At 42.9% G+C, this 57,671-nt stretch carries 54 protein-coding genes and 1 pseudogene (2 of these 55 running past the window's edge); 24 read left to right on the top strand and 31 right to left on the bottom strand.

Annotated elements, in window-relative coordinates; translation table 11 throughout:
• The 8 genes from ilvA to ACSUPM_RS06380 all read left to right on the top strand — a co-directional run.
• On the top strand, positions 1-985 hold the 3' portion of the coding sequence (ilvA, locus tag ACSUPM_RS06415) for a threonine ammonia-lyase, biosynthetic (protein WP_436880279.1). Its footprint begins 569 nt before the window's first position; the window shows 985 of its 1,554 coding nt (coding positions 570-1,554); its start codon lies beyond the left edge, outside the window; it ends in the stop codon at positions 983-985.
• 92 nt (positions 986-1,077) lie between these two features.
• On the top strand, positions 1,078-1,728 hold the full coding sequence (locus ACSUPM_RS06410; protein WP_201616120.1) for an FMN-binding negative transcriptional regulator: 651 nt from the start codon (positions 1,078-1,080) through the stop codon (positions 1,726-1,728).
• A gap of 117 nt (positions 1,729-1,845) precedes the next feature.
• The gene (locus ACSUPM_RS06405; protein WP_201616118.1) at positions 1,846-2,286 is read left to right on the top strand and encodes an RNA-binding S4 domain-containing protein; all 441 of its coding nucleotides are present in this window, start codon (positions 1,846-1,848) and stop codon (positions 2,284-2,286) included.
• Positions 2,287-2,486: 200 nt separating this feature from the next.
• Positions 2,487-2,984: a low molecular weight protein-tyrosine-phosphatase gene (locus ACSUPM_RS06400; RefSeq protein WP_101212645.1), complete on the top strand. Its 498-nt coding sequence runs from the start codon at positions 2,487-2,489 to the stop codon at positions 2,982-2,984.
• A gap of 256 nt (positions 2,985-3,240) precedes the next feature.
• Complete coding sequence (gene murB, locus ACSUPM_RS06395; RefSeq protein WP_201616116.1) at positions 3,241-4,389, top strand: UDP-N-acetylmuramate dehydrogenase; 1,149 nt, start codon at positions 3,241-3,243, stop codon at positions 4,387-4,389.
• Positions 4,355-5,152 (top strand): YdcF family protein, encoded by a 798-nt coding sequence (locus ACSUPM_RS06390; protein ID WP_227523281.1) that lies wholly within the window; start codon positions 4,355-4,357, stop codon positions 5,150-5,152. Before murB ends, ACSUPM_RS06390 begins: the two co-directional genes overlap by 35 nt.
• 147 nt (positions 5,153-5,299) lie before the next feature.
• Entirely contained in the window at positions 5,300-5,590 is a 291-nt protein-coding gene (ccoS, locus tag ACSUPM_RS06385; protein ID WP_101212647.1) for a cbb3-type cytochrome oxidase assembly protein CcoS, read from the top strand.
• 133 nt (positions 5,591-5,723) lie between these two features.
• Entirely contained in the window at positions 5,724-6,671 is a 948-nt protein-coding gene (locus ACSUPM_RS06380; protein WP_201576230.1) for a sulfite exporter TauE/SafE family protein, read from the top strand.
• A gap of 105 nt (positions 6,672-6,776) precedes the next feature.
• Here the strand turns inward: ACSUPM_RS06380 and ACSUPM_RS06375 are convergent, their stop codons facing one another.
• Positions 6,777-7,931, bottom strand: coding sequence for a DEAD/DEAH box helicase (locus ACSUPM_RS06375; RefSeq protein WP_101212650.1), 1,155 nt, complete (start codon positions 7,929-7,931; stop codon positions 6,777-6,779).
• A 268-nt stretch (positions 7,932-8,199) separates the two neighbouring features.
• Positions 8,200-8,415 carry a cold-shock protein gene (locus ACSUPM_RS06370; RefSeq protein ID WP_011513806.1) on the bottom strand — a complete coding sequence of 72 codons (216 nt, stop codon included), beginning with the start codon at positions 8,413-8,415 and terminating at the stop codon, positions 8,200-8,202.
• Between the two features lie 501 nt (positions 8,416-8,916).
• Here ACSUPM_RS06370 and aroQ point away from each other — a divergent pair.
• Both aroQ and ACSUPM_RS06360 read left to right on the top strand, forming a co-directional pair.
• Entirely contained in the window at positions 8,917-9,453 is a 537-nt protein-coding gene (gene aroQ / locus ACSUPM_RS06365; protein WP_025651226.1) for a type II 3-dehydroquinate dehydratase, read from the top strand.
• 288 nt (positions 9,454-9,741) lie between these two features.
• Entirely contained in the window at positions 9,742-11,043 is a 1,302-nt protein-coding gene (locus tag ACSUPM_RS06360; protein ID WP_025651227.1) for an ABC1 kinase family protein, read from the top strand.
• Positions 11,044-11,252: 209 nt separating this feature from the next.
• Here ACSUPM_RS06360 and ACSUPM_RS06355 read toward each other — a convergent pair whose 3' ends face one another.
• The gene (locus tag ACSUPM_RS06355; protein ID WP_025651228.1) at positions 11,253-12,083 is read right to left on the bottom strand and encodes an ion transporter; all 831 of its coding nucleotides are present in this window, start codon (positions 12,081-12,083) and stop codon (positions 11,253-11,255) included.
• 359 nt (positions 12,084-12,442) lie between these two features.
• Between ACSUPM_RS06355 and ACSUPM_RS06350 the strand changes: the two genes are divergently transcribed.
• Positions 12,443-13,192: a YebC/PmpR family DNA-binding transcriptional regulator gene (locus tag ACSUPM_RS06350; RefSeq protein WP_025651229.1), complete on the top strand. Its 750-nt coding sequence runs from the start codon at positions 12,443-12,445 to the stop codon at positions 13,190-13,192.
• 88 nt (positions 13,193-13,280) lie between these two features.
• Here ACSUPM_RS06350 and ACSUPM_RS06345 read toward each other — a convergent pair whose 3' ends face one another.
• The gene (locus ACSUPM_RS06345; protein ID WP_201567181.1) at positions 13,281-13,853 is read right to left on the bottom strand and encodes a methylated-DNA--[protein]-cysteine S-methyltransferase; all 573 of its coding nucleotides are present in this window, start codon (positions 13,851-13,853) and stop codon (positions 13,281-13,283) included.
• A gap of 73 nt (positions 13,854-13,926) precedes the next feature.
• The gene (gene ftsY / locus ACSUPM_RS06340) at positions 13,927-14,838 is read right to left on the bottom strand and encodes a signal recognition particle-docking protein FtsY (RefSeq protein WP_217271537.1); all 912 of its coding nucleotides are present in this window, start codon (positions 14,836-14,838) and stop codon (positions 13,927-13,929) included.
• Positions 14,839-15,722: 884 nt separating this feature from the next.
• Between ftsY and ACSUPM_RS06335 the strand changes: the two genes are divergently transcribed.
• The 3 genes from ACSUPM_RS06335 (at position 15,723) to ACSUPM_RS06325 (ending at position 19,107) form a co-directional block, all read left to right on the top strand.
• On the top strand, positions 15,723-15,875 hold the full coding sequence (locus ACSUPM_RS06335; RefSeq protein WP_156915594.1) for a hypothetical protein: 153 nt from the start codon (positions 15,723-15,725) through the stop codon (positions 15,873-15,875).
• A 71-nt stretch (positions 15,876-15,946) separates the two neighbouring features.
• Positions 15,947-17,461 (top strand): M16 family metallopeptidase, encoded by a 1,515-nt coding sequence (locus tag ACSUPM_RS06330; RefSeq protein WP_350587846.1) that lies wholly within the window; start codon positions 15,947-15,949, stop codon positions 17,459-17,461.
• 68 nt (positions 17,462-17,529) lie between these two features.
• A complete protein-coding gene (locus ACSUPM_RS06325; RefSeq protein ID WP_201567185.1) occupies positions 17,530-19,107 on the top strand; it encodes a M16 family metallopeptidase in 1,578 nt (525 codons plus the stop codon).
• Between the two features lie 189 nt (positions 19,108-19,296).
• Here ACSUPM_RS06325 and ACSUPM_RS06320 read toward each other — a convergent pair whose 3' ends face one another.
• On the bottom strand, positions 19,297-19,845 hold the full coding sequence (locus tag ACSUPM_RS06320; RefSeq protein WP_025651234.1) for a hypothetical protein: 549 nt from the start codon (positions 19,843-19,845) through the stop codon (positions 19,297-19,299).
• A 135-nt stretch (positions 19,846-19,980) separates the two neighbouring features.
• The gene (locus ACSUPM_RS06315; RefSeq protein ID WP_025651235.1) at positions 19,981-20,955 is read right to left on the bottom strand and encodes a D-Ala-D-Ala carboxypeptidase family metallohydrolase; all 975 of its coding nucleotides are present in this window, start codon (positions 20,953-20,955) and stop codon (positions 19,981-19,983) included.
• A gap of 262 nt (positions 20,956-21,217) precedes the next feature.
• On the opposite strand from ACSUPM_RS06315, the gene rodA reads away from it, so the two are divergent.
• Together rodA and ACSUPM_RS06305 are read left to right on the top strand one after the other, a co-directional pair.
• Positions 21,218-22,360 (top strand): rod shape-determining protein RodA, encoded by a 1,143-nt coding sequence (gene rodA, locus ACSUPM_RS06310; protein ID WP_201567187.1) that lies wholly within the window; start codon positions 21,218-21,220, stop codon positions 22,358-22,360.
• Between the two features lie 1,264 nt (positions 22,361-23,624).
• Positions 23,625-23,966 (top strand): annotated as a pseudogene (locus ACSUPM_RS06305) (septal ring lytic transglycosylase RlpA family protein); the annotation flags it as partial.
• 126 nt (positions 23,967-24,092) lie between these two features.
• Here ACSUPM_RS06305 and radA read toward each other — a convergent pair.
• The 11 genes from radA to ACSUPM_RS06250 all read right to left on the bottom strand — a co-directional run bounded on the left by radA (position 24,093) and on the right by ACSUPM_RS06250 (position 35,029).
• Positions 24,093-25,529: a DNA repair protein RadA gene (gene radA, locus ACSUPM_RS06300; protein WP_025651238.1), complete on the bottom strand. Its 1,437-nt coding sequence runs from the start codon at positions 25,527-25,529 to the stop codon at positions 24,093-24,095.
• A gap of 224 nt (positions 25,530-25,753) precedes the next feature.
• Positions 25,754-26,464 (bottom strand): LPS export ABC transporter ATP-binding protein, encoded by a 711-nt coding sequence (gene lptB, locus ACSUPM_RS06295; protein ID WP_173239369.1) that lies wholly within the window; start codon positions 26,462-26,464, stop codon positions 25,754-25,756.
• A gap of 125 nt (positions 26,465-26,589) precedes the next feature.
• Positions 26,590-27,075 (bottom strand): lipopolysaccharide transport periplasmic protein LptA, encoded by a 486-nt coding sequence (lptA, locus tag ACSUPM_RS06290; protein ID WP_350642818.1) that lies wholly within the window; start codon positions 27,073-27,075, stop codon positions 26,590-26,592.
• A 302-nt stretch (positions 27,076-27,377) separates the two neighbouring features.
• Positions 27,378-27,965 (bottom strand): LPS export ABC transporter periplasmic protein LptC, encoded by a 588-nt coding sequence (gene lptC, locus ACSUPM_RS06285; protein WP_201584175.1) that lies wholly within the window; start codon positions 27,963-27,965, stop codon positions 27,378-27,380.
• Positions 27,962-28,528, bottom strand: a complete 567-nt coding sequence (locus tag ACSUPM_RS06280; RefSeq protein ID WP_025651242.1) for a KdsC family phosphatase — start codon at positions 28,526-28,528, stop codon at positions 27,962-27,964. The genes lptC and ACSUPM_RS06280 overlap by 4 nt, the downstream gene beginning before the upstream one ends.
• 68 nt (positions 28,529-28,596) lie before the next feature.
• The gene (locus tag ACSUPM_RS06275) at positions 28,597-29,589 is read right to left on the bottom strand and encodes a KpsF/GutQ family sugar-phosphate isomerase (protein ID WP_025651243.1); all 993 of its coding nucleotides are present in this window, start codon (positions 29,587-29,589) and stop codon (positions 28,597-28,599) included.
• A gap of 242 nt (positions 29,590-29,831) precedes the next feature.
• Positions 29,832-30,359, bottom strand: a complete 528-nt coding sequence (hfq, locus tag ACSUPM_RS06270; protein ID WP_025651244.1) for an RNA chaperone Hfq — start codon at positions 30,357-30,359, stop codon at positions 29,832-29,834.
• A gap of 434 nt (positions 30,360-30,793) precedes the next feature.
• Positions 30,794-31,984, bottom strand: a complete 1,191-nt coding sequence (gene miaA, locus ACSUPM_RS06265; protein ID WP_201567191.1) for a tRNA (adenosine(37)-N6)-dimethylallyltransferase MiaA — start codon at positions 31,982-31,984, stop codon at positions 30,794-30,796.
• Between the two features lie 44 nt (positions 31,985-32,028).
• A complete protein-coding gene (mutL, locus tag ACSUPM_RS06260) occupies positions 32,029-33,837 on the bottom strand; it encodes a DNA mismatch repair endonuclease MutL (RefSeq protein ID WP_350642763.1) in 1,809 nt (602 codons plus the stop codon).
• Between the two features lie 51 nt (positions 33,838-33,888).
• Positions 33,889-34,413 carry a tRNA (adenosine(37)-N6)-threonylcarbamoyltransferase complex ATPase subunit type 1 TsaE gene (gene tsaE / locus ACSUPM_RS06255; RefSeq protein WP_201584163.1) on the bottom strand — a complete coding sequence of 175 codons (525 nt, stop codon included), beginning with the start codon at positions 34,411-34,413 and terminating at the stop codon, positions 33,889-33,891.
• Positions 34,406-35,029 carry a 6-pyruvoyl trahydropterin synthase family protein gene (locus ACSUPM_RS06250; RefSeq protein ID WP_173239306.1) on the bottom strand — a complete coding sequence of 208 codons (624 nt, stop codon included), beginning with the start codon at positions 35,027-35,029 and terminating at the stop codon, positions 34,406-34,408. Before ACSUPM_RS06250 ends, tsaE begins: the two co-directional genes overlap by 8 nt.
• Before the next feature lie 379 nt (positions 35,030-35,408).
• Between ACSUPM_RS06250 and ACSUPM_RS06245 the strand changes: the two genes are divergently transcribed.
• Complete coding sequence (locus tag ACSUPM_RS06245) at positions 35,409-35,531, top strand: hypothetical protein (protein WP_264673009.1); 123 nt, start codon at positions 35,409-35,411, stop codon at positions 35,529-35,531.
• Positions 35,532-35,845: 314 nt separating this feature from the next.
• Here the strand turns inward: ACSUPM_RS06245 and ACSUPM_RS06240 are convergent, their stop codons facing one another.
• Entirely contained in the window at positions 35,846-36,178 is a 333-nt protein-coding gene (locus ACSUPM_RS06240) for a YnfA family protein (protein WP_025651249.1), read from the bottom strand.
• A gap of 217 nt (positions 36,179-36,395) precedes the next feature.
• Between ACSUPM_RS06240 and htpX the strand changes: the two genes are divergently transcribed.
• Positions 36,396-37,310 (top strand): protease HtpX, encoded by a 915-nt coding sequence (htpX, locus tag ACSUPM_RS06235; RefSeq protein ID WP_201578280.1) that lies wholly within the window; start codon positions 36,396-36,398, stop codon positions 37,308-37,310.
• 76 nt (positions 37,311-37,386) lie between these two features.
• On the opposite strand, the gene ACSUPM_RS06230 is transcribed toward htpX, so the two are convergent.
• From ACSUPM_RS06230 to ACSUPM_RS06205, 6 genes are all read right to left on the bottom strand, one after another.
• Entirely contained in the window at positions 37,387-38,001 is a 615-nt protein-coding gene (locus ACSUPM_RS06230; protein ID WP_201576275.1) for a hypothetical protein, read from the bottom strand.
• On the bottom strand, positions 37,995-38,738 hold the full coding sequence (locus ACSUPM_RS06225; protein WP_201576278.1) for a hypothetical protein: 744 nt from the start codon (positions 38,736-38,738) through the stop codon (positions 37,995-37,997). Before ACSUPM_RS06225 ends, ACSUPM_RS06230 begins: the two co-directional genes overlap by 7 nt.
• A 31-nt stretch (positions 38,739-38,769) precedes the next feature.
• Entirely contained in the window at positions 38,770-39,147 is a 378-nt protein-coding gene (locus ACSUPM_RS06220) for a hypothetical protein (RefSeq protein ID WP_201576281.1), read from the bottom strand.
• A 3-nt stretch (positions 39,148-39,150) separates the two neighbouring features.
• Positions 39,151-39,846, bottom strand: a complete 696-nt coding sequence (locus ACSUPM_RS06215; RefSeq protein WP_201576283.1) for a dTMP kinase — start codon at positions 39,844-39,846, stop codon at positions 39,151-39,153.
• Positions 39,847-40,163: 317 nt separating this feature from the next.
• Positions 40,164-41,438, bottom strand: coding sequence for a saccharopine dehydrogenase family protein (locus ACSUPM_RS06210; protein WP_201567369.1), 1,275 nt, complete (start codon positions 41,436-41,438; stop codon positions 40,164-40,166).
• A gap of 271 nt (positions 41,439-41,709) precedes the next feature.
• Entirely contained in the window at positions 41,710-42,945 is a 1,236-nt protein-coding gene (locus tag ACSUPM_RS06205) for a carboxynorspermidine decarboxylase (RefSeq protein ID WP_436880277.1), read from the bottom strand.
• 90 nt (positions 42,946-43,035) lie between these two features.
• Between ACSUPM_RS06205 and ACSUPM_RS06200 the strand changes: the two genes are divergently transcribed.
• The gene (locus tag ACSUPM_RS06200) at positions 43,036-43,701 is read left to right on the top strand and encodes a DUF924 family protein (RefSeq protein ID WP_436880276.1); all 666 of its coding nucleotides are present in this window, start codon (positions 43,036-43,038) and stop codon (positions 43,699-43,701) included.
• Positions 43,702-43,800: 99 nt separating this feature from the next.
• On the opposite strand, the gene ACSUPM_RS06195 is transcribed toward ACSUPM_RS06200, so the two are convergent.
• The 3 genes from ACSUPM_RS06195 to lpxB form a co-directional block, all read right to left on the bottom strand.
• Positions 43,801-44,988, bottom strand: coding sequence for a CAP domain-containing protein (locus ACSUPM_RS06195; protein WP_436880275.1), 1,188 nt, complete (start codon positions 44,986-44,988; stop codon positions 43,801-43,803).
• A 218-nt stretch (positions 44,989-45,206) separates the two neighbouring features.
• Positions 45,207-46,088, bottom strand: coding sequence for a ribonuclease HII (locus tag ACSUPM_RS06190; RefSeq protein WP_201616100.1), 882 nt, complete (start codon positions 46,086-46,088; stop codon positions 45,207-45,209).
• A 57-nt stretch (positions 46,089-46,145) separates the two neighbouring features.
• Entirely contained in the window at positions 46,146-47,387 is a 1,242-nt protein-coding gene (gene lpxB, locus ACSUPM_RS06185) for a lipid-A-disaccharide synthase (protein ID WP_201576311.1), read from the bottom strand.
• A gap of 495 nt (positions 47,388-47,882) precedes the next feature.
• Here lpxB and ACSUPM_RS06180 point away from each other — a divergent pair, with 495 nt between their 5' ends.
• Entirely contained in the window at positions 47,883-48,965 is a 1,083-nt protein-coding gene (locus ACSUPM_RS06180; RefSeq protein WP_173239314.1) for a 3-deoxy-7-phosphoheptulonate synthase, read from the top strand.
• A gap of 128 nt (positions 48,966-49,093) precedes the next feature.
• Here ACSUPM_RS06180 and pepN read toward each other — a convergent pair whose 3' ends face one another.
• Complete coding sequence (gene pepN / locus ACSUPM_RS06175) at positions 49,094-51,703, bottom strand: aminopeptidase N (RefSeq protein ID WP_436880318.1); 2,610 nt, start codon at positions 51,701-51,703, stop codon at positions 49,094-49,096.
• Between the two features lie 304 nt (positions 51,704-52,007).
• Between pepN and ACSUPM_RS06170 the strand changes: the two genes are divergently transcribed.
• From ACSUPM_RS06170 to ACSUPM_RS06160, 3 genes are all read left to right on the top strand, one after another.
• Positions 52,008-52,640, top strand: coding sequence for a DUF6231 family protein (locus tag ACSUPM_RS06170; RefSeq protein ID WP_436880274.1), 633 nt, complete (start codon positions 52,008-52,010; stop codon positions 52,638-52,640).
• A 170-nt stretch (positions 52,641-52,810) separates the two neighbouring features.
• On the top strand, positions 52,811-53,329 hold the full coding sequence (gene pal, locus ACSUPM_RS06165) for a peptidoglycan-associated lipoprotein Pal (RefSeq protein ID WP_025650635.1): 519 nt from the start codon (positions 52,811-52,813) through the stop codon (positions 53,327-53,329).
• Positions 53,330-53,461: 132 nt separating this feature from the next.
• Positions 53,462-54,271 (top strand): 4'-phosphopantetheinyl transferase family protein, encoded by an 810-nt coding sequence (locus ACSUPM_RS06160; RefSeq protein WP_025650636.1) that lies wholly within the window; start codon positions 53,462-53,464, stop codon positions 54,269-54,271.
• A gap of 127 nt (positions 54,272-54,398) precedes the next feature.
• Here the strand turns inward: ACSUPM_RS06160 and ACSUPM_RS06155 are convergent, their stop codons facing one another.
• Positions 54,399-55,286: a hypothetical protein gene (locus tag ACSUPM_RS06155; protein WP_436880273.1), complete on the bottom strand. Its 888-nt coding sequence runs from the start codon at positions 55,284-55,286 to the stop codon at positions 54,399-54,401.
• 720 nt (positions 55,287-56,006) lie between these two features.
• Between ACSUPM_RS06155 and ACSUPM_RS06150 the strand changes: the two genes are divergently transcribed.
• Entirely contained in the window at positions 56,007-56,765 is a 759-nt protein-coding gene (locus ACSUPM_RS06150) for an IclR family transcriptional regulator (RefSeq protein WP_201577883.1), read from the top strand.
• Between the two features lie 268 nt (positions 56,766-57,033).
• Here the strand turns inward: ACSUPM_RS06150 and mmsB are convergent, their stop codons facing one another.
• On the bottom strand, positions 57,034-57,671 hold the 3' portion of the coding sequence (gene mmsB / locus ACSUPM_RS06145) for a 3-hydroxyisobutyrate dehydrogenase (RefSeq protein ID WP_201567351.1). It continues 316 nt past the right edge of the window; 638 of the gene's 954 nt are visible here — the last part of the coding sequence; its start codon lies off the right edge, out of view; it ends in the stop codon at positions 57,034-57,036.

Raw genomic sequence — 57,671 nt, 5'->3', positions numbered from 1 at the left:
TGAAGTTGCCCCGCACGTTAAAGTCATCGCTGTAGAAGCAGAACAATCGGCCTGCCTAAAAGCGGCGTTAGAGACTGGCGAACGCGTAAAACTTGAGCAAGTAGGACTGTTCGTCGATGGTGTGGCAGTCGCGCAAATTGGTGAATTGCCTTTTGATATCGTCCGTATGCAAAAAAGCGATAACTCAGGGCCTTTGGTCGAGCCTGACGTTGTCACTTGTACCAATGATGAAGTCTGTGCGGCGGTCAAAGACATCTTTGAAGAAAACCGTAGCATCGTTGAGCCTGCTGGCGCGTTACCCGTTGCGGGCATGAAAAAATATATCGAAGCTCATAATCTACAAGGCAAAAACTGCGTAAGCATCATCTGCGGTGCCAATATGAACTTTGACCGTCTGCGCTATATCGCTGAGCGTACTGAGATAGGGGAGAAAAAGGAAGCCATCTTTGGCGTGACCATCCCTGAGCAGACTGGGGCATTCTTAAACTTCTGCCGTAGCTTACATGGACGTAATATCACCGAGTTTAACTACCGTGCCGATAGCAAAAAATCACCAGACTCGATGGAGCCTGCAGCCATATTCGTCGGTATTGCTTTAAAAGAAGGTGATAAAGAACGTCTAACGATTAGTAACCAATTAGCTTCTGATGGCTATACAGCACATGACTTAACTGATGATGACATCGCTAAATCGCATATCCGTCATTTGATTGGTGGTCATGCCCATGTCGAAAATGAGCAATTATTAAAAGTTACCTTTCCTGAGCGTCCGGGTGCGTTATTGACCTTCTTAGAAAAACTGGGTGACGACTTTAATATTACCTTGTTCCATTATCGCAACCATGGTGCTGCCGAAGGACGCGTGTTAGTAGGTCTACAAGCCTCTGAAAGCAACTCACGTTTACTGCAAGATGCCTTACTTGATATTGGCTATGATTGTACTTCCATCACTGACAATGTCGGTTATCAATTATTTTTAAAGTAATCTCAAAAATGGTTTTTTAACCATAATGATGACAACATATTTTAAGCGGCCTACCCCACTAGGATTGGCCGCTTACTAATATTGAGAACGCGATGCATATCCCTACTGTTTTTGCCGAAGACAATTTTGACAATATTATTAAATTTATCGCCGTTAATCCGTTAGCAACTTTGATTGCCCAAACTAATGATGGTATGGAAGCCTGTCATATACCGTTATTTTGGTATAAAGATGATGCAAACATCAATTCTCAATACGGCTATCTTTACGGTCATTTTGGTCGCAAAAATCCTATTTATCAACAGGCTTTAGCAGACAGCTCATGGTTAATTATCTTTCAAGATTCTGGACACTACATCAGCCCTAACTGGTATCCTAGCAAAGCCAAAACTCATAAAGAAGTGCCGACATGGAACTATCAAAGCATCCATATTCAATCTAAAATTGAGCTGCTTGAAGACACTGATACCCTTAAATGGATATTAGCTACCATGACCGCGCAACAAGAAGTAATAAACGATAATCCTTGGTCGTTAGATGACGCACCAGCTGCTTATATCGATGCCATGTGTCGCGGGATTATTGGCTTTAGATTGTCTATTAATTCGATACAAGCCCAATTTAAATTAAGCCAAAATAAAACTGTAGAAAACATCACAGGGGTGATAAACGGCTTAGAGAATTTACGTACAAATGACGCTAAAGAAATGGCTATTAAAGTTACACATCAGAATAAAGGCTAATTTTTTACTTATTCATCATAAAAACCCATTTTGAAAAACTTTAATCACTTATTACTCTTTTAATTCCCAAAAAAACCACCATTATTATCTTAGTTTATTGATATTTATGAGGTTTTGATGAGTAAACATAACAAAAACCACAATCAGCCAAGCCATAGCCAACCAGATACGGTACGTATGCGTCTTGATAAATGGTTATGGGCTGCGCGTTTTTATCGCACCCGCACTCTTGCCAAAGAAGCCATCGAAAGCGGTCGCGTCCATTATGCAGGGAGCCGTGTCAAAACCAGTAAAGAGATTGCTGTCGGAGATGAGCTTAGTATTCGCCAAGGCTCAGCCACCGCTATGACTGAAAAAACAGTGGTTGTCGAAGCGCTAAGTGCCCAACGTGGTAATGCAACTGCCGCCCAAGTGCTGTATTCTGAAACTGAGGAAAGTGAAGAGCGCCGCGCCTACTATGCCGAACAGCGCAAACTGGCCAATCTTGCCCGTCCTGATAATAAACCCAATAAAAAAGAGCGTCGTGATTTACAACGCTTTAAAAACAAGCAAGACTAATGTTAACAAATCATTCTATATCTAAAAGCTGAGCAATAATCACTGATGTGACCCTGTTGTTTAGCTTCTGCCCTTGCCATTCAAGGTATTAAGCGTTACGCTGATCCCTTACTTATTTACTAGATAGCATGCTCATAAACCGCATTACCCGTGTTGGTTTTTTATGGCATGTTTTTTTTGCTGTAAAAAAAGGTCATATTATGCTGATGAAAACCTGTACCCCATCGTCTGTATTATTGGTTTGTTTAGGAAATATTTGCCGTTCACCGACTGCCGAGGAAGTTTTTCGTCAGCAGGCGGCGATCGCAGGCTTGTCAATTAAAGTAGACTCAGCAGGCACTGGCGACTGGCATATTGGTCATGCCCCTGATGAGCGAGCGCAGCGCCATGCAAAAGCCCATGGTTATAAAATCAATAAACTGGTCGCTCGCCAAGTGAGTGCAGACGACTTTCGTAATTTTGACTTGATACTGGCGATGGACACGCAGAATTTAGCTGATCTACAAGCTATCAAGGATAGCTTAGCGGTTACAGATGACCATTTAGCGAAGTTGGCATTATTCAGTGAAGAAGATCCAACCTACGGCGGCGATGACGTGCCAGACCCTTATCAAGGCGATAGCGATGCTTTTGAAGAAGTGATTGAACGTATTGAGTCAAGTGCACAAGCTTGGATTGAAAGCTGGAAGACTTGCTAGCCAAACAATCTATATTTATGCTACTTTTGCACCCTGCATCCTTTATAATAGGGTCTGTTGAACATTCAAATGTGGAACTGGCAGTGGCTATTTTTTAGACAATACGCAGTGAAATTTTTGACGCCTAGTCATTCTAGGTTAGATAATTTCGCCATGTATTGGCAAAAAATAGCCCTGCCCTGAAAGGCTGATATTTGAATGTTCAATAGACCCTAAACATCGCATAATTTTTTATATTTGCCATATAGGCTATGTTATGACCTCAGCTGTTCGCCTTGATTCTAGCGCTCAACAGACTATGTCGACTGATTTACCGCTTAGCTTACTTAATGCTAAGTCGGTCGATTTGTCGCATGGTAATACCATGGCATTGGCATGTGTCGCTGACTCTGTCGTGACCCTAACAAATGAAGCTCAGCTAGACAGTTTTATGGCAAGCTATGCCAATAATCCTGAGCGTAAGCCATCATTGTTTGTACTGTCTGGCGGCAGCAATGTGTTGTTGCCAGCGCAGTTAGAGGCGACGGTATTACAGCCACAGATGCGTGGCATCACGATGACGGCGCAAACAGAGAATTATGTCGATATTGAAGTGATGGCGGGTGAGAACTGGCATGACTTAGTGGTTTATAGCGTTGACCAAGGCTGGTATGGACTAGAGAATCTAGCCTTGATACCGGGTCTGACCGGCGCCGCACCTGTACAAAACATCGGTGCTTACGGTGTCCAGTTAGAAGACTGTTTGCAATACGTTCGTGCTTATCATTTGCCAACTCAAACGTGGCATCGTCTATCGCTGGCAGACTGCCAGTTTGGCTATCGCGATAGTATTTTTAAGCGCGCACTCAATACATGGTTGATCAGCCGTGTGGGATTTAGATTGCATACCGATGCGAGTAAAATCTTAGCCAGTTACGGTGATGTACAGACAGTAGCGCAGCGCTATGCTGAGCAGAAAAATCGCCGACAGCCTACCCCTGCCGATGTCATGCAAGCAATTATCGATATTCGTCAGCAAAAACTCCCTGATCCTAAACAGCTACCGAATTGTGGCAGTTTTTTTCAAAACCCAATTATTCCGCAAGCACAATTCGCCACTCTTAAAGAAATCTATCCTACTATCGTTGGCTACCCAATGCCTGATGCAACGGTGAAAGTTGCCGCTGGTTGGTTGATTGAACAAGCTGGCTTAAAAGGGGGTGGTATTGCCCCTATTGTTACCCATCAGCAGCAGGCGCTGGTACTGACCAATCATAGCCCTTATCAAGCAACCCAAGATGACGTAGCAACTGCCCAATACTACATCGCTGCTCACGTCTATGAAAAATTTGCGATTCAACTATCGCGTGAGCCGGTTTGGATAAATGCAGATGGCTCTATTGGGTATGATGAGCATGTGGTCTAAGCGCCTATTATCCAAACGCTTATGGCGCTATTATTTGCAGTCAGCCGAACGTATGGTGAAGCTGTTTCGCATCATTAACATCACCTTTTTGCTCGGCTCAACGTCTGTTATTTTAGTGCTAATTAGCTTATTCACCCCGCTATTCTCGCAAGCGATCGTTTATATGTTTTCGCTTTTGCCATTACCTAACATGCCTCCGGCTGCCAAGAGTTCTCCGCCTACTGCTTATGTGGTGCTAGGTGGCGGCCTCACCAACGATCACAATAACCAAATCATCCTCAATAGCTACAGTCTTAATCGCGCCCGTACTGCTGCCACCGCTTATCACGATTTACCGTTGCCTATTGTCCTCAGCGGTGCCGAAGCGCCGTGGCTCGGTCAATGGCTCATCGAGCATGGCATTGATGGATTGATAAGCGAAAATGCTAGCATGAATACCTGCGAAAATGCCCGCTTTACCGCTAAGCGCATTCCGCTACATCACGTGTATCTTATTACCGACAGCTACCATATGGCACGGGCGCGTAGACAATTTGCTTTAAATGGTATCAATAGCACGCCTATTGATGCGCCATTGCCCGTCAGGCGTGATTGGATGAAACCAGCACAAAACTTGAGCCACTCACGGCGCGCCGTCTATGAAGTCGCCGCCTATTTGCGTGATGTGATACGTCCACAGATGGACTGTCGCAATGCCAATGATGTCACTTCACAGCAGCTATTGACCCCCAGAGGAAATGCAACAAAAACGCCTGTGCAATAACGTTGGTAATGAGTTTTCGCCACCATTAACCTCTGTACCTGCTCCTTTTCCAATCATCTACTATATTACTTTCAACTCTGCAAGTCGTCCATCACCCTGATGACAAGTGTATAATAACGTCAGAAACTGCTATAAAAGAGATTTGCCATGCTCAGTATATTTTTATTAATTCCATTAAGTCTCATGCTGTTTGTGGTTGCCATTTGGGCAGTACGTTATGCGGTTAAATCAAACCAATTTGAAGATTTAGACAACGCTTCACAGCGTATTATATTAGATGATCGTCAAGAACGTCGGCAAACCATGCAGGCTCACGAGCAATCAGCTGCAAGTACACAGATTAACCTTACCGTCGCGACGGATACTGCTAATAATGACAAATTAGCGAATGGGGAAAATCCCTTCGATAATGATATCGATGACAACCTCAAACCATAGCTTTAAATCATCTTACCTGTGCGCCCTACTGTTGATTTTTTTGTCAGTAATCAAACTATATTGCTGACCCGCTATATTAAAGACCAATTATAAAAGTAGGCGCGCCTTTTGCCATTTTTAGGAGAATTGCCCCATGACCACCGCCTTACTTGTTGCGGCATTACTAATGGGATTTTTTGGTTCACCACATTGCTTGGGTATGTGCGGGGGTCTGGTGACAGCGTTTGGTCTATCGATGAAAGACATTAGTCCCGCTAAACGCCGCGCCCTTGTGGTAACTTACCATTTAGGGCGTCTTAGCAGCTATGCGCTGTTGGGTTTAGTCGCAGGTTTGATTGGTACGACTGTTTTAGAACCCTTGATGCGAGGCAATAATATGCCGCGTATCTTATTAGGTTTGGTATTGGTGTTTGTTGGTGTGACCATGCTTGGTGCGCCATTTTTGAGCAAGCTTGAGCGCTATGGCATGCGTTTTTGGCAGTATCTCAGTCCCCTTCGTCAAAAAGTTTTTCCTTTAAACACTTTTCCACGAGCATTGTCAGCGGGTCTATTGTGGGGATTTTTGCCTTGTGGTTTGGTTTATGGCGCTCTACTGATTGCAGTGGTTGCCCACAACCCATTAAGCGGCGCGGCATTAATGTTCGTCTTTGGCCTGGGTACAGTGCCGATGCTGGTTGCCACGCACGAGACCGTTGGCTGGCTACGCGACAAAATTGGACGCTTTCGTCTGCGTCAGATGAATGGAGCACTGATGGTCGTGTCAGGTATGGCGATCATTGTCGTCCCATTAGTAATGGCAAATATGCATAGTGGGCATGATATGTCCACTATGCATAGCGATCATATGCAGATGAGTGATTCGCAAATGATGGATATGCCCATGGATGGATCGATGGATCATGGCAGCCACTCTGCGACGACTACTGATACCCATGGCCATCATGATATGAGTCAAATGAATCATGAGATGACACTTGCTACGACTGACACAATGGATCACAGTATGCATGATATGAGCAATACGAGTAGTGAAGCAAACATGGAAAACAATCAGGATACTATGATAGAAAATGCTGAATAAAAATTAAAGCGCTTGGCATTGTGATGCCCTAATCAAAAGAAGCCCTTAACATCAATCACGATGTTAAGGTCTTTTCTATACATCCGAAATTATTAAGCAGACCACTTATTCCTGCCATTGCTCAAGCGTAAACTTAGTATCTAAATGCTTCTCTAACGCAGGGATGTTAAAAGCATCATCTTCACTAACGAAGCTAATACTGATACCAGTCTGTCCAGCGCGTCCCGTACGACCAATGCGGTGTACATAATCATCTGGCTGATCAGGCAAGGTATAATTGACCACGTGGCTGATATCATCGACATGAATACCGCGCCCTGCGACATCGGTGGCAACCAAGATAGAAGCGTGACCATCTTTAAAACGCTGTAAGTATTTTTCGCGTTTTTGCTGAATGACATCGCCTGACAACATCACAATTTTATGTCCCTGACGAAGCTTATGATATAGACGCTTGACTTGATCTTTGCGATTGGCAAAGACAATCACTTTATCGACAGCGCTATCACTAATAATACGCTGCAATGCCGCTAGTTTTTGATCTTCTGTCAATAAATAAAAGTGCTGATCGACCAACTCACTGGTTTTATGCTCAGGCTCAATTTCAACAAATTGCGGCTCATGTAACCAACGATAGGCCAAGTTCATCACATCTTGGTTAAAAGTGGCTGAGAATAACAAGCTTTGGCGATCGGTGTTCGAAGGCATCCGACCAACCAAGCGCTTGATATCCGGAATAAAACCCATATCCAGCATGCGATCTGCTTCATCTAGCACCAGCACTTCTACTCGATCCAGATAGACCATGCCCTTATTGGCAAGATCAATTAGACGACCGGGCGTCGCTACTAAAATATCGACATCTTGACGCTCAAGCTCATGCTGCTGGGTCTCATAATTGGTGCCACCCATAATACAAACGCTGTGTAGCGAGGTGTATTTGGTCAAAGCGATACAATCATCAAATATTTGCTGTGCAAGCTCGCGGGTTGGTGCCATAACCACTGCGCGCGGCTCACCTAGATAGCGCTCTTCATCACTGGTAAAAGGACGCTTGAGTAATGCCTCCATAATGGTCAACAAAAACGTTGCCGTCTTACCGGTGCCAGTTTGTGCCTGTCCGATAGCGTCTTGATTTGCCAAGGTATGCGGTAATATTTGTGCTTGGATAGGCGTCAGTTCAGTAAAACCTAAATCACTTACCGCGCGCAAGGTCAGTGCAGAGAGTGGTAAATCAGTAAACGCTGTAAAATTACTCAAAAAATCATCCTTTTGTATGAATCGCTTGTATTTTTCAATCAATGATAGGCTTATGCCAAGACTCAGCCTAGCTGTATATCGCTACCAATATAAGTACGCCTCTAAAAGTTGTACATTGATAAGCATAAAAAAAGCCAAGCACAACGCCTACTCTCACCAATCATGCTGAATGAAAATCAACATAGGTAAGATAAGACGGGCTTGACTCGGTAGTATATCAGTAGTTTATCCAGACATTATAACTAAACTGTGCTAATGACTGTATCGACTATTCTTCTACTTTTCTGACTTCTTCAGCTTGAAGACCTTTGTCGCCTTCGACCACGCTGAACTCAACCTTTTCGCCATCTTTTAGAGAGCGATAACCATCACCTTGGATCGCGCGGAAATGGACAAAAATATCTTCTCCGCTATCACGTTGAATGAAACCAAAGCCTTTTGAGTCATTAAACCACTTAACGATACCTTGCTCACGAGCTGACATAATATTACTTCCTAAAAAAGTCACTTAGCCCCAAATTCCTTTGCAACATTGCATATAAACGGGGTCTAAGATTGAGAAATCAGAATTAAACGCTATGACGCAACATACATTCGTATAGACAGACAAGATGAATGCTTATCTTAACTATGTTGAATGTACTGTTTTGCTATACCTTTTACTCATACCAAAATAGCTTTTGTACTCATCATCGTTTATGTTAGATGCTTCATTATAAAAACTTATAATGGTAGTAGTAACAAATTCGCAATATAGATTGCTTAAAAAATATCATAGCACGGGTTTTTAGCAACATAAAGACTTTTAACACGGTTTTTAAAACTTAGCTTGATTTTTGATGTAATTTTTTTATAACCTTGCTGACAAGCTGTTATCATAATGCGATAAGAGGGGTTTTATGGCACAGCTTTTTCTGTATTAACCCTACTTATTTAGCAGTAACGCATCAATCATCCGTAGCCTTCAATAGCGATAGAGAGCATTATGACCACCCCTTCTCAATCAGCAGCGCCAGTAGCACACGTTGACCAATCAGTAAAAACAACCTTGACCCAAAGATTATTATTGATTAATGGCGTCAATCTCAATTTACTGGGCAAGCGTGAGCCGGAGATTTATGGCCATACGACGCTGGCAGATATTGAGCAGGGCCTCATTGAGCGCGCGGCAAACTACGGTGTTGAGCTGATTTGCATACAGTCAAACCATGAAGGCAAGCTGGTCGATGAGATTCAACACTATGGGCTTTTAGCAGAGTCAGCAGCGCAAGTAGATGCCATCATTATCAATCCTGCAGCGTTCACTCACACCTCGGTCGCAATCCGTGATGCGTTATCGGCCACGCAAAAGCCATTTATCGAGGTGCACTTGTCTAATGTACACGCTCGCGAAGCTTTCCGGCAGCATTCTTACTTTAGTGATATTGCAGTCGGTGTCATTTGTGGCTTAGGACATAGAGGTTATCAGATGGCTTTAGATTATTGGCTAGCTAATACCTATAAGATAAACCTAAATGATTAGGGCGTGTTGAACATTCGATCATGGCACTGACAGAGACTGTTTTTTAGGCGATTCAAAGATAAAAATAGTAAGTTTAGTCATTCTAAGCGTCTCTTTTTATCAAAGAATCAGCAAAAAATAGCCCTGTCCTTTTAGGCTGATGCTAAAATATATTGAGAAAGTCATACAGAAAGAAAAAACTCATTCGCGCAAGACAACCTTATCTTTAGCACACTAGTCAAACAGCAATTACTTGCTTAAAATAATAAAATTACGGTTTGGTAAATAAACCTCTACATGGTGATATGAATGGCAAAATCGTCCGGAAAACGCTTTATGAAACTGGCTGGCATGACAGCGAGTATTGCCGGCAAAGCCGCTAAAAACTCATTAAGGCACCTATCAAGTGACGAAGAAAAACGTCTGCAGGCACGCTCAGAATTGATGCAAGACGTGGGTATTCAAATAGCCGAAACGCTTGGTGAAATGAAGGGCGCGGTGATGAAAGTGGGACAAATTGCCTCACAATATAAGGACGTATTTCCACCTGAGGTTGCGACCGCTTTAGAAAAGTTGCAAAAAGATGCACCGCCCATGCCTTATGCGCAGATACGGGCACAAATAGAACGTGAGCTCAAAGCTCCTGTCGATCAACTGTTTACGATGTTTGAAGAAACACCCTTTGCCGCCGCTTCCATTGGACAAGTACACAGGGCTATTCTACCCTCTGGGCAAAAAGTCGTGGTCAAAGTACAGTACCCCGATGTCGATGAAAACTGTGATAGTGACCTCAAACAAGTGCGCATGGCGCTAAAAATCGCTGGCGTCTTGAATATGAGCAAACAATTGCAGGAGCAGCTCTTTAACGAGATTCGTCAAAGCCTGCATGATGAGTTGGACTATGTCAAAGAAGCTCACAACCTACAGGTATTCGGTGCTTTTCATACTGATGACCAAGGACTTATTATCCCCAAAGTCATTAACAGCCACTCTACCAGACGGGTTTTGACATTGACTGAGGAGATTGGAGAGACGCTGACCGTCGCCGCGACGTGGAATAATGAGATCAAACAGAAAATCGCCAAACGACTGTTTCACTTTACTGCAGGTCAACTGTTTGGCTTATACCGGATGCACTGTGACCCCCATCCCGGTAATTTTGCGTTTCGTCATGATGGCAGTGTCGTAGCCTATGATTTTGGCGGTATTCGCAGCTATAGTCATAGTGAGGTTCAATTGTTTCGCCGCTTCGCGCAGCATGCCGTCAAAGGTGATGTGACCGCACTAGAGCAAGACTTAATCGCTCTTGATATTCGCCGTGAGGATGATAAAAATGTGCCGGGTGAATTCTATGAAAAGTGGCTGGCTATTGGTATGAAGCCGCTATCCATTGCACCTTATCAAGAAGGGGCTTTTGATTTTGGCAGCAGTCAAGTTCATCATGAAGCCATCAGCCAAATGCGCACCTCATTAAAATACTTCGGGCAATTTCAACCTTCAGCCACGACGATGATGCTAGATCGTACCGTGTCAGGACAATATTGGAACCTAGTCAATTTGGGTGTTGAAATAGACCTGTCACCACTGGTCGCTGAGTATATAACCAACTAGGGCGTGTCCTCATTTTAAAAATGGTGATACAAATGAGGTAAATTGCCGTCAAACAAGGAAAATAGTGCAGATAATATCGATGTATTACCTAGCTATTTGACGATGTTTGGCAAGATTTAACCATTTTTAGCCCATTTAGATTGCTATCGGTTGAATTGAGGACACGCCCTAGCCTCTAGCCTACATAGAAAAATAAAGACTAGTGAACATTACACATGCAGTGCATGGCCGCAGCGGTCGCAAAAAACAGCACTCACGGCATGACCAAATTTTCCGCAGTTTGGACACGTAATGGGGTTAAGCTGTGGACGCATATTTCGAGCAAGCTCAGAAGTAAAAATGCCCGTTGGTACCGCAATGATTGAATAACCCGTAATCATGACCATACTCGCAATCGCTTGACCCAACGGAGTTTTAGGTGACATATCGCCATACCCTACCGTAGTCATCGTAACAACCGCCCAATAGATAGACAGTGGAATACTCGTAAAGCCATTTTCAGGCCCCTCTACCACGTAGATAATCGAGCCGAAAATCGTAACCAATAATACCAGCGATAAGAAAAATACCGTAATTTTTTGCTGGCTGGTTTTGAGTGCCGAGGCCAAAAAACCTGCTTGTTGCATGTAAGCTTTGAGCTTGAGTACGCGAAAGATACGTAAAATACGCAAAACACGTATAACCAACAGATACTGCACGCCTACAAACAATAAACTTAAGTAACTGGGTAATACGGATAGTAGATCCACTACCCCAAAAAAGCTAAAGGCATAACGAAAGCGGTTGGGCGCTGAAAACCAGCGCAATGCATACTCAATGGTAAATAAAATCGTAAAAAACCATTCTGCATAAAAAAACAGCGTGCCATATTGCAAACGCATATATAGCACGCTGTCCAGCATTACCACCCCAACACTGGCCAAAATGGCTATCAACAATACAACATCGAACAGCTTACCCATGCGGGTATCTGTGCCTTCGATAATAATATGAATGCGGTTACGCAGGTGAGTAATAGCTTCGTTAGTTGGTTGCTTCATAGAGTCAATAGAGTCACAAGATCAATGGTTTAAAAAAACCGAACGATTTAGGCTAGCATGGACAAGCTAAGATTGGTCAAAACGCGTAAAAGTGGTTTATAATATCCCACACCTTATGACTATCAATAGTTATTATCAAGGTTCGATAAGTGACGATATAGGCAGCCATAACGCAAAAAATAATAGTGTAGCAAAAAAGCACTGCTAACGACATACAAATCGTTAACTTGCAGGTAAGTCAATTACCTCAAAAAACAGCTCAATCATATAATAAAAACCGCTTACGAAGTATCAAATATTATCATTCATAGTCTTTTTATTCACACCATAAAAACCACGTAAAACTTTAAGGATGTCATATGGCAGGCCATTCAAAATGGGCAAATATTAAACACCGTAAAGCGCGTCAAGATGCGGTAAAAGGCAAAGTATTTACCAAGATTATTCGTGAAATTGTCTCAGCTGCCAAGCAAGGCGACCCTGACCCTGATAAAAACCCACGCTTACGTGCTGTTATCGAAAAAGCATTGTCAGTCAATATGACTAGGGACACTATCAATCGTGCAGTAGCTCGCGGTACGGGTGGCGATGACAATGACAATATGGATGAAGTGAGCTATGAAGGCTATGGCGTTGGCGGTGTGGCAGTATTAGTCGAAACCATGACTGATAACCTTAACCGAACCGTCAGCGAAGTACGCCATGCCTTTACTAAGAATGACGGTAATCTTGGCACCTCTGGCTCAGTGGCTTATCTCTTTACTAAGCGCGGTGAAATCACCTTCAATGACACAAGCTTAGAAGACGAAGTAATGTTGGTCGCTCTAGATGCTGGTGCGCTTGATATCGAAAATGATGGCGACAGCTTGCTGGTCATTACCGAATGGGAAACTTTCGGTCAAGTCAAAGATGCGCTTAATGCTGCAGGTCTGGTCTCTGACAACGCGGAAGTAACCATGTCGCCGTCAACTACTGCTGAGATAGACAATGTGGATGATGCCGAAAAAGTCATGAAGATGATTGATATGCTAGAAGACATCGATGACGTGCAAGAAGTTTATAGCAATGTGAACTTCTCAGATGAGGTAATGGCGCAACTTGAGCAATAGTTCGGGTTGAGAATATCAAATAAAAAGGCCAAACGTTTTTTAATGTTTGGCCTTTTTTTAGTGACGAGTGATAAGCACTTATTTTAGACTAAGCCTTGCAAGTGACCCCTTCAAGCGCTAACAAATATTCTTTCTTATCCAGCCCACCCGTATAACCACCAAGCTTACCATCGCTAGCAATGACGCGATGACAAGGAACGATGATGCTAAAAGGATTCCTACCATTGGCATTGGCCACCGCGCGAAAGCCTTTGGGATTATGCACATTTCGTGCCAGCGTTGCATAGCTGATAGTTGCGCCATGATCGATGTTTTGTAATGCCCGCCATACTCGTTGCTGAAATGGCGTGCCCAAAGACAGATCTAATGCTAAGTCAAACGCTTGACGCTCACCCTTAAAGTACTCATCCAACTGTTTTATAGTCTCTAATAGTAGCGCTTGAGCCGGTTCATTTTCGCTTAGCTTATCCTCATTGATAAACGTAAAGCTCTTATCAACAAGGCCATAGTGCTTTTTAAGTTTGGGAATGGATTTTGAGCTATGCCAAGCGTCACCCGTCTGCTGCCAGTTGACTTCAACCAGTTTAGGGCTGCTATGCTCATTGACGCTGGCAATTAACGTTAACTGGTTAGATCCAAAAGCTGCTTCGGTGACTATCATGGTTTTCCCCTGTTAAATCATTACGTTTTTAAGGCTCTATCATTGACCATCGACTCAAACAAACTATCGAGTACTACTCTTTATCGTCGGTTTCGAACAAGGCTGCGACAAACTGCTTTGGACTAAAAGCGCGCAAGTCATCAATTGACTCACCAACGCCAATATAACGAATCGGCACGTCTGTGGTTTCGGCAATATTAAAGACCACGCCACCTTTGGCCGTTCCATCTAACTTAGTAATCGTAATACCCGTTAATGGGACGACTTTGTTAAAGAGTTCTACTTGATTGATCGCATTTTGACCCGTGCCAGCATCGAGAACAATCATGCCTTCGTGCGGTGCGCTTGGATCAGCTTTACGCATGACGCGTACGACTTTTTCTAGCTCCGCCATGAGATGCGTTTTGTTTTGCAAGCGTCCAGCAGTATCGGCGATCAGTACATCGATATTTTTTGCTTTGGCAGATTGCATGGCATCAAAGATCACAGAGGCACTATCAGAGCCATGACCCTGCGCCACGACTGGAATATTATTGCGCTCACCCCAGATTTGTAGCTGCTCGGTTGCGGCAGCACGGAATGTATCACCAGCTGCGAGCATGACAGATTTGCCCTCGCCTTGTAAGCGCTTGGCAAGTTTACCAATCGTCGTCGTTTTACCGACCCCATTGACGCCCACTACTAAAATTACAAAGGGTTTTTTGCTGGTATCAATCACCAGTGGCGCGACTTTTGGCGTTAAGATATCAACCAGTTCCGTTTGCAACGCTTTATACAATGAATGGGCATAAATTAAGTCACCACGGTCTGTCTGCTCAGTGAGACTTTTGATGATACGGTTGGTCGCGTTGACACCGATATCGGCGACCAATAGCTGATCTTCGACTTCTTCTAACAGCTCATCATCGATCTCTTTGCCACCGATCAGGATACTGACCATCCCTTCGGCTAAGTTCTTCCGTGATTTACTCAGCCCCGTTTTCATACGGTTAAACCAGCTGCCTTTTTTCTTATTATCCTGCTGTTCTTGTGAGTCTTCTGGCAATGGCGACGGCTTTTCTGCTTGTTGTACTTTATTATTTTCTGGGCTTACGCTTGCTGTATCTCCCAATTGCTCTTGTAATGGCATGGTTGGAATGGTTGAAGCCGTATTAGTCTTGCTGTTAGCTTCTGTTTCCTTGGCACGCGAAAAACTTTCAGAGGAACTTTTAGGTACGTTATGCTCCTCTGTCGTGACAATCGGCGTGGCTAAAGCGATACTCTCAGCAGCATGGGCGCTTGAGACGTCTTTGTTTGTCGTCGTTTCTTGCTCTGTGGCCTTATCATTATTCACTGCATTGTCATTATTCACTGCATTGTCATTATTCACTGCATTGTCATTATTTGCCGCATTGTCATGATGCTTATCGGTCATCCCAGCATCATCTAACGGTTTGGTTGGTACGATATCCTCATCAACGATGGGCATAGATTGCACCGGTAGGCTGGGTAAGGTAATATCATCGTCATCTAAATCATCAAGACCACCTTCAAGGTTAATGACCACACGATTGCTATTGTTTGGGTTATTCATAAGCTTGCCCTAAAAGTTATCATTATTAGTAAGATGTTTATTTTAAAATCGGTCAGTATATCGTCCGTTTTCTATCATTCAAATGATAGATTATTTTTAGCCTAGTTTAGCATAATTCAAGTTGCTCTCAGCCTTTACCATCCTAGACCGAGGTTAAATGCTAGAATTCATTAGATGAGATGAATGGTTGAGAAAGTTTAGCTTAAGGTTTGGACACAAAAATCTGACCTTCAATATGCGTAACTTCGCCTACTCTTAGCGAGCTTTATTCAATAACTTCATATTAGGAATCACCTATGTCATCGCTATCAGATTATTATAAAAAAATTGCCAATATCAGTGCGGCTCTATTAATAACCACCATCGCGCTGTCAGCGACTGGCTGTAACACCACGCAAGAGTTTAAGCCGACGGCTAGCGTGATGGTTGGCGCGCATAAATCGCTGTAACGCCAGCACTGTCGATTACTATATTTAGCATGCATACATTCAGCCATCTTTTTATATAAGTAGAACCTACCATGTCCTCGACCTTACCCTTACCTGCTAGCTTCTTACGCCTTGCCTGCGCTTTGGCGATAGCAACTACCCTTGCCGCTTGTCAGACTAACAGCGTTGGCACTACTTCGTCAGCGGATGGAAACGCACTTGTCCAAAGCCCAGACAGCAAGGAATCCCAGCCATCGTCAGCGTTGTCTATGGATATGTCAGGTCGGCATGAGTATCAGTTAGCAAACGGTCTAAAGATCGTGGTAAAAGAAGACCACCGCGCACCCGTCGCCATGACCCAGATTTGGTATCGAGTAGGCTCGACAGATGAGCCGCTTGATAAAGGCGGCATCTCGCATTTGCTAGAGCATATGATGTTCAAAGGTACCTCTACTGTATCAAGTGACGACTATGAACGCCTAATCGCCAAATTTGGGGGCGTTAACAATGCCTTTACCAGTTATGACTATACGGGTTATTACGAGCTATTCCCAGCCAACCGTATGCCACTGGCGCTAGAGCTTGAAGCCGATCGAATGAAAAACTTAATCTTTGATGACAAAGAATTTACCAAAGAGCACCAAGTGGTCATGGAGGAGCGACGCCAACGTACTGATGACAACCCACTTGCTAAAGCTTATGAATCATTTCGATTGTTGGCGCTACCTGATAGCCCAAAAGGCGAATCTGTCATTGGCCCTATGAGTGAGCTTGAATCCATTACGCTCCCAGAGCTAAAAGCGTGGTACAAGACTTGGTACGCACCCAACAATGCAACCTTGGTGATAGTTGGCGATGTTGACCCAACAGAAGTGTTGGCGCAAGTCAAACGCTACTTCGGTGATCTCAAACCAAGCAATCTGCCCAAACGCCCTGCTGTCAGTCAAAAGGGCTTTCGTGGTTATCAGCAAGTTGAGTCTGAACAAGCGGTACAAGTACCGGTTTTGCTGATGGGTTATAACGTGCCCAGTCTCGTCACTGCCGGCACAGCCAATGAAAAACAAGCTTACGCGTTATCGTTGGCACAAGACGTATTGGATGGTGGTCTGTCTGCTCGCTTAGAGAGCCGACTGATACGCGAACAAGGCCTGCTCACCACAGTTGGCACCTCTTATGACTTGCTCGATCGCGGTGATGGACTGTTTTTAATTCAAGCGACGCCGCGTGAAGGTGTCAGCTTAGAACAAGCGCAGCAAGCCATAATTTCTGAAATAGAAAAGCTCAAAACCGATCCCATTGCCGATGATGAAATCAGTCGCGCCAAAACCAATACAGTAACTGGACTGGTCTATGCCCAAGATAGCATGGAGGGTCAGGCGCGCATGATTGGCTCGCTACAGTCTATCGGTCTCGATGACAGGCTGCTTGCCGAATTACCAGCCAAGCTCGATGGTGTCAAAATCTCTGATATTCAAGCGGCCAGTAAAAAGTACTTGGTCAAAGATAATTTGACCGTCATGCATGTGATACCGCCTACTGAGCAAGCGTCTAAAGAAAAAGCATCTACAAAGCAAATAAGTCAAAAAACGGTAAGCAAAAATCAATAATAACAACGTGCTGTCAATATTTTCACTGATAAGACAATGCTAAAGACCTTATTAATAAGAAGAAAGCCATGACTCAGACTACTTTTCTCATGAATATAAAAAGAAGCCCTTTAATGTCATTAGTAAAGCGCGAATTTAAACCTCATTTCGAACCTCGTTTCGAACCTGGGTTTAAGCAGCGTTCCTACTTGAGCCTAAGTATATTATTAGGTTTGACGATATTGACGACCACCGCTCAGGCAGATACCACTGGTAGCGAAGACTTTCGTACGCCATCATCTGCCGTTGATATAAATGCACCAATAGCCGCACTATCAACACTCACAAGTGTCGCTGATGCCAAGCCATTAAAAGTCACAGTGCCAACCATTCAACCGTTCAAAACCAAATCTGGCGTTCCTGTGCTTTTTGTACGCACCACCGCCCTGCCCATTGTTGATATTGATTTACGCTTTAATGCAGGTAGTGCCCGAGATGGCAGCATACGCAAAGCCGGTTTTGGCATTGCCAATATGACCGCTACGATGTTGGAACAAGGCTCTAAAAGCTTAGATGAAAATGAGTTCACCCGCGCTGTTGAAACCTTGGGAGTGAATTTGAGCAGTAGCGCCTATAAAGATATGTTTATCGTCTCGCTACGCAGCTTATCCGATGACAAACATCTACTGCCTGCCGTCGACTTGATGACTCAAATGCTGAATGAGCCAGCGTTTGATGCAGATATCCTAGCTCGTAACAAAGCGCGGTTATTGGTCGGTTTGCAGCAGCAAAAACAAGACCCCAATAGCCTTGCGAGTATTGCTTTTAATGAAGCTTTATATGGCGACCACCCTTACGCCCACCCTTCCGTTGGCACACTCGACAGTGTACCGACTATTGAAAGAAAAGAATTAATCGACTTCAAAAATCGCTATTTGGTTGCGGCAAATGCTTCTATCGCGATGACAGGCAATCTGACTTTAAGCCAAGCCAAAAAACTTGCTGACAATATCACTGCTGACTTGCCGGTCGGTCAAGCCGCGACAACGCTACCTGAGCCCAAACCACTGACAAAAGCGCAGCATATTCACATTCCTTTTCCCAGCACCCAAACGACCGTACTAATGGGACAACTGGGCGATAAACGCGCCACCGATGCTATCGCACAGCAGAAGCAAACTAACTTTGCCGTGGGTAACGAAGTGCTGGCAGGAAGTGACTTTAATGCGCGGCTGATGACTGAAATCAGACAAAACCTTGGCTATACCTATGGTATTTCAGGCTCAATGAGTCCGATGCTAGCGCGCGGCCCTTACCAGATTGGTTTTTCGACGCGCAATGATAAAGCGCGCGCTGCTATTGATTCCAGCTTAGACGTCATCAATGATACTTTGGATAATGGTATTACTAGCACTGAGATGCGCTTGACGACCGACAATTTAAAGAACAGTTTTCCGATGGGCTTTGCCAGCAACGCCGGTATCAATAGCTTATTGGGAATGATGAATTTTTATCAATTGCCCAATAATTATCTGACCAATTATGTGAGCCGTATTGAGCAAGTACGATTACCAGAGGTCAATGAAACCATGCGCGATACGCTCAAACCTGATAACTTTTTGATTGTCACTGTTGGACAAGAGGATCCTTGGAAGGCCGATAAATAGTGATTATTAATAATAATGAAGATCAAAAAAAGCACTTATAAAAGTGCTTTTAGACAAATTATTAAAGATAGCTATTGGCAGTAACTATTGAAAGTAACTATATGAAATACAAGAAGAATAGACAATAGAAAAATAAAGGATGACGTTACAAGTACTAACTATTATGTAAAGTCGTCAGCTTAGGTTACGTTAGCTAGTGATGGTGATGTTTACGTCATAGCTTAAGCGCGTGGGTTTATGAGTTGCCCCGACATAATTTAAGCGAATCACATGTTTATCATAAGATTGAACTTGATAAGGACCATTGGCAAAGTTATGCATGGTTGGGACAATTAATAACGTCTCGATTTGATCGCTATTAATATTAATATCGATGCTTTGACCTGCTTCTGGGTATAAATAATAGTCACAATAATCTGATATCAAGACCTCAGCCGTACGGACGATAGTGTCATCATCGACGTTTTTTTGCAGCAGTTTTGGACATATATCAGGACGTTTAGCGGCGAGAAGCGCATAAGAATTTCTGATATTTTCTTCGATATCTTCTGCATCCGAAGCATTTGCATTGGGCAAGCTATTTTCAGAAGCAGGGTCTGGACTGCAAGCACTAACACACAGAAGAGACAAAACCACTGAGCAACATAACCCCGTATACATCTGGGTTGAGCGCAAAGTGCTTTTTTTAGGTTTGTCTGATTGACTCAATCTTTCTACTGCTGAGTACCGCTTTTTCATAAATCCCGCTTACAGCAAACGATGGTGTATTATTTTTGACATAATACACCATCATTTGTTGCAATAGAAAATGGTTTATATACGTATGAGTATAACTGGATAATTATATTCGTTTTTACGATAATATCGGCTTTATCAATAGCGACAGGAAGAGCTGCTGCTGGCATGATTAAAGCCCCATTTGCGGTATCCATCAGTATCCAAATGGATAGCGCCTGTGGAATACAACCCCAACCCAAAGTTATGAGACTGACCTTGATATTGCCAGAACTGACATAAGCCATCTTGCATGGTGCTGAGCAGCCATAAATTGTCTTCGTACTCAGGCACCCAAATATCTATAGCGCCTGCGGTCATATGTTTGCTGCTACTTGCCCCGCCAGCACAGTCATTGAGTCCAGGACTGCGATATACCGAGCGTATCTCAGTACTAGCGGGTAAAATACCTTGGTTTTTTAGCTCACTATACAGGCGCAATGTGGGCACGACATTGGCCCATAACTCTTGCGGCGGCAGCTGATAAGGCTCATAGCCACATTTATCCCAACTGCGTGCCGTCGTGAGTAATTGAGACAAGGGCGGTACATTACGAGCACCCACTCGCGCATTTAAATAGCGTTGATAGTCGGCAACTTGGCTCGCTCGGTAGCTATTGCTGTTTAGCCAGCCGTTAAAATCTATACTGGTAAAATTATTATAAGTATTATTACTGGTACTGTAAGTAGAGGGATAGGTGGTACTGTAGCTAGGCGCGCGTCTATTGATGTTGACGCGTTTGTTCTCTTCAATGGATACACTGGCATCAAAATTGAAATCGCGTTGTTTTTGCTGAATCAAGCCCTGCATGCTATCGCCAGTCACCACATTTGCGCCACTTAGCCTTGCTCCACTTAACATAGTAACACCAGAGTTATATGTCGCATTAGTAGAAGGCTTGATATAGGGATTACTGCTACTATTATCGCTACTATTGCCATGACGGACTTGAATGCGGCGCTCACTGCTGTCGCTCACGATAGCCGCATGAACGCTGATACTACTGGCACAAACCAATAAGGCAATAATAGGCTTGTGAATCTGCCCATAGACATGGTTTTTTTTATTGATCATTGCAAGAAACACCCGCTAAAAACGTTTTACCGATACTATCAAATTTTTAGCAAGCAGGCTAAACTATCGCATCTAATTCTTAGCGACCTATTCGTAATTAACACTTATCCTTATAATCTTCATAGTTACGTGACTTTATTACTAATGTGTTACTTTATTGGTTAGCATCTATTAGAATGAATACCTTATATTTATTGATTAATTATTTTTTTGTGTCAAATCAGACTTCTCTTTTACGCCAATTGCCAGCCACATTTTGCCTATGTCTTCTAATCCGCAATACCGTTTTTCCCGTCAGAGCCACCATTTAGGTCAGGGTCATGCACCGACGCTATGGCAACGTATTCATATTGACCCATGGTTGACCCTGCTTTTATTGACGGTTTGTTGTATTGGTTTAACGATTTTATATAGTGCTTCGACCCAAGATGGGAGCATGGTCATACGCCAGATGATTAGCTACGGGGTAGCGTTTGCCGTCATGTTTACCATGGCTCAGATACCGCCCAGCATTTATCGTAGCTTTACGCCTGTTTTTTACGTTCTAGGACTCGTACTATTAGTATTGGTAGATATTATTGGCGAGGTGCGCATGGGTGCACAGCGCTGGATTAACCTGCCAGGATTCGGCAGCGTGCAGCCTTCAGAATTTATGAAACTTGGCATGCCGATGATGTGCGCTTGGTTTTTGTCTAAGCGCGATCTACCTCCTTCAGCCTCAAGTATCGCCATTACATTAGCGTTGATTATCGTTCCGGTGCTATTGATTGCCAAAGAACCTGATTTGGGTACTTCGCTGCTGGTTGCGGCCAGCGGCATTTTTGTGCTTTTTTTAGCAGGTCTGTCATGGCGAATGATTTCAGGAGCGGCCATCTTAGCGATACCGCTTATCGCCATCGCTTGGAATTTTTTGTTACATGACTATCAGCGTACCCGAGTATTGACATTGCTCAACCCGGAAGCGGATGTGCAAGGTGCTGGCTGGAATATTATTCAGTCCAAAACCGCCATTGGCGCAGGGGGGCTGACGGGTAAAGGCTATTTGGAAGGCACACAGTCGCATCTACATTTCTTACCAGAAGGCCATACTGACTTTATTATTGCCGCGTTTTCTGAAGAATTCGGTCTGTTGGGCGTTATGTTATTGATGTTCGTGTATGCCTGTCTACTCACACGCGCCTTATATATTGCTTTTACCCATACCGATGTTTATAGCAGACTATTGGCAGGCGCGGTCGCCATGTCGTTTTTTGTCTATGTGTTCGTCAACGTCGGTATGGTTGGCGGTATTTTACCTGTTGTTGGCGTTCCTCTACCTTTCGTTAGCTATGGCGGCACGGCAATCGTCACTTTGATGGCAGGCTTTGGGTTATTAATGTCCATTCATACCCATAAATCTAACTAGAGCATGGCTTTAATCTTAATATGAGAGAATGAAAAAACACTATGTCGGTAACAGCTAAAAAGGCGCTATTTTATGGCGTCCTTTTTTAAAGCCTACATGAAATTTTGGACTTGGAATGTCTGTATAAACACGCCATACGTGACTCTTGAGAGTATCAAAAATGCAAACTATAGCGACTTATTAATTAAAAAATAGCAGCCTTAATATCCAAAAATTAGAATATTAAGATAGAATTTAAGCAGTTTTTAGGAGCTAATAATTCGTTTTATTTGTAATTAATGCTACATATTCTTTGATATTACCCATCGTTTATCATAGCCATATTCCACCTTAAACTACTAATATAGTTAGAAAAAATATCTCTATACTACAGCTTTTTTCCTCTAAAACTCCCCCTATTGTTACTCTACACTGATAGGTTTTAATCCTTGTTTTTTACAAATAATTGCGTTAACCTCGTTTTATTGTGTTTTGCTACATAACCCGTACAGAGCTACTAACAAACTTAGCATTTAATTATATTTTAGTTATAGCTCATCCGTATAGTTAGCAAATCCGAGATTTCAGACTTTCAAATCGACTACTTAGTTAACGCTTTAATAACAAAGTAATACGTAATACACTTTAAAACGTTTATTAATTTAGCAATACATGGAAGTTTGTTTATCGGATATGATAAATGTCGGTACTGACCATTGAAACTTTAGTTATTTAACTATGAGAGTCGGTACTTAATTAATGTTGTTAACTATCATTTGAGCACATCGTAAACGTTTCAGTCATTTACTACTGCAACGCATTTATGATAACAAAATGAAAATTATCATATGTTAGACCCTATAAAAGCCATCTTTTGCATCAATCGTGATTAGAATAACCGATTGATATATAGGCTTTAGAGCTTGCGACACGATTAGATTGGTCTAAGTCTGTCACACTCGATCTAAGATTTTTAGAGTTAGGTTTTAATGTATAAGTTATAGAGGTATTTATGAATAAGCGTTTATCTGGTTTACTTACAATGTCAGTATGTCTATTTGCTGGCTCTGCAGTCGCATCTAATGCCAATGCGGTAGAAGCAAAAACCACCCTTGCAATGATTTCGCAAGATAACGCCTCCCATATCGACCGTGTCCTCGGTGAGCTTAGTCGTCAACATGACGGTGCTTCAAGCTTGGTTAAGTCTGCCCGTCAGCCTACCTCATTAGCACTTAGCAGCTCACTATTAGCGAGCGATACCGCTCAAGTAAGCAATGACGAAGACGTGCTAGAGCGTTTAACAGCAGTCGCGTCTAACTCAGTGAGCAAATTTAAGCAAACCGGTTTGGCATCTTGGTACGGCCGTAAATTTCATGGTCGCAAAACGGCCAGCGGTGATACATTTGATATGAATGCCCTGACAGCGGCTCATCGTTCACTACCATTAAATTGCTATGTCAAAGTCACCAATAAGACCAATGGCAAAAGCGTCGTGGTAAAAGTCAATGATCGCGGTCCATTCCACGGTAACCGGGTAATGGATTTGTCTTATGGTGCTGCTAAGCAATTAGGTATCACTAACAAAGGGGTTGGCAACGTCTCGATTGAGCGTGTTTCAGGACCCTAGTTCTAAACCTACAGTTTTATAACTAAAGTTATAGCTAAAACGAAAAAAGCGCCTAACCACGATGAGTTAGGCGCTTTTTTATGTCTGACATTTATCTTTTTTAATATAAAGCTATAAGCCTATCGCTTACAACTCAAACGCACTTTCGATAGCATCGTCAAGACGTTCAACGGCAATCACATTAATGCCTTTAAATTGAGGAGAATCCTTCGCAGGTGCGTTAGCTTTAGGAATAATAGCGTGCTTGAAACCATGCTTCATCGCTTCTTTCAATCGTTCTTGACCGTTAGGTACAGGGCGTATCTCTCCAGACAAGCCTACTTCACCGAACACGGCTAAGGATGAAGGCAAGGGCTTTTCTTTGATACTTGAAGCACAAGCCAATAATACAGCCAAATCAGACCCTGTCTCTATGACCTTGACGCCGCCAACCACGTTGACATACACGTCTTGTCCACTGGTATGAATACCGCCGTGACGATGCATGACGGCCAGCAGCATGGATAAGCGTTGAAAATCTAGCCCCAGCGCCATACGTCTAGGTTGACCTTGCGAATCATCAACCAACGCCTGTACCTCGACCAATAGCGGTCTCGTACCCTCACGACTGACCATAACGACCGATCCAGCCACGGGCTTATCATAACGGCTCAAAAATATCGCTGACGGATTGGCGACTTCTTTCAGTCCCATATCGGTCATACCAAAAATACCGAGCTCGTTAACCGCACCAAAACGATTTTTGACGGCGCGAATCATCCGAAAGCGGGAGTCTGACTGTCCCTCAAAATACAATACCGTATCAACCATATGCTCAAGCACGCGTGGCCCTGCGAGCGTACCTTCTTTAGTCACATGCCCCACTAAAAATAGCGCAGTGCCCGTCTGCTTGGCATACCGTGTCAAAATAGCCGCAGATTCTCGAATTTGACTGACGCCGCCCGGTGCAGAATTGATGGCATCTGTATAAATAGTCTGAATAGAGTCAATAATAGCAATGGCTGGCTGCTCTTGAGTTAAAGCCGCACAAATAGTCTCGACGTTGGTCTCGGCCAATACCCGAAGTCTGTCAGCAGGCAGATCCAAACGTTTGGCACGCATAGCAACCTGAGCCAGTGACTCCTCGCCGGTCACATAAAGCGCACTACCTGCCAGCGAATCAGCACGAGCCATATTGGTCGCTGTTTGCAATAAGATAGTCGACTTACCAATACCGGGGTCGCCGCCTATTAATACGACAGATCCGGCAACCAATCCACCGCCAAGCACACGATCAAACTCGCTAATGCCAGTGGGCAAGCGCGTATCTAGGCCGACGCTGACAGCATTAAGCGGCATGACCGCACTATGAGTGCCTGCATAGTTGCCAGCGGGTGCACCTGTACTACGAGACACCGCTCGACTAGCATTAGGCTTAGCAGTATTCTTATTATGATGCGGCATACTGACGTTTGGCGCTTCAACCAAGCTGTTCCATTCCCCGCAATCCGTACACTGCCCTGCCCATTTGCCAAAATGCGCCCCGCAATGCTGACAGACATAACTGCTTTTATTTTTTGCCATAATGTATGAGCCTTATACAGACGATCAATAATAAAATATCAGAATACTTTTTTAAGTGTTTATATGAGAATAATTGTATGAAGAAGCCGTTAAGATGACAGGCTGTGTAGCAGGGATAATAACGAATAGGGTATGAATTATGGTCGTTGACACAAAAGATAGCTGAGACTTTATGCCAACTTATAAAAACAGAAACGAACGTGAATAGTGGTTAACTTACTGATTTATACCTGAAAATCTTTACCTAGGTACACAGATTTCACCAATTCATTATCTAAAACATCGCAAGCTGTACCTTCAGCAATAATGGCACCTTCTGAGACGATATAAGCTTTTTCGCAAATAGCGAGCGTGTCGCGGACATTATGATCCGTGATTAGTACGCCAATACCACGATTTTTTAGCGTTAATATCACATCTTTAATATCACCAACAGAGATAGGATCAACGCCCGCAAAAGGCTCATCGAGCAAGATAAACTTCGGATCAGCTGCTAGGGCACGGGCAATCTCGCAACGGCGACGCTCGCCGCCCGATACACTCATTCCCAAAGATTTGCGTACATGTCCTAGATTGAATTCACCGATCAGTTTCTCAAGCTCTTGGCGCTGCTCATTGGCCGTCAATTCTGTACGCGTTTGTAAAATAGCTAAGATATTGTCTTCAATAGACAGTTTGCGGAAGATAGAGGCTTCTTGCGGCAAATAGCCAATACCAGCACGAGCACGCTCATGCATGGCATATTTGGATAAATCCATGTTGCCTAAGCTGACGCTACCCTTATCCATGTTAACCAGTCCGACGACCATATAAAAACTGGTGGTTTTACCGGCACCATTAGGGCCTAATAATCCAACCACTTGACCTTGGTCAACAGAAAACGAGACATCTTTGACGACCCAACGTTTGCCATAGCGCTTACCTAAGTTCTTCATACACAAGCGCGCGACAGGCTCAGCGTTGATGGTTGGGGCTAAAGGGTCAAGATTTTGGTTATCACTCATAACTTACTCATAGTGTTATCGAAATTTAAGCGCTGCTACAGACTGGTTTGTACAACTTAGCGTACACCGCTCTGGCTATTACTGTTGCTGGGCGGGAAAACCAACTCCACGCGCTGATTGCCGCCAGCAGTCGCTTCTACATCACCCGCCTTTAAGCTATAACGAATGACATTACCTGCGAAACTGGCACCATTTTGTACAAGCTTTGCATTGCCAGTCAACGTGATAATACCAGTGATGGCATTATAATCAATTTTATTGGCCTGACCTTTCGCCACGCCTTTTTCTTGGGTAACTACTTGTTGCATAGTGGCTGGGCGACCGGTCGCTACTGCAGAGTTGATACTACGACCCTGTGATAAGTTGACCGTAATATTATCTGCGGTCATCTTAAACGTACCTTGAGTAATAACCACACCACCAGAATAACTGGTGACGCCGGTACGTTCACTATACGTGGCTTTATCTGCCAACAGCTTGATCTGCTGGTTGGCGTCTGATGGCAGCGCATAACTGTATAGTGGTAACGCTAGCAACATCATGACAGATAGCGTGCGCAGACGAGGAGAGACTTGAATCGAGCGGGTCGATAATAAGCGCAAAGTAGGCAAAAATTTAGATTTCATAAATATTACTCGTTTTATTATTAGTAGTAGGATTTGCAAACTTTATGCTAACGATAGTCAATTCTATATTAATCGGACACGGTCTCAGGTTATTAGAGTCGCTCGGCGTACTATAGATAGCACTTTCGCTCATCTGTCCTGTCTCTCAATTATTCTGAACCAACTATATTGTTTTAATGCTTTTTGACGTAATCATTTACTGTAAAAGGCAACGGTGATTAAAACAAGGCTTTGTCTTGACGGTCAGCAGGAGAAAAATTCACAGCGACCTGACCGAACTCATATTCTCCAGTCTCAAGATTGGCTTTCATACTCGATGCTTCAAATCGATTCATCCCTTGTTCAATCTTGACCGCTTCATCACTATAAACTTGACCTGACTTGGTATTGCCTTTAAGAATATTACCCGTCACTTTGATGGGTTCAATATCTGATGTGCCATCAGCTTTATCTTCACTAACTAAGGTAAAGCCACCAGACAAACTCAGCTCTCCAGTCTGTTGGCTAATAGCAGCACTACCCGCTTCGATACGATAGCGCTGCTCATCTGAGGGCTCCCAATTCATCGTAATACCGGACATCTCATCCTCATTAGTCACCGGATTGTGTGTCAACGATTCAGCGGTAAGCTCATATTCCGTTTCGCCTTGCTCATTGGTTTGCACCGCCTTGATGTCGGTCGCTTCATAATCAACATCCGTCGCTTCCATACTGACTGGCGGTGATATATCTCCTTGCTGCTGAAAAAACCAGCCAGCAATACCAGCAATAATCAACGCTAAAACTATTAAAACACGAGTATTCACGACAAGTTATCCTGAGTTTGTGCCTCATCAAGCGTATAGTGCGCGATAAAGTCTTGATAATGACCGTGACCTTTTAAGATAAGATCACATATTTCACGAACTGCCCCCGTACCGCCTGCGCGGGTGGTGACCATGTCGCTACGCTTAATCACTTCGGCATGAGCATTGGGCACCGTTGCCGCAAACCCCACGGTTTGCATTGCTTTAATATCTGGCAAATCATCGCCCATATAAGCACAATCGGCCGCCGTAATATTGAGTGCCGGGTCAAGGGTAGATAACAATTCATTTAAGGCAATGAGCTTATCATCACGTCCTTGTACCACATAATTCACACCCATCTCGACAGCGCGCTTATCCACCATGGCGCTGCTACGACCCGTGATAATAGCAGTCAAAATGCCATACCGTGCTAACGACTTAACGCCGACACCATCGTGTACCGAAAAGGCCTTAGTCTCAATACCATTGGCGTCATAGATAATTTGACCATTGGATAAAATACCATCAACATCCAGTACCAATAGCTTCACTTGTCCGGCTTTTTTTATTAAGTCTTGCATGAGTCATCCCTTCTTAAAGACTTTTTGGCTCTTATTTATGTAGCATTATTTTTTTAAATGCATAATGCTTACTTAACACCCGCTTGTAGTAAGTCATGAACCGTAATAATCGCTTCCAAGCGATCTTCGTCATCGATAATCAATAGCTGGCTAATGCCGTTTTCGTTCATGACACTCAAAGCGTCTGATGCGCGCATGCTTTTACTGATGCGACGTGGGTCGTGTACCATCACATCGCGCATCGGGGTTTGTAGATCAATGCCTTTTTCTAAGCCACGGCGTAAGTCACCGTCTGTAAATACGCCGACAACTCTGTCATTATCATCAATGACCACTGTCATACCTAAACGCCCAGCAGACATGGTAAAAAGCGCCTCTTGCAATGGGGCTTGTTGATTGATAAGTGGCAAATCTTCTGACTTAGTATGCATCAAATCTTCGACGCGCGTGAGCAGTTGACGACCTAACGCCCCTGCTGGATGCGATAAAGCAAAATCCTCTGACGTAAAATTGCGCGCATGCACTAAAGCCACTGCCAAGGCATCGCCTAGCGCCAATGTAGCGGTGGTGCTAGAAGTGGGCGCAAGATTTAGCGGACAGGCCTCCTGCGATTTACCCAAAGTCAATACAATGTCAGCTGCGCGCGGTAACATGCCACGCTTATCACGGCTGATACTAATCAGTGGAATATTTAAATGCTTAACCACAGGCAGCAGCATTTTAATTTCGTCTGACTCGCCAGAGTTTGAGATGGCCAGCAACACATCGCCTTTCACCAGCATACCTAGGTCTCCATGCCCCGCTTCACCAGGATGCATAAAAAAAGCGGGTGTACCAGTAGAGGCAAAGGTCGCAGCGATTTTGCGCCCAATCAATCCTGACTTACCCATACCAGTCACCACTACCCGACCTTTACAGGCCAAGATAATATCGCAAGCCTGTGCAAATCTATCGTCTATCTGCTCTGTCAGTAGTGCTAACGCCGATATCTCGGTATTGATGGCTTCGATAGCGGTACTAATATATTGCTCATGGGTCAGATTGCTTTGGCTATTACTCATGCATCAGCTCTATGTTTATAATGAATCGATAAGATATTTTACTATACTCTGAGCAATATTAATAATGCCCCGCAAAACCCAATAGCAACGTCAAATCGATATCAATGTTTAGTAGTTATTATACGTCTATTTATACAAAAAAAACCCACTATAGCAGCAGGTTTTGATTAAGTATATCAAGTCGAGATAACGCATCTATAGGCAAAATACTTCCTGTCTATGATCGGTTATTTATTATCAACTTAGTTGTTATCATCAGACTCGTTATTTGGCTTACTTTCGAAGCTCGCACTGTCTGCTGGCGTCTCAAACCCACGGTCTTGACCAAAACCACCACGTTCAAAACCGCGATCTTGACCTTGTCCTAAACTACCACGCTCAAAGCCGCGATCTTGACCTTGGCTAAAGCCACCACGGTTGAAGCCACTACGATTAGCAGCAAAACCGCGCTCTTCAAAACCACTGCCGCTAGCAGGATTACTACCACGTTCAAAACCACTACCTTGATAACTGGTTGGCGCGGCACTCTGAGGCTGAGAGGTAGTGCCTGTCGCTGTGCTACTACGCGGGTTACGCGCTGGTACAACCGTCGAGATGGCATGCTTATAAACCATCTGGCTCACGGTATTTTTGAGCAACACGACATATTGGTCAAACGACTCAATCTGACCTTGCAATTTGATACCATTAACTAAAAAAATAGAGACAGGAATGCGATCTTTGCGCAGCGAGTTCAAGAACGGATCTTGTAAAGTTTGTCCTTTTGACATGAAATCTCTCCTAAATATTATATAATTATGTTTTAAGCGCCAATTATTTTAAGTGTTGATTTAATTATAATGGCTAAGAGTAGATACAATAATAAGTTTTATTTATAAAACGTATCTAAATAAACACTGGTCCTTCTTAAGCGATTCCACTTTATCGTGAATACATTATTATTGTAGATAATTAAGTAACTACTTGTTTCATAAACTGTTTTTATCAACAAACGTCAATTAATAATAGTTAATAAAGCAATGGCGATCGCGCAAAATACACCACTTTACTGAATTTAAATTATAACAGCTATTAACGTTGTATTTTGAAACTAATTGTCATTACTTTCTAGTGTGTTTATGAAGCGTTGCTGCTATGTTGTGTTTCTAATAAGATGGAGCAAAATCAAGACAGACTTTAAGGCAAATAACGCCTTTAAGAATGGCTAAAGCAGATAGTTTCTTGCCTCTGCCATTGTTGTGAATGCTTTAATCTCTAACGTATGGTTCATAGAGTCATTTGTATCATCAGCAGAGTTGGGACTTATTGCTACTGGTGTCGCAGTACTGGGCAGTTGCATTACTTTGCGAAGCCAAGTGTACTGGCGCTTTGCTAGCTGTCTTGTCGCATATAATGCCTTATTTTGCATTTGCTGACAAGCAAGCAACTCGGTTTGGCTATCGGCCGAACTTGATTCAAGAAGAGGCTGAGATGCTTTATCTTGTTGTGACTTATTACTTATTGAACTGTCTAATTCGCCAAAAGCCTCGTAAAACAACGCCTTGTCTAAATGCGGCTGTTCAAATATTGGATGATTAGTATGCACGAGATATTCTAAGACTTGCCGATAGCCAACGCAGCGCATCGACGGCAAATTCGGTGTTAGTGGATACTGCTCAAGCAGCCTGATTACTTCAGCTACCAGACCCTCTTTCCACATGATGTCTAAACGCTGCTCGATACGCTCATGTAACCATGGACGATCAGGCATCACTGCCAATACATGCCAGTTCTGATTGGGATTATGGGCCAATGCTTGTTTGGGCTTTCGCTGCCAGTCACTAATTGGGATATCTGTTTGCAAATACACTTCAATAGCGCGGGTAATACGCTGAGTATCAGTGGCATTGAGGCGCTGGTGGCTCACCGCATCAACTTCACCTAGATAGTCATATAGCACACTTATACTTTCATCTTGTCGCCATTGCTCCACCCGCGCACGGACGCTATCATCGCTATCTGGTACTGGAGATAGCCCATCTAATAGCGCCATGTAATACATCATGGTACCGCCAATGAGCAAGGGTATTTTGCCGTTTTCATGACAGCGATCAATCAGACGAGCAACATCATTAACGAATTCTGCAACGCTATAGCTCTGCGTCGGGTCAATAATATCAACTAAATGGTGCGGATAACGCGCCAGCTCCTCCGTCGTAGGCTTGGCTGTACCGATATTCATGTCGCGGTATATCAGCGCTGAATCTACTGAAATGAGCTCATAACGTCCTGTATCATACAGCTCATAAGCCAGTGCTGTCTTACCGCTCGCGGTTGGTGCCATCAAGCACACCACGCTATTATCTGCCAAATTGGGATTTAGGCGATAAGACGAGCTATCAGACGAATGTTGCATAAAGTTGCCTTTACCAATAATGTTTTGGGTAACAGAAAGAGAATTTAGTTATTTTTTTTATTCACAGACGAGAGCATTAACGCGACTAACTGCTGACTGTCTATCGTTTTGAGTGCGTTATTAATAAGTAACGAGTCGATATCAGCTAAGAATACTATCAAATCTTGCGCTGACATTTGCGCGCTCACGGTAGCCAGTTGCTGATTAATATATACTGCACTATCTATCGACTTGCCCTCTAATATTTCCCCTTCTTTGGAAAAATTATTGCTAAGCACTTGTGACTCAAATAATGAGCTTAACATCGACTGCCAATCTGCTGCACTGATGAGTAAACATTGCCCGTGATAGTAAAATAATAACCAAGGCAGTGATTTATTATCGATGTCTTTAGTATAAGAAGATTCGATTGCTAGGTTATTTAAGCTCGTAATGATATCTAAGCAAACTGGTAAAGACTCGCTTGTTAGTAACGAGCTACTTAGCATATTAGCGTTATTGGTTGAAACTGGACTTAATAATTTAATACTCTTCGCTGAAGAGTCATCACTATAGAATTTTCCTGAAAGACGCTCTTCTAAATTTTGCGAAAAATCTTTACTTACTGACAACTGATATGGCTGTCTAGGTGCTTGTACTTGCTGGGTTTTGGTTAAACGAATGGTAGATGATGTCTGTTCCCTTTCAGCAGCAAAGGCGTTATATATAGGTAGACGATTATCTAATACTTGACTATCATCATTAGCAGAATCAATGGTCTTTTTGCTAATAATCGTTTTAAGCTTTGTCCGAATATCATGACTTAGATGCGCCATGATATTGTTGAGCGGACTGATTTTGATGCGCTGTTTGGATGGATGTACATTGATATTGAGCCACTCGGTTGGCAAATCAAAATAAAGCGCGTAGCCAATACCTGCCAGCTGAGTACTTTGGGCAAGTTGGCGCAATTGATTGCTAACCAAGGCTTCTTTTACTAGCCTGCCATTCACATAGATTAGCTTTGGTAAAGTATCCTGCGAATGAGCGATAGGCCACAACCAACCATTAATGCTTGCTTGAGCGCCAAAGCTATTGCCAGCATACTCTGCAGGTGACTGCACCAAGCTGCTGAGATCTATCGCTATTTCTAACGCATTATCCATTAGTGATGACCCAGTCGCTTGTTCAAGACGCGATAATGGCAGACGATTTATATTACTATGATTGTTGTTATCGACAGACTTTGAAGACAGCGACAGCCGCTTTTTATTATCATGAAACAGCGTCAGTGCCACATCTGCTCGCGCCAGTGCGACTTCACGGACTATTGTCTCAATATGACCAAACTCGGTCGCGATAGACTTTAAATTACCGCGACGGGCTGGCACGTTAAAGTATAAATCTTTTACGGTAATGGTCGTACCACGATGATGCACAACGGGTATGAGCTTTGGCACATCGTCCAATACACCAGCAACTTGCAACTGACGACCGATGCCACTGTCATCGTGGCTACTGGTCAAGGTCAAACGAGAAACTGCTGCCGTCGCTGCCAAGGCTTCCCCGCGAAAGCCTAACGTTGTAATACCATGTAAGTTAGCGACATCAGCAACTTTACTGGTCGCATGACGGGTAATGGCCATGACCATATCATCGGGATGAATGCCCGTGCCATTGTCCATCACTTCAATCATTCCCATGCCGCCTTGGGTAATATGAATTTCAATATTACTCGCACTAGCGTCAATCGCATTTTCAAGCAGTTCTTTGACCACTGCGGCTGGACGCGTGACCACCTCACCTGCTGCTAATTGATTGATGAGCAACGGCGATAATTTTTTGATGCGGCTATTGGAGAGATTATCTGGCATTAATGGATGTCATACTTTTCTATAGTCTCAGCAGCATTAACGGGGTCTAACCTAAATTTTAAGAGAGGATAAATCTAAGCCTTGTGCTTGGCCCGCCTTCGATAGTCGCAGCTCAACTTGACGAGCCTCTTTATCTATATCAGCGCTGTTGGCTTGCGTCATATCGATAAACATAGTCGGCGGCGGTAAGTAGCTGTCCGCACGGCTGGCCCATTCGATAATGACCAGCGCATTTGGTTCATCGAGATACTCATCGAAACCGATAAAAGACAGCTCTTCTGGGTCTTGCAGACGATATAAATCAGCATGATAAACAGGCTTAATTGAGTCGTCATTTTGCTGAATGCTATAAGGTTCCACTAAGGTGTAAGTCGGACTTTTAACGGCACCCGAATGTCCGAGCGCTTGCAACCAATAACGCGTTAGCGTGGTTTTACCTGCGCCCAAATCACCCGCTAGCCAGACACTACCGGATAGTGGTAATGCCGCCAATTGTGCCGCCAAACGCTGAGTATCGGCTTCAGAATACAGCGTCAACATTTTTACGTTTTTGTCTTCCATTGTACTATTAAGCATCAGGCTTACCTGTCTGTACTTGCGTATGTACCTGCATAGTCACGGATGGATTGACAAAGCGCTCACCGCGAATCAGCTTGGTATACAACTCGGTGTCATGCCATTCAGCACTCACTTGGTCGCTGAACTCAAATTCTTCTAAATTAAGCTCGCCCATTTGCGCGTTTGCCACATCATCAGCAAAGCACTGTGCGTAACCGGTTGCCGTCTCATGGGCAATCACCGAGTAAACGCTGACATCAGACTCACCGTTTTGCATTTGGGTTTGTTTTAGAATTTCTTGCGCCCAAAAGAATATCACGCGCGAGAACTGCTCTGCGGACGGCGAGACTGGCAAACTTATCCAGCGTGCGCTGAACTTTTTACAAGCCTCAATATACTCAGGATCGTCCTTATTCCAAAAGCAAATGGCATGATCAAAGCTGTCGATGATGTCTTTAATCGAAGACTTTAATAAGCCAAAATCATAGACCATTTGCCCGTGATCTAAACGCTTGGCTTCTAGAATCAGCTCAATCTGATAGCTATGACCATGGATAGAATGCTTGCAACGCTCAGAGCTACAGTTACGCACGATATGAGCATTTTCAAATTTAAAAAGTTTACGGATACGCATAATAATTTTGACCAAAACAGTAAGCACTATCGTGCTAAATATTAATAACTAAAGGTTTGCCACAGCGAATCATTGGCTTGTCGCTTATTATAGCAAATTGGCATGTATCCGTAAGTAAGCACTTATTAATAGCAATATTGGCTAAATAAATCTATTGCCTACAACGTCTATTTATAAAATACGAATTTAAGGCATAGCATCGACAAAGGCAGGGTTGGATCGAATCGTAGGTGAATTGTGCAGAGGCTATCTATTACCTACCCTTCAGCCTATACTCAATCCAGTACGCAGCGTTTGCGGCCATTGTAGCAATATCGCCTACTAGTCAGCTAATTTGGCTTAGAGGATGGTATAAGCTACCTAAAAAGGAAAAAAAATCATGAGTAAAGGTCAAGATAGTAAGAAGAATGTAAAAAAGAAGCCACTGTTAACGGCAAAAGAGAAAAAAGCGGCTAAACAATCAAAGAAAGAAGACAGTGGTAGTATTTTAGGTAAACATTAATATTCAATGCACCACTGTGCTAATTGAAACCCTATTAATTAAAGCTATGCCAATCGAACCTCAAGGTTTGATTGGCATTTCTTATATTTGATTGGCATTTCTTATATTAGATTGGCATTTCTTATATTAGATGATGCTTTGATACTAGGGTGTATCCTCATTTTAAAAATAGTCATAAAAATGAGATAAATCGCCGTCAAACGAGAAAATAGCGCAAATAATATCGGGATATTAGTCAGCTGTTTGACGGTGTTCGGCAAAATTTAGCCATTTTTAGACCATTTAGATACAATCGAGTGAATTGAAGATACGCCCTAAGTACTGCGCGGTGCAAACATAATAATCGCCATCCCTAACAGCGCGACCGCCGAACCCACTATATCCCACGTGGTTGGTCGAATACCATTCACCGTCCACAACCATAAAATCGCCATCACCACATATACCCCACCATAAGCTGCGTAGACTCTACCCACAGCCGTTGGATGTAATGTCAGCAACCAAACAAAAGCGGCTAAACTAAGCACGCTGGGAACAAGCAGCCAAATTGACTTACCTTCTCGCAGCCATAGATAAGGCAGGTAACAACCGACAATCTCAGCTAATGCTGTCAGCGCAAAAAGGCCAACCGTCTTTAATTCTGTCAAACTTACCTACTCCCCACCTACTACTCTTCTAATCTAACAAAACCAGTTAGGTATTGTACGGTATTTCCCAAAATAATCACTCTATCTCTATCACCTCTTATAAAAGACTATTTTGTCTGACATTACAGTCAAAATCACAGTAAAATCTATCATAGCAAACCTCTTAGATAACCGTCTATCGAGGTCATACCGATCTATTGAATAGGGATTTAACGTAATGATGCGTATTGGCTTGTTTTTATTGACCAACTTAGCCGTGATTGTGGTGTTTAGCATTGTATTTGGCATACTATCCAGATTTTTTGGGATTGGCGGTGTGCATAGTGCAGGTGGTCTTAACTATGTCAGTCTTGCTGTTATGTGTGGTATCTACGGTATGGTTGGCTCGATGGTGTCGCTATTTATATCAAAGTGGATGGCTAAAAGATCAACGGGTACGGTGGTGATAGAATCCCCTCGTAACTCGACTGAGCAATGGCTAGTCGATACAGTAGCCAAACAAGCGCGAGCAGTAAATATCGGTATGCCTGAAGTCGGTATCTTTAATAATTCGCAGCCAAATGCTTTTGCGACTGGTTGGAATAAGAATAAGGCGCTGGTAGCTGTATCGTCTGGTCTACTACAGAATATGACAGCCGATGAAGTTGAAGCGGTATTGGCACATGAGATTGGTCATGTAGCCAACGGTGATATGGTAACCCTTGCCCTTATTCAAGGCGTGGTCAATGCCTTTGTGATGTTCTTTGCACGCATTGTCGGTAGCTTCGTTGACCGTACTGTGTTCAAAAACACCAGTGATCGCCCAGGTATCGGTTACTTTATTACCAGTATTGTGATGGATATCTTACTTGGGTTTTTGGCGTCTGCTATCGTAATGTGGTTTTCACGCTTACGTGAATTCCGTGCGGATCAAATGGGGGTAAAACTTGCCAGCCGCGAAAAAATGATCAGTGCGCTTGATGCGCTTCGTCCTTCTGCACAGCGACCTGACCAGATGCCTGAGAGCATGAAAGCCTTTGCGATCTCGTCTGGGCAAACGCAAGGCTTTAGTATCGCGAATCTATTCCGCTCACACCCCACGCTTGATGACCGGATTGCGGCGTTGCGGAATTATAATCCTAGTGAGAGATAATAAGAAGATTGATGAATTAACTCCTAATTTGCTATCTCTTAGCAGATTAAGTGACATACTAAAACTTACCTATGATTTATATGTACTGCAGAGATTTTAGACATTTAGTGATTTCCTCTATTATCTCTTCATAACCATCTATTTTTTGTTCAACTTCGAGAAAATTTGTACCGGTATCTTTACAATAATTTCTTGCTGCGTTATAGATTGAATCTTGCATTTGATAGTTTTCAATCAAATTCACTGTTTCGTCGTATACACGATTTCTTTTTTTCTGTAATGTACTCCAATCATCTTCACTTACTTTTATAAATACTAATAAATCGGGAGCGGCTAATAGTTCTGCATCTAATTCAGCAGTTCTCTTAACAACTTCATAGTAGGCATTTTCTTTTGAAATCAACCAACTAAAAGACGGGTCGTTAATATAATATTTAATCAATACATCATAGAAACTGTCAACGAAGACTAACTCTTTCTCAGATATTAATGCAGCTTTCTTATACTCAGGAACTCTAGCAGATCTAAACCAATTCAAAGCACTAAACTGATCTAGGTTATCCTCTTTAATCCAACTTGGCCAAAAATCCTCCTCTGGCTCTAGAAAGTACTGGCTACTACAATTTTCAGCTATTTTTGCTGTTAACGTACTTTTGCCACAAGAAGGCAACCCACAAAAGACAACTAACATGAAGTATCCTTTTTATCGGCTATACGCCACATTTCTTCAAATTCAGATAGATACATATGAAATAGTCGACCAGGATTTTTAACTTCATAAGTAACAGTGGATGAACTTCTGGATTTTTTAATTATTGAATAATGTCCTGTAAATAATGTATCTCCTAGACGATATATCATGACTGGTAAACTTTGTTCAATAAACCTAATTTCAACATTTTCAATACCTTCAAAACTGGCTAATATATTCGTACATAATGTTTGGTAATAATCTTTAACGTGCCCTTCGTTAAGAGCTTGACTCTTTGATGCTTCAGTATCTGGATTAACTAGTAAAATTCTAACATTTATAGGATTTTTACCCTCATTTCTTCTTTTTATTATATCTAAAGCTTGATTTGAAAACCCTGATAGCGAATAACCTGTAACATCAATCTCATTAGACGTTTCTAATAATTTCTCATATATACTCACTAAGGCTCTCTGACTATGTATTTCCTTTAAGCCATAGCTCCTAATGTTAGACAAGAGTCTATCTTCAGATGTCTTAATAAACCTAACCCATAAGGTGCTAAAGCTTACAAGAGAGCTAGCTATTAATGAAGTTCCAATTGCACGTGGAATTTCATCAAAAAAAATTAATATTAACCCTAGTATCAGTATTGAAATATTTAAGACTAGTAGTGAAGTAGTAGAATTAAATAACTTACGAATTGTTTCATGTTCATCTAAGTTAAAACTAGCCATATTTAATCTTAATTTTTAATGGTTATTATAGTTAAACGTCGTGTATATTTATGATACTTTCAATTTTATCCGCACCCATAACTAAACACTTACGTATCACAAAATCTTCTAAGCCCAGATTATCAGACCATCTTTGAATATACCCTTCTCGCATTTCCTTAGGATACAAGAGTATATCGCTCGATTTATTATAAATAGTGGCTAGTAACCTTACTTTATTTTCTAAATCAAGCTCTATAAGTCCTGTCTGTTCATCGCTATCTTCTAAAATTTTTTCATCAATTTTTTCAACTATATGTTCTACTAAGCTTTTCTCTTTATCACTCATTTCATTTACGATATTAGTCATATCTGAAAATTTATCAATATAAGAGTGGGCTTCAACTAATTTGCTAACTAATATTTTCATGTACTATTCCTCTAGTATTTTTTTAATAAAAGGTATTATTTCTTTATAAATACTCTTTATAGACTTACGATTATTACCTTTATCATATGCATCAATAAACACTCTATTTTTTTTATTTTCAACATTGCTAAAGAAATTGTTCACCTTTACCTGTAGACCTTCATCTTTTTCATGAATATCTGAACTATCTAAAGAGTAACTTCTATCTTTCGAGCCATTTCTTTCTAAATGTATACCATCTATGTAATGAGAGTCTGGAGCAGTAATAATAACCTCCAAATCAGGTTTGGGAAGCTTATATATCTCATACTCTAACCACTGAATGAGTTCTACAAGCTTCTCACTTCTATCTATATCTATTAACTTAGAAGTTTGAAAAGCTATATTTGATAGTATGTAACGATCACAGAGAACAATAGCTCCACTCTCAAGACTTCCATTAATAGGATCTTTTGAGATATATCTATCAGCAGCAAAGGCTAAGCTCAAGAATTCAGGCTCAACCTGCCCATGTTTACCATTTAAGAAGTCACCTATCAAATCTGATAGTGGGTTACCTACTTTATGAGGAAAATCATAAGTTGATACTTCATAACCTTCTTTAATCAGCATGTCTTCTATGAGACTATACTGTGTACTTTTGCCTAGGCCATCCCCACCCTCTATTACAATTAATTTTCCTTTACCGCTATTATTCATATAACTACCTGTTTAAGTCTCTTGAGAAGTGATTATTTTGCATATATTTCGAACTCTGCCTTATAGAACTATATTTCTTGATACAAAAAACTTTAATTTGTTAGACGGCTGATGTTTCTATTATACAGATATTAAGATAAAAAAGACCTGAGTGATAATAGAAATAGACATAGACTATGTCAACTCTTCACTCATCTAAGTAGATAATAGATTATATCAGTACCTGATCTATTTCTTCTTCAAAGATTCCAAGTAGCTTCAACCATAAAAAAAAGCCTATCTATAAAAGATAGGCTTTTCTAAATCAAACTCGTTATTTAAACATCAAACTCTAATGCTCTGTCACCTTCGCTATCTTTGATACGCGTTGGCAAGCCAATTTTATTGAGCAGATTGATAAATGGCTTGGCATCTAGCTCTTCAACGTTGACCATCTTGCCAGCATCCCACTCGCCAGTCGCGACTAACATCGCAGCCGCGACAGGTGGTACGCCTGCGGTATAAGAGATACCTTGGCTGCCGACTTCATTATAAGCGTCTTTATGATCGGAGACGTTATAGATAAAGATTTCGCTATCAACGCCATTAATCTTACCTTTAACTTTGTCACCGATGCAAGTCTTGCCCGTATAGTTTGGTGCAAGCGAGCTTGGATCTGGTAGCACGGCTTTGACCACTTTTAGCGGAATAACCTCTTGCCCTTCCGCAGTCATCACTGGCTGCTCAGACAATAGACCTAAGTTCTGTAGCACGGTGAAAACATTAATATAATGCTCACCAAAGCCCATCCAAAAACGGATGTTTGGCACATCTAGGTTGGCTGACAATGAATGCACTTCATCATGACCACTCAGATAGCTGTTCTGCACACCCACAACTGGTAAATCGTCAGTACGCTTTACTTCAAACATTTTGTTAGACTGCCACTTGCTGTTCTGCCAAGAGTAGACCGTTCCGGTGAATTCGCGGAAATTAATCTCAGGGTCGAAGTTGGTGGCGAAGTATTTACCGTGGCTACCCGCATTGATATCAATAATATCAATATCAGTGACCGAGCCTGTATCCATCATGTCGTAGCCAAGGCGCGCATAGGCATTGACCATACCGGGATCAAAGCCTGCACCCAAAATCGCCGTGACATTGTTGTCCGCACAGCGCTGTTTACGCTGCCATTCATAGTTGTTATACCATGGCGGCGTCTCGCAAATCTTACGCGGATCTTCGTGGATAGCGGTATCAATATAAGCAACACCTGTCTCAATACAAGCTTCTAATACAGTCATATTGACAAATGCCGAACCGACATTGATAACAATTTGTATACCAGTATCTTGGATAAGCTGTGCCAATGCTTGGCTATCCATAGCATCAACTTGGTGCGTGTGCAAGATAGCAGCTTGTTTAAAGCTCTCTTTGTCTTTGACACTTTGCGCGATGGCATCACATTTAGTCTTGGTACGTGAGGCAATATGAATCTCGCCGAGCACATCATTATGCATCGCACATTTATGCGCGACCACTTGAGCGACACCGCCGGCGCCGATGATGAGTACGTCTTTTTTATTGGGCTTAGCTTGTTGGTTGGTATTCAATGCAACAATCCTCCTTTGTGTCCCTGTCATCGCCTAAGAGGTGGCTAGTCAAAACAGAAACGAGTGAATGATATGCGTGAATTAAAAAGGAAGACCGAGGAAAACCCACGCACCCGTCGGGCAAAATCAGCTGTTTTTGCCCGTGGCGATTATAACAATTTTTACTTACTTTTCGGCAAAAATTACAACATAACTTAGAAAATCTGAGAGCAATACTCATTTCTAGATAGTTGTTTGGCAGTGTTATTGAATAATGCCAAGCATAATAGTGTTATGACAAACTCGCCTTATAATCTTGGTAATCAAACTCGCGCTGCACATCAATGCTGCCATCCAGACGACGAATTACAATCGCTGGCATGTTGACGCCATTGAACCAGTTTTTCTTTACCATGGTATAGCCTGCCGCATTACCAAACGCAATGGTATCGCCTACCTGTAATTGGTTAGGCAAGGCATACTCACCAAAAATATCGCCTGCCAAACAAGAACGACCATAAATAATAGTGTTGTCCACCACGTCAGCTGTTTTGGCCATATCGACAGGTAATATATTAATCGACTCTTTATTAATCGCTGCAATGGGTGCTGACTCGCGGTAAATGAGTAAGTCCAGCATATGCGCCTCTATTGAGGCATCGACGACTGCTAGGTTTTTTTCATTATGCATAGTATCTAAAACGCTTGTAACTAGTGATCCAGCGCCATGAATGCTCGCTTCACCCGGCTCAAGGTAAACTTGTACGCCGTATTTTTCACTAAAGCCTTTCAACCGCTCAGCAAGTTTTTCTAGTGGATAATCAGGGGCGATAAAGTGAATACCACCGCCCAAACTGACCCACTCAAGCTGCGCTAAAACGTCACCAAATCTAGCTTCGATATCAGCCAAGCTGTCGCTAAAAGCCTCAAAACTGTCATTTTCGCAATTGTTATGAATCATGACGCCAGTGATATTACTCAATACCGCCGCAATCTTATCTTTATCATGCTCACCTAAGCGGCTAAATGGACGCGCAGGATCAGCGATGATAAACGATGAATTGCTAGTCTTTGGATTTAAGCGTAGCCCAACTGGAATACCCTTTGCCGCCGCTTGCTCTTTAAAGGCGTTAAGTTGCGAGATTGAATTAAAGATAATCTTATCGGCATAGCTTAATACTTCATCGATTTCATCTGCGCTGTAAGCAACGCTATAAGCATGGGTTTCTTTTTTATCTTTACCATTCGCTTCATCCTTGCTATCAGCGCTATTATTACCAAAGGTCTCATAGCCCAAACGCACTTCATTGAGTGACGACGAAGTGGTTCCGTGCAAATAGGGCTGCATCACATCAAACACGCCCCAAGTCGCAAAGCATTTGAGCGCCAATAAGGCTTTGGCGCCTGACAGCTCACACAGTCGCGCGATAATCTGCATATTGGCAACGATTGCCGCTTCGTCGAGTAGATAATAAGGCGTTGGTGGCAAGGATGATTTTGTGGTTTTCAGCGAAGTTTTTGCATTCATAAGAGGTTACCTAATAGCTGCTGTTGGCATCATGACAGATATAAATATTTGCGCTATAGTAGACTAAATCCACCGTAATTAGAATATCTTATGTCATTATCAACCGATTATTCCAGCTCTGCTAGCCAAGCCAATTTATCGCAACTCGATTCAAAGAATATTAATGTAGAGTATCTAGATGCTGAGGCGCGCGCAGTGTTGGATTTTTGGTTCGACCAAGATAATGAGCCATATTGGTTTACCCAAAATGACAACTTTGATAAGCAAATAAAGGCTAAGTTTGGCAAAATCTGGCAAGCAGCAAAACACGGTGAATGTGCGCCGTGGCGATGGTCTGACAATCACAACGATGTGAATAGCTCAATCACTAATTTGGCAGGACGATTGGCAGAGATTATTGTCTTAGATCAGTTTTCTCGCAATCTATGTCGCGAGCAAGCGTGCGCCTTTGCTCAAGACGGTATGGCCGTGGCATTAGCGCAAGAAGCCATTGCCCAGCCACATTTTGAGACCCTACCGATGGAGTGGCGCAAGTTTACTATTATGCCGTTTATGCATTCTGAATCAGCTGTTATCCATAAACGCTATCTGCCGCTGTTTGAGCAACTAAATGACCCAACCACTTTAGACTTTGAACGCCGTCATAAAGACATTATTGATGAATTTGGACGCTATCCACACCGTAATGAAGCCTTGGGTCGTGAGTCGACTGCAGAAGAAGACGCATTTTTACAGCAGCCGAATTCTTCATTCTAAGCGTTATTACTTATAATAACAAAAACAAGGGCTGAATCAGATAACTGGTTCAGCCCTTGTTTTGTTTTATCCTATTTATTCTAGGGTATACCCTATAGATTAGTAGTTCACTTTACCCGTGCTAAAGCTAAACGACTGCTGCTTTAGCGTTCGATTGTCCACTAACACATCAAAGCTTACACGATATTCACTCTCGCCATGCAAACCACAGTTTTGATCTTTTTTAGTGGTGATTTTGCAGCTTTTTAGATTATCCGTAATGGGTAAAATAAAAGCTTCGTTCGCTGGTAGCTCATAAACGGTATTCTTATGGGGATCTTGCCCATAATCAAGCAGTTCAGTGGGCACATCGATGTTACGCTGAACATCATGGAACTTGATATTACTGAGCTTAATGGTCTGGGCAGCTGGCATACTGACATAGATGGGCTGCCCGATAGGATCAGCTCGTAGGTCACGACCCGTTCCTTTGACAGGATTTGGCGTTTCGTTATACAGCGCAGTCACCGTACCACTGACCCCTTGGCAAGGATAAGTGAATATGCCTGCCACCGTATTGTCTTTGCTTGCCTTGGTCGCTGAGGCATGGTTGACTAAGATATAACCCTGATTGTTGGTCGTGTCTTTGCCATAAGGCTTATAAGTGACCATACCCGTACCCGTCAAACTCGAGCCTGGTAGCATCAAAGAACGAAGATGATAAGGCGCTGCCAATAATGACTTCGCCATTGCACCTGCCACTATATCAGAGCCTATAATATTGCCAGCCGAGCTATAATAGACCGACTGGGCAATATTCTCAGTCACACCATATTGGGCGTTGCCGTAGTTTGCCTGTAACAACCGATCTGTGAAGCTGACTCCGCTAAAGAATGGGTTATTATCACCCGTGACGTTGGCGATATCTGCAATCTTATTTTCATAGTGCGGACTAAAAGCAGTCGGCGTGCTATTAGCAAATACATGCTTGATGTATTTTGCATGTTGAATCGCAACATTATCCAGTGCAGTATCGGCAGACAAACCACCTAGACCACAGCTGGTGCGCGCTAGACTAAAGGTATTATTGGCAATTAATGCAGCTTTTGCCTCATTATCAGTCTGGTCATTAGGCTTATCAGTCGAGGTATCATCAGGACTAGCAACAGGCGGTGTTGGCTTGGGCGTAGTATTGTTAGTGCTGCCATCTGAGTCTCCGCCACTGCCGCCACTGCCGCCACAAGCCGTCAAAAACGCTGTTAAAAATATTACTGCCGCGAGGTTTTTTTCTCGTAATTTGAGAGTCATCTTTTATCCTGTAAGATAGTGGTGTGCCTATTATGAGCAATAAATCAGCTATGACGGATATTATCGAATAACGATTCAAATGTCATTTAATAAAACATGAAAACTTAATACGCATAATCTCAAAAAACCATTCATTTTTGACTAAGGGATGTTTTTTTAAATTGATAAATAATTTCTGCTTAGGCTATTTATATAAATAAGCAATTCTCCATCTGCCTTTAACTCTCCAACGCCTTTCGCACTGGTGCAAAGCTACGTCTATGCTCGGGCAGCACCCCATACTGTTGAATCGCTTCCATATGCGCTTTGGTTGGATAGCCTTTATGTTTGGCAATCCCATATTCAGGATGCTGAGTATCGAGTGTATACATAGTAGTATCACGGCTGACTTTTGCCAATATACTGGCTGCGGCGATACTGGTATGACGCGCATCCCCTTTTACCCATGCTTGGCAGTCAATCGCAGAGTGATCTATGCCTAATTCAGCGAGCTTGGTATTGTTTACTTGAGGACAGCGATTTCCGTCGAACAAAACCTCAAATGTCAGCATAGATGTGGCAAGATGCTCAGCGATAGCCTCTAACAATCCTTCAGTGCATAAGCGCATACCGAGCATCGTTGCTTGCAAAATATTGACCTGATCGATGACCGTTGCTGGTATTTCAGCGATGATAAAACCCACAGCATTTTGCTGCACCAATGGATAAAGAATATCGCGTTTTTTCTCACTCAGCTGTTTAGAATCCGTCAGTATGGATAAAGGTGTGTCTTTTAAGGGTTGTTCTTCAATCAATCCTGACCACGTGGCAGGCAGTATCGCTGCGGCCACATTAACGCTACCTAAAAGTGGTCCGCGCCCTGCTTCATCAACACCTATTTGCAGCGTTGAGCTGTGCAGCGTTGAACGTTCTACATGCTGTTGTGTATTTAAGTGTGGCTCTTCATTTATCCCATATTCAGCGAGCAGCTTAGTCACATTCACTTGCCCATATAAATGGATAGGTTCGGCTAAATCAATGCACTGGGGTTTTATATCAATCTGTTGGATTTTTTTGTCAATCGGAATAATACTATCTGTAGGGTTGTTCTGAATGCTCATGATTTTTTGTGGTCTTATTGATTTGGGTGTTAAAGATAAATAATGCGCAATTATCCCTTAGGATTTATGCTGGTTTTGCATAAACCATTGATCAATCACGCTATTAGCAGGCTCATGATTGCTTTGCTGCTGCAATAGCTGCTTGGTGGCGACAAGCGCTTTTAATTGTTCTGCATAAGCACGCGGTTGCAACAGGCGCATGACGGTGCGGCAAATATTATCACCACTCGCCTGCTCCTGTATCAGCTCAGGGACGATGACGCTGTCGGCTAAAATATTGGGCAGCGCCACATAAGGGACTTTGACCAGACGCTTGGCAATCTGATAGGTCAGCTGATTTAATTGATACACCACCACCATTGGGCGCTCAAGCAGCATCGCCTCAAGGGTTGCCGTGCCAGATGCTAGCATCACCATATCCGAGGCAGCCATGGCCTGCTGACTAAACGCTGGCTGGCTGTCGTCATAGACCACCACGATAGCGGCACGCAATTGCTCTGAGCGTCGATCAATGACGTCTTGGACGATATACTGATGGTTTTGATCGACCGTTGGAATGATAAAACACAGCTTCGGATCTAGTAATATTAACTTTTGAATACCATCCAGCATAAGAGGTAAAATAGCCGTTATCTCCCCGCGCCGAGAGCCTGGCATCACACAAATAAGCTGGCTGACATCATCGAACCGCTCGATAAAAAACTGCTGCAAACCATCGTTGTGCCAGACCAACTCACTGCGCCTCTGATTGATAGGCGTCTCTATCAAGGTCTGATCAATAGTACGTAACAAAGGATGACCCACACATATCGCTGGATGATTGTGGCGCTCATATACTGGCAGCTCAAACGGAAATAGACAGAGTACAAGGTCGGTCGCTGCTTTAATATTATGAATACGCGACTCGCGCCATGCCCAAATAGAGGGGCTAACGTACTGTACACAAAACACGCCTTTTGGCTTTAACTTTTTGGCGACTCGTAGATTAAAATCAGGCGCATCAATGCCGATAAACCAATTGATATCAGCGATTTTGAAGGCGCTCAATAACTCGCGGCGCGCTTTAAGTAAGTCAGGCAATTGCGCCATGACTTCCACCAAGCCCATCACTGCCAGACGTTCTAGTGGAAAAATACTTTGCAATCCTTGCGCTTGCATCTTAGTACCACCAACGCCTACCCAAACGATATCATCACGCAGGTTATTCATCTGCTGCATAAAATCTGCCCCCAAACTGTCACCTGACACCTCACCTGCGACAATACCAATAACCAGTGGTGCCGTCTTAAATTCAGGCATCTGCTGATTGGTATCTGTCTGATCAATAAAGTCAGTATGTTTATGGGAAGTAGCAGAATCGGTCATAACAAGCTCTCAATATGAAGAATGACAATGGGTACAATTATTATGAACAAAAATAGCATTATTATAAAATATAGCACACCGAGTGAGTAACACCGCGCTAATGGCTGCAAGCGCTTGCCTCACTACTATTGTAGCGTTATATCATTTATGTTGTCATCATACGTCACCATGGTACAAATAGCGAAATTAGCTTATAAAAGTCCAGCATAGTTGGCTGATAAATACCAAAAGAAGCTTTTATACGCAAAAAAATGCGCAGTAAGCTGATGTTTAAAAATCCCAGTTTAGGGCTGAGTGTTGTTAAGTATAACGAAGTTTTGGTTTGCACATTCCAGTTATCAGTCAATTAACTGCGCGACTGCCCTTGTCAACCAGCACTTTTGTCCTCATAATGATTATTCCTATAAATCAGCTAGACGATATATAATCATGACAACACCAGCTACCAATAATGCAGATATTGATGACGTGAATATTGAAAAATTCATTCCCTTGATCACCCCCGCTGAGCTAAAAACTGAGCTACCTTTATCAGACGAAGCCTATAAAACCGTCCTAAAAGGGCGTAATACGATCCAAGATATTTTGGATGGTAAAGATAAGCGTCTGTTTGTGGTCATCGGCCCTTGCTCTATCCACGATATCAAAGCCGCTCACGAATATGCCGATCGCTTAGCTGCATTGGCAAAAGAGATCGAAGACAGCATATTCGTTGTAATGCGCGTTTATTTTGAAAAACCGCGTACCACGGTCGGCTGGAAGGGTATGATCAACGACCCTGATATGAATGACAGCTTCGATATTGAAAAAGGTCTGCGTACCGCTCGTAAGCTATTGCTTGATTTGAATGAGAAAGGCTTACCTTGCGCGACTGAAGCGTTGGATCCAAATACTCCGCAGTACATGCAGGATTTAATCAGCTGGTCAGCAATCGGCGCACGTACCACTGAGAGCCAAACGCATCGCGAAATGAGCTCTGGCTTATCATGCCCAGTTGGTTTCAAAAACGGTACGGACGGCGGTATGACGGTTGCGGTTAACGCCATGCAAGCGGTTAAAGAAGGTCATAGCTTCTTAGGGTTATCCTCAGATGGCAAAGTCTCTATCATCAAATCTAAAGGCAACCCTTACGCACACGTGGTACTACGCGGTGGTAATGGCAAGCCTAACTATGATGAAACTGCTGTTGCGCAAGTGGAAAATGAGCTAGCAAAAGGAAAAACCAACAGCAAGATTATGATTGACTCAAGCCATGCTAACTCAGGTAAAGACCCGTACTTGCAGCCGATGGTTATTAATAACGTCGCCGAGCAAATCCAAAACGGTAACAAATCCATCATCGGCATGATGGTTGAGAGTCATCTTAAAGGCGGCAGTCAAAAGCTAACTGCTGACTTGAGCCAGCTTGAGTATGGCAAGTCTATCACCGATGGTTGCTTAGATTGGGATAGCACAGTCACTGCGCTATACAATCTACGTGACATGGTAAAAGATGTATTGCCTAACCGTTAATAGCGATTGGTCATAATGAATCGTTATTAGGCCACTCAGCAAAAAGCCCGTTTGACATAATTAATGTCAAACGGGCTTTTTTTATACTTCAGCTTATAAATTTGAGGACAGGCCTTAAGCTAACCGTCCTACTCACTTGCTTCGCCTAGTACGCTCGTTAAGCTTTCGAGCACGTGTTTAGAAGACACGGCTTGCTGCAAATCTAACAGCTTATCATGCGCCATCTGACGACGTGGCTCAGCCAAGGTATTCCAGCGCGCCAGCACCTGCAACAAGCGCGATGCTAAGACAGGATTAGCATCATCCAACTTTTTAATCACAGCAATATAGATATCTAAACCCTCTGCCGTCCATAAGACGGTCGGCTGCGAGGTAAAAGCGCTAATCACTGAGCGCACACGATTGGGCGTATTCCAATCAAAATCAGTATGAGTGAGCAACGATTGGATAGCCTCAGTAGTGACCGTATCAGCTGATGCTTGCACACTAAACCATAAATCGATAACCAAGTCATTTGCTTGGAAACGTTGATAAAAGTCCGCCAAATAGGCATCCGCATCTGCCAATTGATGATTAACCATCACTTTTAATGCACCAAAACGTTCCGTCATACAGCTGGCATTGTCATACTGCTGCTGTGCCCATTCATTGGCACCATTAACGTTAGCCGTCAATGCCATGTCTAATATCACATTGCGCAAGGCACGAGTACCACGAGCGGCGGCGCTATCTTCATAAGACTGCATGGGCAGCTGCTTATAAAGTACTGCCCATTGGTCTTTTAGCATCTCTGCCACTTGCTGATATAAGCCTTCACGCTGCGCTTTGACCAACTCTGGATCATAATCTTCAGCAATAGCAGAAGCCAACTCTTGCGCTGATGGAATATCAAGCAAACGCGCCGCCAACATCGCATCGTCAGCTGCGAGCACGGGCAAGGTCTGCGCTAATGCTTGTAGGTACACTTCAGGGTTGCTCTTCTCGCCTTGGCCTTGCAGCAAGATGCGATTGACCAGCATTTGCGTCACTTGCCAGCGGTTAAAGCCGTTGGTTTCATGCTTGAGTAAGAATGCCAAATCTTCATCTTGATAGTCATAATTAAGCTGTACTGGCGCACTAAAGTCACGCAGCAATGATACTACTGGTTCGCTAGTCACATTTTCAAAGGTAAAGGTTTGCGCGGCTTGATCGAGTAGCAGCATACGCTCGGCGACGATAGCACCAGAATCTTGGTCAAATAGTGCGGTCGCTACGGGAATAGGTAAAGGTTTAGGCGCATCAAAACCACTAACATGACGGGTTTGCTGACTTAAAGTAATGGTTAACGTTTGCGTGGTGCTATCGTAATCTTGGTGACCAGACACCACTGGCGTACCAGGTTGACGATACCAATCAATAAAATCTTCAATTTTATCATCAGTAATACTAAGCGCAGACAAGAAGTCCTCAACGGTAACTGCTTGCCCATCGTAACGACGGAAATACTCATCCGTACCTTTACGGAAGTTATCTGCCCCCAAGGTATTCGCAATCATACGGACGATTTCAGCGCCCTTTTCATAAACGGTCGTCGTGTAAAAGTTATTAATCTCGACGAAACTTTCAGGGCGTACAGGATGTGCAAGCGGCCCTGCGTCCTCAGCAAACTGATGGGCACGCAAAGTCGCGACATCATCAATACGCTGTACGGCACTTGACTGTTGATCGGCTGAAAAAGATTGATCGCGGTAAACAGTAAAGCCTTCTTTTAAGCACAACTGGAACCAATCGCGGCATGTGATGCGATTGCCTGTCCAGTTATGAAAGTACTCATGCGCGATGATGGCTTTCACACTAAAGCTACGCGAGTCCGTCGTGGTCTCAGGGCTAGACAACACACAAGCGGTATTAAAGATATTCAGACCCTTGTTTTCCATTGCGCCCATATTAAACTGACTAACGGCGACAATCATATAGCGGTCTAAATCATAAGCGCGGCCATAATTAACCTCATCCCATTTCATCGAATCTTTTAGGGCTTGCATACCGACATCACACTTATCGATATCGGCAGACTTGGCGTATATTTCTAGTAAAACGCCTCGACCTTCGCTAGTGGTATAAGAATCCGTCAATACATCTAAGTCAGCGACGACACAGGCAAACAGATAGCTTGGCTTATTGGTCGGATCATGCCAAATCGCATAATGACGGTCTGACGCACCAGTAACCTCACCTGCCTCTACCAAATTACCATTGGCTAGTAACGTCGGATAGCGCTTATCGGCCTCAAGACGGGTGGTGAATATCGCGAGTACATCGGGGCGATCTGGATAAAAAGTAATCTTGCGAAAGCCTTCTGGCTCGCATTGAGTCACAAACATGGTATCGTCACCGCTACCTGCCATGTAAAGCCCTTCAAGGGCGGTATTGGTCTGCGGACAAATACGTACTTGAATCTCTAAAGTGATTTCCTCAAGTTCATCAGGTATATCAGTGATGGTAAGTTTACCGGCTTGTTGCTGATAATCTGCATCTGATAACTTACGACCATTCATGGTAATAGCCAGCAGTTCCAACTCTTCACCAAATAATACAATGTTCCCAGCGGTTTGGCGCACCATCTTCAGGGTACTGTCTACCTGAGCATATTCTTCAAATAGCTTAATATCTAAATCAACCGTTTCTACATCAAAGCTTGGTTTTTTATAATCTTTTAAGTTGATCTTACTCGGTGCATGCGGCGGCACATCTGGCATTTCAGGGTTGATAATTTGAGCATCAGTTTCAGCAGTAGACATAGGGATTCCTATTATTATTTATAGTAAAAATTTGGGTAAATCACATTAGGGCGGGACGTCAATTATGCACAATTTTTATGATCATTAGAATAATAGCGACATTTAGCTACATTGACCTAAACCAGCAGATTTCAAGAGCAACCCTCAAGATTATTACGCCTATCATCCGACGCAAATATCAAAAGCGTCAATCATCCATTGGATAGTCGCCATGAAAATGATTTAATAGAGACACAGCTCACCAACAATCAATGGTTTATTAATGACAACACAATCTGCTAATCGCGCAACTATTACCCTACCACTCTTAATAGATTATATTGATGTACTATTACCATCATTAGCAACACAAGTGAAGTCACCAGACACGAATGAACAAACCACTGCTGATCAAATCACTTTTGATCAAATCAATGATAGCTCTGATTTGCTGTGGGTGGTGCAAGATAAAAATCAGCGTTTAGCCCTACAGCCAACACTGAAAAAATACGCTGATGAAAATGGAAAAATGCATTTATCAACGTTATCAGAACTTACGCAACAGCAATTATCAGAACGTTATGAGCTTGCCTGCTTTTGGCTACCCACTTTATCAGCAGAGCTATTACCACAATATATTCCATTGCTCATGCGCTATCGCGATCTTTATGCCGCGCATCTACTGATTGCACTTGATAGCTCCATAGACCTAAAAGCTTATGGCTTTACGCCATTTGATATTTTAGACGAACCGTCTGTGAAAGTAACTGGCAGCAGTGCTATAGATGACTCCCTACCAGACGCCTCATTACCAACATTATGGCAATTTAATTTGTACGATTATAAGCAATTACCAAACTGGCTCAATGCAGATTATTGGGCCAATCCTGAAAACTGGGGCAAACATCGTTGGTAAAAATTCGCGTGTTGTTTGAATAGTATGAAAGACCTTATGTAATTTGCAGATTATTTACAGTAATACTACTTACATAAAGTAACATTTAGTATATGATAGATAGTAATTGCCTAAGTTTTATCGTAAGCAGTTTAAAACAACAAATCTAATTAAAATTTTAGGAGCTCGTCATGTCAATCAGTTTTTCTAAGATCGCTGTCCTCGCTGTATTATCAAGCGCCGTTGCCATTACCACAGGTTGTGCAACCAAGCGTGCTACCTCTGAAGTCGTGGTTGCACCACTAGGTATCCCAGGTGGTCAAGCTGGCTACAATGGTGCTGTTATTGTAGACAATTCAAACGCCGTTATTACTGGTGCTGAAAACTTACAAGCGGTTGTTTACTTTGGCTTTGATAGCAGTGAAATCACCTCACAAGCAGCCAGTGTGTTGAACCAACACGCAGGCTTGTTAAGCTCAAACCCAGCCGCTGGTGTCGTGATCGCTGGTCATACCGATGAACGCGGTAGCCGTGAATACAATATCGCCCTTGGTGAGCGCCGTGCCCAAGCAGCACGTGACTATCTTGCTGCTCAAGGTGTTGCTGTAAATAACATTCGTGTCATCAGCTATGGCGAAGAGCGTCCTGCGGCAGCTGGCAATACTGAAGACGCCTATGCACAAAACCGCCGTGCTGAGTTGTCTTACTAAAATCAAGTAAACTGCCAATAATCCATAAAGCTTTATACGCTTTATCAAAGCCCAGTAATATCAATATTGCTGGGCTTTTTGCATTTCAGTCAGTTAAGATAGCGGATATCAAAAAGCACAAAATGAATAATAATGATGCAAAAATTGCAGTTAATAGACGTTAAATATACTCAGCTTGCTCCAATGACATGGTGCGCTACCGCAGAGGTGAGCGAATCTCTCTCTTTACACCTTAGAGAAACAAGGAGTAAATCGGCATGCTTATCCGTTTTTAATATACCAGATATGAATTTGCATCAGCTACATGATGCTAACTGGCAGCATTATACATCGCAAAGTCATTTGTCTGTGCGGGATATCGCTTACAATCAACGTCAGCAACAACGCAAAGGCGTTCGGCTACTGTTAAAAGCATTGCTCAATAAGTTAGCAATCACTGACACCTTAGATGAATCCGACTTCCCGTATCGACTGATGAACAGTAAATATTACGTATGTTTTAGCCATACGGGTGCGGGTTATAAAAACGATAGGCATACAGATAGTGATACAGACTTTCGTCACCCTAGCCATAAATCTTCTAATAATAAAATTGCAGTGGCCATCAGTCGACGTCACGCCGTAGGTATCGATATAGAGACCAATGAGGTTGCACGGAACGTGGCACAGCGCTTTTATCATCCTTATGAAATTGCCGCCTTACAAGCCTTATCAGCAAGCGATCGCAGCACCATGACTAAGCTGTTTTGGCAAATAAAAGAAAGCTTTATCAAGATTCATCAGTATAAATTGGCGCAAGGATTGGGAATGGATTACTCTTATTTACTGCCCAGCTTGGTTGACAAAATGAGTGAGAAATCATCTTTCGTTATCACTGGTGATGATAAGACTGACTATCACATTGCGGTTTTATCGTCGCAGCAAACTGTCGTTATTTTTTAGATAGCCCAGATTATTCACCTACTTGGATAATACTTTACTGATTACCGCTTTAATGCAAACAAAAAAAGACGACCCGAAGGCCGCCTTTTTTACTTACTCTAAATACAGTGCTTAGACTGCGATTAGATTAGAAACGGTAAGTTGCACCAAGTTTAACAATTGGGAACCACTCTAACCAATCTTTATCTTCAAGTTCTTGCTCAGCAAGATTTGCAACTTGGCCAGCATTTAAACCAGAAGGTACATTATTAACACCATTAGAAATGCCTACTAGTTTTTCTGGGTTTTTTGCATTAACAGTCGCATCAGTTTTACCCATGTATGCTGCACCGATTTCGCCGAATACACCCCAGTTGTTGCCGATGTTAGGACGGAAACCAATAGTAGCATAAGGAGCTAGCTTGTTACGGTGTTCCAACGTACCTTGTAGAGTACCTACATCATCTGCACTATACTTAACATCGTTAATTTGGTAATAGCTGTTTTCACCACCACCATTAGCATTAGCAGTTACATCGATATCGTTGTCAGGAACGATGATACCGGCACCCATAGTGAACCAGTTAGCTGCAGGACGGTATTGCACGCCTAGGTATGGGTTGCTAAAATCAGAATCAACATCATAGTTTACGTCGTCAGCATCAAAGTCACCGCCGAATAAATCAGCAACATCACCACCTGCCCAACCGGCTTGTAGTTCAGTTTTTTCGTTCATTGCCCAAGCAATGTTCGCACCATAACCTAAAGTACCCACTTCAGCGCTAACAGCGGCTGGGTTAACAGCGGTTTGGAAGAAAGTTTTAGTACCACCAAAAACTGCGCCAGTCGTGTTACGAACTATGCCAGCGTCGGCATTGTATGCATAAGCAGGTTCAGCTTGATAAGCGACAGCAACAGGCTCAGCTTCGTATACAACAGCATCAGCTTCGTCAACAACGATAACAGGTTCAGCAGCTAAAGCCGCAGTTGACGCTAGAATAGCGGCAGAGATTGCAGATAGTTTAATAAATTTCATAATTACTCTCCTAAAGTGTGAAATAACTCGCCCATAAAAAATGATAATTCAGCTTTTTTTAAACCATCATTTTGTTGAGCAGATTAAAACAATTTTGGCTCAAAAAGTCACCCCTATAAACGCGCTTTTTATTTGCCATTATGTAAAGATTGCATAGAAATTGTAATAATTACTACACTAACTAGCAAAACTTCGGCTTCCAGTTACACAACGCTCTCAAAGTAACTTAAGAGCACAGACACGAATACTAAATGGCTTAATGTTCATGTAATGGTATTACAAAATATGTCATTATGATGGACGAGCCATGAAACTAATTCAATAGTAGTTATATGGCTTATTACTACAGTTTGTTGTGATTTGTGAGTTGAGGTATCTTTTATTGCTTATCCTGCAGCTTTTGGCCTAAAACCATTTTGAGCAGGAATCATACGACAAGCCTATGTTTAAATAATAATTCAACTAATTATGGTTGATTCCATTTAAAAGAGAGTAAAGGCAACCGAGTGCAGAATTAGCAATCATACTTCAAGTTGGGTAAAGGCTGTCACTCTTTTATAGCGGATTGACTACATAGTGCGACTATTGCTTGTCTGAGACTGATATTATGCTAAATTAGAGAGTTATTCAGTCGTGTCTTAGCTTTACCAGTATTTGACTCATCGATTAAAACGTTTTGACGTTCTCTGCCTTATTATTTTTTATTATTGAGCCATTTTTATGCCTAAAGTATCGTCGATTACCCGTGTGTTAGAGATTATCGAAGCGGTGTCCTATGCCTCCAAACCTCTTTCTCCACTTGAACTGTCGCAAGAGCTAAATATCCCAAAACCCACCATCCATCGACTAATTCAGAACTTGGTTGATGAAGGGTTTGTGACCGTTGATATCGGTGGCGGTATTATACCCGGTAAGCGGGTCCGCAACCTAAGTGTCGAGCTCTGGCAACAGCGCCGGTTTTTTAATGAACGACAGCTGATCTTGCACAAGTTAGTTGATGAGATCAAAGAAACTTGTGGTATTGCTATTCCCTATCACATGGATATGCTCTATACCAACCGCGCTCAAACGTCGCTGCCATTACAGATTTATCTACCAGTGGGCGCAAAATCACCGATGTGGTGTACCGCTACAGGTAAGCTGTACCTGAGTCAATTGTCCACCACCAGTCGCAACAAAATCCTCCAAGGACTGCCGCTAGACAAATTCACCAAAAATACGATCACTGACGTTGATACTCTAAATGCCGAGCTTGATCGTATCGCTGAAACAGGTATTGGTATCGATAATGAAGAGTTTATTTCAGAGATGGTAGCGGTATCGGTGCCTGTGTTGGATAAAAAGTCACGCTATTTGGCTTCTTTATATATTCACGCCCCAACCATCCGCGTGTCATTAGATGAGCTAATGACACACGTGCCGCGTTTGCAGGCAGCGGCGAAGGATATTCAGACGCTGGTATACGAGCTACAAAATTGAAGGTAATAGATAGATGAACTTAGGGTCTGTTGAAAATTCAAATATTAGGACTGCTGATTGCTAAAATCGTCCCAAACTAGGCGTAAACCGACGATAATGTCGAGACCTTAGCTAGGTTTACAACAACGTTTGGGACGATTTTAGCATCAGCCTTTCAGGGCAGGGCTATTTTTATACTTTTCTTAGTCGCACTATCAAGAACAGTCTTTTAATACTTCATTAAACCACAGTATTCAAAACTGCTTAAGAGACTTAATCATTTAGAGCATTAAGATAGTACTGAGCTATCATGGCGCGCCATAATACTAGAAAAGTCCTTATCGCCGTTGTCTACCGTATGTGCTTCATAAAGTTCTGTCGCTTTGGCTCCCATTGGGGTTTCAACTTCCGTATCTTTAGCCGTTTGCATCGCAAGGTTAAGATCTTTTTGCATGAGCTTACTCATAAAGCCGCCTTGATAACCATTGCTAGATGGCACGTTCTCCATTACTTGCGGATAAGGGTTATAGACCTCTAATGTCCAATTGCGACCTGAGCTTTGTAGCATAATATCTGATAGCACTTTAGGGTCAAGGCCGTTCTTAACCCCTAAGTTAATTGCTTCTGCCGTTCCCGCCATTAGAATGCCTAACAGCATGTTGTTACAGATTTTCGCGACTTGTCCAGCACCGTGCTCGCCTGCATGAAAGATGTTTTTGCCCATAACAGCTAGTATCGGCTCAGCTTTGGCAAACGCATCAGCGCTACCACCGACGATAAAGGTTAAACTACCAGCGATGGCGCCGCCCGTACCGCCGGAGACTGGCGCATCTAAAAAGTCGATACCAAGCTTACTTGCAGCCTCTGCTACCAATCTTGCATCAGCTGCCGCGATGGTACTGCTATCAATAACCAATGTACCTTTGG

Source organism: Psychrobacter okhotskensis, from assembly GCF_965638355.1.
GTDB lineage: Bacteria > Pseudomonadota > Gammaproteobacteria > Pseudomonadales > Moraxellaceae > Psychrobacter > Psychrobacter okhotskensis.
The sequence above is the reverse complement of the archived record's forward strand: the minus strand, read 5'-3'. Positions and strand labels throughout refer to the sequence as shown.

Coding starts and splice junctions, on each gene's coding strand:
- ACSUPM_RS06410 (WP_201616120.1), top strand. CDS start 1,078: ATGCATATCCCTACTGTTTTTGCCGAAGACAATTTTGACAATATTATT.
- ACSUPM_RS06405 (WP_201616118.1), top strand. CDS start 1,846: ATGAGTAAACATAACAAAAACCACAATCAGCCAAGCCATAGCCAACCA.
- ACSUPM_RS06400 (WP_101212645.1), top strand. CDS start 2,487: ATGCTGATGAAAACCTGTACCCCATCGTCTGTATTATTGGTTTGTTTA.
- murB (WP_201616116.1), top strand. CDS start 3,241: ATGACCTCAGCTGTTCGCCTTGATTCTAGCGCTCAACAGACTATGTCG.
- ACSUPM_RS06390 (WP_227523281.1), top strand. CDS start 4,355: ATGGCTCTATTGGGTATGATGAGCATGTGGTCTAAGCGCCTATTATCC.
- ccoS (WP_101212647.1), top strand. CDS start 5,300: ATGCTCAGTATATTTTTATTAATTCCATTAAGTCTCATGCTGTTTGTG.
- ACSUPM_RS06380 (WP_201576230.1), top strand. CDS start 5,724: ATGACCACCGCCTTACTTGTTGCGGCATTACTAATGGGATTTTTTGGT.
- ACSUPM_RS06370 (WP_011513806.1), bottom strand. CDS start 8,415: ATGTCAGCTCGTGAGCAAGGTATCGTTAAGTGGTTTAATGACTCAAAA.
- aroQ (WP_025651226.1), top strand. CDS start 8,917: ATGACCACCCCTTCTCAATCAGCAGCGCCAGTAGCACACGTTGACCAA.
- ACSUPM_RS06360 (WP_025651227.1), top strand. CDS start 9,742: ATGGCAAAATCGTCCGGAAAACGCTTTATGAAACTGGCTGGCATGACA.
- ACSUPM_RS06355 (WP_025651228.1), bottom strand. CDS start 12,083: ATGAAGCAACCAACTAACGAAGCTATTACTCACCTGCGTAACCGCATT.
- ACSUPM_RS06350 (WP_025651229.1), top strand. CDS start 12,443: ATGGCAGGCCATTCAAAATGGGCAAATATTAAACACCGTAAAGCGCGT.
- ACSUPM_RS06345 (WP_201567181.1), bottom strand. CDS start 13,853: ATGATAGTCACCGAAGCAGCTTTTGGATCTAACCAGTTAACGTTAATT.
- ftsY (WP_217271537.1), bottom strand. CDS start 14,838: ATGAAAACGGGGCTGAGTAAATCACGGAAGAACTTAGCCGAAGGGATG.
- ACSUPM_RS06335 (WP_156915594.1), top strand. CDS start 15,723: ATGTCATCGCTATCAGATTATTATAAAAAAATTGCCAATATCAGTGCG.
- ACSUPM_RS06330 (WP_350587846.1), top strand. CDS start 15,947: ATGTCCTCGACCTTACCCTTACCTGCTAGCTTCTTACGCCTTGCCTGC.
- ACSUPM_RS06325 (WP_201567185.1), top strand. CDS start 17,530: ATGACTCAGACTACTTTTCTCATGAATATAAAAAGAAGCCCTTTAATG.
- ACSUPM_RS06320 (WP_025651234.1), bottom strand. CDS start 19,845: ATGAAAAAGCGGTACTCAGCAGTAGAAAGATTGAGTCAATCAGACAAA.
- ACSUPM_RS06315 (WP_025651235.1), bottom strand. CDS start 20,955: ATGATCAATAAAAAAAACCATGTCTATGGGCAGATTCACAAGCCTATT.
- rodA (WP_201567187.1), top strand. CDS start 21,218: ATGTCTTCTAATCCGCAATACCGTTTTTCCCGTCAGAGCCACCATTTA.
- radA (WP_025651238.1), bottom strand. CDS start 25,529: ATGGCAAAAAATAAAAGCAGTTATGTCTGTCAGCATTGCGGGGCGCAT.
- lptB (WP_173239369.1), bottom strand. CDS start 26,464: ATGAAGAACTTAGGTAAGCGCTATGGCAAACGTTGGGTCGTCAAAGAT.
- lptA (WP_350642818.1), bottom strand. CDS start 27,075: ATGATGTTGCTAGCGTTACCACTATACAGTTATGCGCTGCCATCAGAC.
- ACSUPM_RS06280 (WP_025651242.1), bottom strand. CDS start 28,528: ATGCAAGACTTAATAAAAAAAGCCGGACAAGTGAAGCTATTGGTACTG.
- ACSUPM_RS06275 (WP_025651243.1), bottom strand. CDS start 29,589: ATGAGTAATAGCCAAAGCAATCTGACCCATGAGCAATATATTAGTACC.
- hfq (WP_025651244.1), bottom strand. CDS start 30,359: ATGTCAAAAGGACAAACTTTACAAGATCCGTTCTTGAACTCGCTGCGC.
- miaA (WP_201567191.1), bottom strand. CDS start 31,984: ATGCAACATTCGTCTGATAGCTCGTCTTATCGCCTAAATCCCAATTTG.
- mutL (WP_350642763.1), bottom strand. CDS start 33,837: ATGCCAGATAATCTCTCCAATAGCCGCATCAAAAAATTATCGCCGTTG.
- tsaE (WP_201584163.1), bottom strand. CDS start 34,413: ATGCTTAATAGTACAATGGAAGACAAAAACGTAAAAATGTTGACGCTG.
- ACSUPM_RS06250 (WP_173239306.1), bottom strand. CDS start 35,029: ATGCGTATCCGTAAACTTTTTAAATTTGAAAATGCTCATATCGTGCGT.
- ACSUPM_RS06245 (WP_264673009.1), top strand. CDS start 35,409: ATGAGTAAAGGTCAAGATAGTAAGAAGAATGTAAAAAAGAAGCCACTG.
- htpX (WP_201578280.1), top strand. CDS start 36,396: ATGATGCGTATTGGCTTGTTTTTATTGACCAACTTAGCCGTGATTGTG.
- ACSUPM_RS06230 (WP_201576275.1), bottom strand. CDS start 38,001: ATGTTAGTTGTCTTTTGTGGGTTGCCTTCTTGTGGCAAAAGTACGTTA.
- ACSUPM_RS06225 (WP_201576278.1), bottom strand. CDS start 38,738: ATGGCTAGTTTTAACTTAGATGAACATGAAACAATTCGTAAGTTATTT.
- ACSUPM_RS06220 (WP_201576281.1), bottom strand. CDS start 39,147: ATGAAAATATTAGTTAGCAAATTAGTTGAAGCCCACTCTTATATTGAT.
- ACSUPM_RS06215 (WP_201576283.1), bottom strand. CDS start 39,846: ATGAATAATAGCGGTAAAGGAAAATTAATTGTAATAGAGGGTGGGGAT.
- ACSUPM_RS06205 (WP_436880277.1), bottom strand. CDS start 42,945: ATGAATGCAAAAACTTCGCTGAAAACCACAAAATCATCCTTGCCACCA.
- ACSUPM_RS06200 (WP_436880276.1), top strand. CDS start 43,036: ATGTCATTATCAACCGATTATTCCAGCTCTGCTAGCCAAGCCAATTTA.
- ACSUPM_RS06195 (WP_436880275.1), bottom strand. CDS start 44,988: ATGACTCTCAAATTACGAGAAAAAAACCTCGCGGCAGTAATATTTTTA.
- ACSUPM_RS06190 (WP_201616100.1), bottom strand. CDS start 46,088: ATGAGCATTCAGAACAACCCTACAGATAGTATTATTCCGATTGACAAA.
- lpxB (WP_201576311.1), bottom strand. CDS start 47,387: ATGCCTGAATTTAAGACGGCACCACTGGTTATTGGTATTGTCGCAGGT.
- ACSUPM_RS06180 (WP_173239314.1), top strand. CDS start 47,883: ATGACAACACCAGCTACCAATAATGCAGATATTGATGACGTGAATATT.
- pepN (WP_436880318.1), bottom strand. CDS start 51,703: ATGCCAGATGTGCCGCCGCATGCACCGAGTAAGATCAACTTAAAAGAT.
- ACSUPM_RS06170 (WP_436880274.1), top strand. CDS start 52,008: ATGACAACACAATCTGCTAATCGCGCAACTATTACCCTACCACTCTTA.
- pal (WP_025650635.1), top strand. CDS start 52,811: ATGTCAATCAGTTTTTCTAAGATCGCTGTCCTCGCTGTATTATCAAGC.
- ACSUPM_RS06160 (WP_025650636.1), top strand. CDS start 53,462: ATGATGCAAAAATTGCAGTTAATAGACGTTAAATATACTCAGCTTGCT.
- ACSUPM_RS06155 (WP_436880273.1), bottom strand. CDS start 55,286: ATGAAATTTATTAAACTATCTGCAATCTCTGCCGCTATTCTAGCGTCA.
- ACSUPM_RS06150 (WP_201577883.1), top strand. CDS start 56,007: ATGCCTAAAGTATCGTCGATTACCCGTGTGTTAGAGATTATCGAAGCG.